This is a genomic window from Kitasatospora sp. NPDC058048, from assembly GCF_042885555.1.
Classification (GTDB): domain Bacteria; phylum Actinomycetota; class Actinomycetes; order Streptomycetales; family Streptomycetaceae; genus Kitasatospora; species Kitasatospora lactacystinica.
Window position 1 is genome coordinate 1 of the sequence record NZ_JBHVRT010000061.1, and the last position, 45466, is coordinate 45466.

At 73.7% G+C, this 45466-nt stretch carries 46 protein-coding genes; 24 read left to right on the forward strand and 22 right to left on the reverse strand.

The genetic code is table 11. The annotated features are described in order from the left end of the window. The 3 genes from ACFVVA_RS39140 to ACFVVA_RS39150 form a co-directional block, all read right to left on the reverse strand. Positions 1 to 306, reverse strand: a 306-nt coding sequence (locus ACFVVA_RS39140; protein WP_359913838.1) for an ATP-binding cassette domain-containing protein, incomplete at its 3' end; no start/stop codon positions are given. 174 nt (positions 307 to 480) lie between these two features. Next, positions 481 to 2622 (reverse strand): restriction endonuclease, encoded by a 2142-nt coding sequence (locus tag ACFVVA_RS39145; RefSeq protein ID WP_387695460.1) that lies wholly within the window; start codon positions 2620 to 2622, stop codon positions 481 to 483. Positions 2623 to 2898: 276 nt separating this feature from the next. Beyond that, entirely contained in the window at positions 2899 to 3219 is a 321-nt protein-coding gene (locus ACFVVA_RS39150) for a hypothetical protein (protein WP_359913833.1), read from the reverse strand. 219 nt (positions 3220 to 3438) lie between these two features. Here ACFVVA_RS39150 and ACFVVA_RS39155 point away from each other — a divergent pair, with 219 nt between their 5' ends. Next, positions 3439 to 4383 carry a DUF2797 domain-containing protein gene (locus ACFVVA_RS39155; protein WP_387695461.1) on the forward strand — a complete coding sequence of 315 codons (945 nt, stop codon included), beginning with the start codon at positions 3439 to 3441 and terminating at the stop codon, positions 4381 to 4383. 96 nt (positions 4384 to 4479) lie between these two features. After that, positions 4480 to 4713: an alpha/beta fold hydrolase gene (locus tag ACFVVA_RS39160; protein WP_387695462.1), complete on the forward strand. Its 234-nt coding sequence runs from the start codon at positions 4480 to 4482 to the stop codon at positions 4711 to 4713. Between the two features lie 35 nt (positions 4714 to 4748). Here the strand turns inward: ACFVVA_RS39160 and ACFVVA_RS39165 are convergent, their stop codons facing one another. The 6 genes from ACFVVA_RS39165 to ACFVVA_RS39190 form a co-directional block, all read right to left on the reverse strand. Then, a complete protein-coding gene (locus ACFVVA_RS39165) occupies positions 4749 to 5117 on the reverse strand; it encodes a hypothetical protein (RefSeq protein WP_387695463.1) in 369 nt (122 codons plus the stop codon). Beyond that, positions 5114 to 5800 (reverse strand): DUF6232 family protein, encoded by a 687-nt coding sequence (locus ACFVVA_RS39170; RefSeq protein ID WP_387695464.1) that lies wholly within the window; start codon positions 5798 to 5800, stop codon positions 5114 to 5116. The genes ACFVVA_RS39165 and ACFVVA_RS39170 overlap by 4 nt, the downstream gene beginning before the upstream one ends. 128 nt (positions 5801 to 5928) lie before the next feature. Then, complete coding sequence (locus ACFVVA_RS39175; RefSeq protein WP_387695465.1) at positions 5929 to 6234, reverse strand: hypothetical protein; 306 nt, start codon at positions 6232 to 6234, stop codon at positions 5929 to 5931. Positions 6235 to 6573: 339 nt separating this feature from the next. Then, positions 6574 to 7311: a succinate dehydrogenase/fumarate reductase iron-sulfur subunit gene (locus ACFVVA_RS39180; protein ID WP_359913819.1), complete on the reverse strand. Its 738-nt coding sequence runs from the start codon at positions 7309 to 7311 to the stop codon at positions 6574 to 6576. Then, positions 7308 to 9251: a fumarate reductase/succinate dehydrogenase flavoprotein subunit gene (locus ACFVVA_RS39185; protein ID WP_387695495.1), complete on the reverse strand. Its 1944-nt coding sequence runs from the start codon at positions 9249 to 9251 to the stop codon at positions 7308 to 7310. Before ACFVVA_RS39185 ends, ACFVVA_RS39180 begins: the two co-directional genes overlap by 4 nt. A 41-nt stretch (positions 9252 to 9292) precedes the next feature. Beyond that, positions 9293 to 9997 carry a succinate dehydrogenase cytochrome b subunit gene (locus ACFVVA_RS39190; RefSeq protein ID WP_380354559.1) on the reverse strand — a complete coding sequence of 235 codons (705 nt, stop codon included), beginning with the start codon at positions 9995 to 9997 and terminating at the stop codon, positions 9293 to 9295. A 96-nt stretch (positions 9998 to 10093) separates the two neighbouring features. Between ACFVVA_RS39190 and ACFVVA_RS39195 the strand changes: the two genes are divergently transcribed. Continuing rightward, entirely contained in the window at positions 10094 to 11017 is a 924-nt protein-coding gene (locus tag ACFVVA_RS39195; protein ID WP_387695466.1) for a LysR family transcriptional regulator, read from the forward strand. Positions 11018 to 11102: 85 nt separating this feature from the next. Here the strand turns inward: ACFVVA_RS39195 and ACFVVA_RS39200 are convergent, their stop codons facing one another. The 4 genes from ACFVVA_RS39200 to gcl form a co-directional block, all read right to left on the reverse strand. Beyond that, entirely contained in the window at positions 11103 to 12371 is a 1269-nt protein-coding gene (locus tag ACFVVA_RS39200; RefSeq protein ID WP_387695467.1) for a metallophosphoesterase, read from the reverse strand. A 160-nt stretch (positions 12372 to 12531) separates the two neighbouring features. After that, complete coding sequence (locus ACFVVA_RS39205; RefSeq protein WP_387695468.1) at positions 12532 to 13737, reverse strand: hypothetical protein; 1206 nt, start codon at positions 13735 to 13737, stop codon at positions 12532 to 12534. 158 nt (positions 13738 to 13895) lie between these two features. Continuing rightward, positions 13896 to 14384: a glutathione peroxidase gene (locus ACFVVA_RS39210; RefSeq protein WP_387695470.1), complete on the reverse strand. Its 489-nt coding sequence runs from the start codon at positions 14382 to 14384 to the stop codon at positions 13896 to 13898. A gap of 210 nt (positions 14385 to 14594) precedes the next feature. Beyond that, positions 14595 to 16376 (reverse strand): glyoxylate carboligase, encoded by a 1782-nt coding sequence (gene gcl / locus ACFVVA_RS39215; RefSeq protein WP_387695471.1) that lies wholly within the window; start codon positions 16374 to 16376, stop codon positions 14595 to 14597. Positions 16377 to 17189: 813 nt separating this feature from the next. Between gcl and ACFVVA_RS39220 the strand changes: the two genes are divergently transcribed. Continuing rightward, positions 17190 to 18671, forward strand: a complete 1482-nt coding sequence (locus tag ACFVVA_RS39220; RefSeq protein WP_387695496.1) for a SulP family inorganic anion transporter — start codon at positions 17190 to 17192, stop codon at positions 18669 to 18671. Positions 18672 to 18758: 87 nt separating this feature from the next. After that, positions 18759 to 19070 carry an MTH1187 family thiamine-binding protein gene (locus tag ACFVVA_RS39225; RefSeq protein WP_387695472.1) on the forward strand — a complete coding sequence of 104 codons (312 nt, stop codon included), beginning with the start codon at positions 18759 to 18761 and terminating at the stop codon, positions 19068 to 19070. Positions 19071 to 19146: 76 nt separating this feature from the next. On the opposite strand, the gene ACFVVA_RS39230 is transcribed toward ACFVVA_RS39225, so the two are convergent. After that, positions 19147 to 19620 carry a DoxX family protein gene (locus ACFVVA_RS39230; protein ID WP_387695473.1) on the reverse strand — a complete coding sequence of 158 codons (474 nt, stop codon included), beginning with the start codon at positions 19618 to 19620 and terminating at the stop codon, positions 19147 to 19149. A 152-nt stretch (positions 19621 to 19772) separates the two neighbouring features. Here ACFVVA_RS39230 and ACFVVA_RS39235 point away from each other — a divergent pair, with 152 nt between their 5' ends. The 3 genes from ACFVVA_RS39235 (at position 19773) to ACFVVA_RS39245 (ending at position 22596) form a co-directional block, all read left to right on the forward strand. Beyond that, positions 19773 to 20351: a TetR/AcrR family transcriptional regulator gene (locus ACFVVA_RS39235; RefSeq protein ID WP_387695474.1), complete on the forward strand. Its 579-nt coding sequence runs from the start codon at positions 19773 to 19775 to the stop codon at positions 20349 to 20351. Between the two features lie 77 nt (positions 20352 to 20428). Beyond that, entirely contained in the window at positions 20429 to 21838 is a 1410-nt protein-coding gene (locus tag ACFVVA_RS39240; RefSeq protein WP_387695475.1) for an MFS transporter, read from the forward strand. Next, positions 21835 to 22596 (forward strand): SDR family NAD(P)-dependent oxidoreductase, encoded by a 762-nt coding sequence (locus tag ACFVVA_RS39245; RefSeq protein ID WP_387695476.1) that lies wholly within the window; start codon positions 21835 to 21837, stop codon positions 22594 to 22596. The genes ACFVVA_RS39240 and ACFVVA_RS39245 overlap by 4 nt, the downstream gene beginning before the upstream one ends. Positions 22597 to 22665: 69 nt before the next feature. Here the strand turns inward: ACFVVA_RS39245 and ACFVVA_RS39250 are convergent, their stop codons facing one another. Further along, entirely contained in the window at positions 22666 to 23352 is a 687-nt protein-coding gene (locus tag ACFVVA_RS39250) for an SMI1/KNR4 family protein (RefSeq protein ID WP_387695477.1), read from the reverse strand. Positions 23353 to 23578: 226 nt separating this feature from the next. Between ACFVVA_RS39250 and ACFVVA_RS39255 the strand changes: the two genes are divergently transcribed. Genes ACFVVA_RS39255 through ACFVVA_RS39265 form a run of 3 tightly spaced genes read left to right on the forward strand, consistent with a single transcriptional unit; the run spans position 23579 to position 26862 of the window. Further along, positions 23579 to 24511, forward strand: coding sequence for a sugar ABC transporter permease (locus ACFVVA_RS39255; RefSeq protein ID WP_359912458.1), 933 nt, complete (start codon positions 23579 to 23581; stop codon positions 24509 to 24511). Then, positions 24508 to 25416, forward strand: coding sequence for a carbohydrate ABC transporter permease (locus ACFVVA_RS39260; RefSeq protein WP_387695478.1), 909 nt, complete (start codon positions 24508 to 24510; stop codon positions 25414 to 25416). Before ACFVVA_RS39255 ends, ACFVVA_RS39260 begins: the two co-directional genes overlap by 4 nt. Positions 25417 to 25467: 51 nt before the next feature. Beyond that, positions 25468 to 26862 carry an ABC transporter substrate-binding protein gene (locus ACFVVA_RS39265; RefSeq protein WP_387695479.1) on the forward strand — a complete coding sequence of 465 codons (1395 nt, stop codon included), beginning with the start codon at positions 25468 to 25470 and terminating at the stop codon, positions 26860 to 26862. Positions 26863 to 27013: 151 nt separating this feature from the next. Here the strand turns inward: ACFVVA_RS39265 and ACFVVA_RS39270 are convergent, their stop codons facing one another. The 3 genes from ACFVVA_RS39270 to ACFVVA_RS39280 all read right to left on the reverse strand — a co-directional run bounded on the left by ACFVVA_RS39270 (position 27014) and on the right by ACFVVA_RS39280 (position 29702). Further along, the gene (locus ACFVVA_RS39270) at positions 27014 to 27976 is read right to left on the reverse strand and encodes a DMT family transporter (RefSeq protein WP_387695480.1); all 963 of its coding nucleotides are present in this window, start codon (positions 27974 to 27976) and stop codon (positions 27014 to 27016) included. Positions 27977 to 28126: 150 nt separating this feature from the next. Beyond that, entirely contained in the window at positions 28127 to 29164 is a 1038-nt protein-coding gene (locus ACFVVA_RS39275; RefSeq protein WP_387695481.1) for a lysine-2,3-aminomutase-like protein, read from the reverse strand. A gap of 268 nt (positions 29165 to 29432) precedes the next feature. Further along, complete coding sequence (locus tag ACFVVA_RS39280) at positions 29433 to 29702, reverse strand: helix-turn-helix domain-containing protein (protein WP_387695482.1); 270 nt, start codon at positions 29700 to 29702, stop codon at positions 29433 to 29435. 99 nt (positions 29703 to 29801) lie between these two features. Here ACFVVA_RS39280 and map point away from each other — a divergent pair, with 99 nt between their 5' ends. The 5 genes from map (at position 29802) to ACFVVA_RS39305 (ending at position 36037) form a co-directional block, all read left to right on the forward strand. Further along, positions 29802 to 30569 carry a type I methionyl aminopeptidase gene (gene map / locus ACFVVA_RS39285; RefSeq protein WP_387695483.1) on the forward strand — a complete coding sequence of 256 codons (768 nt, stop codon included), beginning with the start codon at positions 29802 to 29804 and terminating at the stop codon, positions 30567 to 30569. Positions 30570 to 30625: 56 nt separating this feature from the next. Further along, complete coding sequence (locus tag ACFVVA_RS39290; protein ID WP_387695484.1) at positions 30626 to 31321, forward strand: HAD family hydrolase; 696 nt, start codon at positions 30626 to 30628, stop codon at positions 31319 to 31321. A gap of 114 nt (positions 31322 to 31435) precedes the next feature. Further along, positions 31436 to 31861, forward strand: a complete 426-nt coding sequence (locus ACFVVA_RS39295) for a thioesterase family protein (RefSeq protein ID WP_359912486.1) — start codon at positions 31436 to 31438, stop codon at positions 31859 to 31861. Between the two features lie 183 nt (positions 31862 to 32044). Beyond that, the gene (locus ACFVVA_RS39300) at positions 32045 to 33556 is read left to right on the forward strand and encodes an alpha/beta hydrolase (RefSeq protein ID WP_387695485.1); all 1512 of its coding nucleotides are present in this window, start codon (positions 32045 to 32047) and stop codon (positions 33554 to 33556) included. A 171-nt stretch (positions 33557 to 33727) separates the two neighbouring features. After that, positions 33728 to 36037 (forward strand): transglycosylase domain-containing protein, encoded by a 2310-nt coding sequence (locus ACFVVA_RS39305; protein ID WP_387695486.1) that lies wholly within the window; start codon positions 33728 to 33730, stop codon positions 36035 to 36037. Positions 36038 to 36125: 88 nt separating this feature from the next. Here the strand turns inward: ACFVVA_RS39305 and ACFVVA_RS39310 are convergent, their stop codons facing one another. Further along, positions 36126 to 37139, reverse strand: a complete 1014-nt coding sequence (locus ACFVVA_RS39310) for an asparaginase (RefSeq protein ID WP_387695497.1) — start codon at positions 37137 to 37139, stop codon at positions 36126 to 36128. Positions 37140 to 37381: 242 nt separating this feature from the next. On the opposite strand from ACFVVA_RS39310, the gene ACFVVA_RS39315 reads away from it, so the two are divergent. After that, positions 37382 to 38032: a GntR family transcriptional regulator gene (locus ACFVVA_RS39315; RefSeq protein WP_387695487.1), complete on the forward strand. Its 651-nt coding sequence runs from the start codon at positions 37382 to 37384 to the stop codon at positions 38030 to 38032. Positions 38033 to 38119: 87 nt separating this feature from the next. Here the strand turns inward: ACFVVA_RS39315 and ACFVVA_RS39320 are convergent, their stop codons facing one another. Both ACFVVA_RS39320 and ACFVVA_RS39325 read right to left on the reverse strand, forming a co-directional pair. Further along, positions 38120 to 38731, reverse strand: a complete 612-nt coding sequence (locus ACFVVA_RS39320) for a hypothetical protein (RefSeq protein ID WP_387695488.1) — start codon at positions 38729 to 38731, stop codon at positions 38120 to 38122. A 40-nt stretch (positions 38732 to 38771) separates the two neighbouring features. Beyond that, entirely contained in the window at positions 38772 to 39320 is a 549-nt protein-coding gene (locus ACFVVA_RS39325) for an RBBP9/YdeN family alpha/beta hydrolase (RefSeq protein ID WP_387695489.1), read from the reverse strand. Positions 39321 to 39576: 256 nt separating this feature from the next. On the opposite strand from ACFVVA_RS39325, the gene ACFVVA_RS39330 reads away from it, so the two are divergent. The 3 genes from ACFVVA_RS39330 to ACFVVA_RS39340 all read left to right on the forward strand — a co-directional run bounded on the left by ACFVVA_RS39330 (position 39577) and on the right by ACFVVA_RS39340 (position 42222). Next, on the forward strand, positions 39577 to 40143 hold the full coding sequence (locus ACFVVA_RS39330) for a DJ-1/PfpI family protein (RefSeq protein ID WP_359912504.1): 567 nt from the start codon (positions 39577 to 39579) through the stop codon (positions 40141 to 40143). Positions 40144 to 40338: 195 nt separating this feature from the next. After that, positions 40339 to 41646, forward strand: coding sequence for a serine hydrolase domain-containing protein (locus ACFVVA_RS39335; RefSeq protein ID WP_387695490.1), 1308 nt, complete (start codon positions 40339 to 40341; stop codon positions 41644 to 41646). A gap of 57 nt (positions 41647 to 41703) precedes the next feature. Next, positions 41704 to 42222: a gamma carbonic anhydrase family protein gene (locus ACFVVA_RS39340; protein WP_359912510.1), complete on the forward strand. Its 519-nt coding sequence runs from the start codon at positions 41704 to 41706 to the stop codon at positions 42220 to 42222. A 37-nt stretch (positions 42223 to 42259) separates the two neighbouring features. Here ACFVVA_RS39340 and ACFVVA_RS39345 read toward each other — a convergent pair whose 3' ends face one another. Further along, entirely contained in the window at positions 42260 to 43453 is a 1194-nt protein-coding gene (locus ACFVVA_RS39345; protein ID WP_387695491.1) for an MFS transporter, read from the reverse strand. Between the two features lie 199 nt (positions 43454 to 43652). Between ACFVVA_RS39345 and ACFVVA_RS39350 the strand changes: the two genes are divergently transcribed. The 4 genes from ACFVVA_RS39350 (at position 43653) to ACFVVA_RS39365 (ending at position 45425) form a co-directional block, all read left to right on the forward strand. Next, positions 43653 to 43898, forward strand: coding sequence for a DUF2277 domain-containing protein (locus ACFVVA_RS39350; protein ID WP_387695492.1), 246 nt, complete (start codon positions 43653 to 43655; stop codon positions 43896 to 43898). Between the two features lie 13 nt (positions 43899 to 43911). Beyond that, complete coding sequence (locus ACFVVA_RS39355) at positions 43912 to 44148, forward strand: DUF6296 family protein (RefSeq protein WP_359912519.1); 237 nt, start codon at positions 43912 to 43914, stop codon at positions 44146 to 44148. Positions 44149 to 44215: 67 nt separating this feature from the next. Beyond that, entirely contained in the window at positions 44216 to 44500 is a 285-nt protein-coding gene (locus ACFVVA_RS39360) for a DUF427 domain-containing protein (protein WP_387695493.1), read from the forward strand. Between the two features lie 46 nt (positions 44501 to 44546). Then, the gene (locus ACFVVA_RS39365) at positions 44547 to 45425 is read left to right on the forward strand and encodes a hypothetical protein (RefSeq protein ID WP_387695494.1); all 879 of its coding nucleotides are present in this window, start codon (positions 44547 to 44549) and stop codon (positions 45423 to 45425) included. The last annotated feature ends 41 nt before the right edge of the window (positions 45426 to 45466 follow it).

Here is a 45466-nt window from a genome sequence, read left to right on the forward strand (position 1 = left end):
GAAGATGAAGCCGATGTGGTCGCGGCGCAGCTGGGTGAGCTGCTTGTCCTTGAGGCCGACGAGCTCGGTGTCGCCGATGGTGGAGGAGCCGGAGGTGACGGTGTCCAGGCCGGCCATGCAGTGCATGAGGGTGGACTTGCCGGAGCCGGACGGGCCCATGATGGCGGTGAACTCGCCCTGGGGGAACGTGACGCTGACGTTGTCGAGGGCGACGACGCGGGTCTCCCCCTCCCCGTAGACCTTGTTCAGGCTGGTGGCTCGGGCGGCCGCCCGCCCGGTGTGGACGGCGGTTGCGGGGAACGTCACGTGGACTCCTGGGACGGATTAACGGAATGTTTAACTCCGTAACATCATCCCAAGCTGTTCGAACGCGATGTGTATGCCGCGCGGACGGTCGGCCCCCGCCCACCCGGCGGGGTGGCGGGGGCGATCTCCTCCTCAGGTATGACGCCGCTCCCTGAGGGATCTGGTTCCGGCGGGCTACTCGACCGCCACGCCGAAGGCCGCCGCCAGCCCGGCCAGACCGTTCGTCACCGCCCGCCCGGACGGGCTGAACTCCCAGCCGCCGGCGCCCCGGCGGAACGCCCCGAGCAGCATCGCGGTGTCCGGCACCCCGCCGGTCGGTCCCGCCCAGGCGTCCGGACCGCCCGCGCCCGGCCCGTACGCGGCGGCGAGGGCCAGCCCGTGCACGTAGCCGAGCGGCAGCGCCGGGTGCTCCTCCTCCTCGGTGGACACGGCGACCACCACCTCGTCGACGGCGGCCGGCAGCCGGTGCAGGTCCAGCGCCAGCCGGGCCGCCCGGGTCGGCTCGCCCGGCACCGAGCGGGTCGGATGCAGCCGGACGGAACCGTCCGGATCCTGCGGGCTGTTGAAGAACACGAAGTGCTCGTCGCTCAGCACCCGGCCGCCCGCGCACAGGAAGGCGGTGACGTCCAGCTCCACCGCGTCCCCGCCGGCCGTCCGGCTCTGCCAGCTCACCGTGAGGGCGGTCTCGCCCGCCCCCTCGGGACCGCCGTTCGCGGTGGTGGTGGTGGCGGCAGCGGCGGCCCCGGCCTCCCCGGACCCGCCGCCGAGCCGGCCGCGCAGACCCTGCTCGGCGAGCAGGACGACCAGCTCCGGACCGCTCACCAGCGTCAGCGGCTTGCCCTCGATGTAGCTGTACGAGCCGCGGCCGAAGCCCGCGGTGGTGACCAGGATGCCCTTGTTCGCGCCGTGGTGGCGGACGGTGGACTCCAGGTCGCGCACCGCCGTCGGCGGGACGGTCTTCTTGTAGCGCTTCGCCTGGATCACGATCTTGCCGCCGGTCACCGGGTCCAGGTCCTCCGCCACCACGTCCACCCCGACGTCGCCGCTGCGGGCCGTGGTCATCACCCGGAAACCGCGCAGCCGGAACAGCTCGGCGATCAGGTCCTCGAACTCCAGCGGGTCCATCTCGAACAGGTCCGGCTCGTCCTCGCCGCCGTGCCCGGCCAGGCTCCCGCCGACGCTCTCCGGCCGCCGGTCCGGGCGCACCTCGTCCAGCCGCTCCGGGCGCGCCGACAACCGGCCGCCCAGGCCCTGGAAGCATTCCAGCGGATCGACCCGGTCCAGTGCCAGGCCGGCGAAGCCGGCCCGGGTCGCGGTCAGGGTGGACAGGAAGCGCTCGGCCTCCCGGCCGGTCGCCGGGTCGATGCCGAGGACAAAGCCGTTCAGCACCACCGAGTCCAGCAGCCCGTCCCGGTCCGCCCGGAACAGCTCCGCCGCCACCCGCAGCGCCGACTGCGCCAGCACCTGCCGGTACAGCGCCTTGCGCTCCGTCGCCGGGCGGGCCACCTCGGCCTCGCGGTCGTCCGACTTCACGTACCGCACCCGCGCGGCGGCCGGCACCACGTCCGGCCCGGGCAGCTCCCAGTCCACGACCAACTGGCGGCTCCCGGCGTCGAACGCCGCCGCCAGCCGGTGCGGGAAGCCCTCCGGCCAGGCCGCCGAGGCGTACAGGCCCGCGGTGAAGTACTCCTGCACCGCCTCCGGCTCACCCGCCCGCAGCCGGCGCAGCAGCTCCTCGGTCCGCGCGGCCAGCTCCTCCTGCTGCCGGCGGGACTGCTCGGCCCAGGCCCGGTACTCCTGGTGGTACCCGGCCAGCCGCTGCTGCCGGTCCGCCTCCCGGGCCTGGGCGGCGTACCAGTCCTGCTCGAACCGGGCCCGGGCCTGGGCCAGGTACTGCTCGTACTGCTGCCGCACCCCCGGGTTGCGGGCCTGGACCGGGTCCGGCGGCGGCACGAAGTACCGGGCCGAGGACTGGTCCGGCATCGGCACCGGCTCGCCCAGCGGACCCGGATCGAACGGCGGCACCGCCGGCGGCGCCAGCAGGGCCTGCGGGCCGAAGGCCGGCGCGGCCAGCCCGGCGGCCAGCAGCCCCCTCAACTCCTCGACCCGGGCGTCCAGTTCGGCCGTCCGCCTGGCCACCTCCGCCTCCCGCGACTGCTGGTGGGCGCGCAGCGCCTCGCGCTCGTCGCGGGCCGCCGCCTTCTGCGTCTCGCGCTGCTCCCGCTCCCGGCGGCGCAGTTCCGCCGCCTCGGCGCGCCACCGGGCCTCCTCCCGGCGCTGCTGCTGTCGCTGCGCCTCCGCCCAGATCGCCAGCACCCCGCTGCTCCGCCGCCCCGACACCGTCCGTCCACCCCATTCGCCTCGCGCCGACCGGCCGCCGCGGCACCGCCTCCCGGCTGCGCCGCCGACCGCGCCCGCAAGAATAGAACGTGAACACCCCGCCGGGCCAAGCGCCGGTGACCTGCGGGGCTTTCGGGCGGGGCGACGGCGCCGGAGGGCGTGGCGGCCGAGGTGGCGGAAAGCCGACGTGGGCCCGCCCGGCGGTGTGTCGCCGGACAGGCCCACGGTCTCCCGCGCCGTGCTGCCGCAGGGTCAGGAGGAGACGGCGTCGGCCTTCTGGATCGTCGCGCCGAGGTCGCACCAGGTGGTCGAGGTGCCGCCGGACTCGGCGCGGTTGCCGTAGTGGGTGTAGTTGCCGTAGCCCGGCTTGTAACAGACGATCCGGCCGGTGAAGGCCGAGCCGACGCAGCGGATCGAGGCGCCCGCGTGGCCGCCGCTGCCGGTGAAGTAGGACGGTGCGTTGCAGCTCAACGCGGTCGTGGTGGCCGAGGCCGGGCCGGCGGCCAGGAGCAGGCCCGAGGCGGCGAGGGCGAGAGCGCCGGTGGTGGCGGCGGCACGCTGGAGAATGCGCATGGCTGTTCCCTTCCCGAGGGGGTCGTTCGTGGGGGATTCACTGCCGAGGACGCTAGCCGTGTGTTTTGACGGGGTCACGTCGACTGGAGGGTCCGTCGAGCGGGGTTCGAGCGGAGGTCCGGCCGCCGCCCGCCCACCAGGGCCCGGAGACTCCGCGGGAGCGACGGGCCTGTCGGCGGCACCGGGTAGTCTCGACGGCTACCGACGGCAAGGAGAGACGTGACGATCCCCCCGCAGCACCCGGAGCCCCAGGGTCGCCCCGCCGGCTGGATCTCCACCGGCCTGAGCTGGCAGGACGGCCGCGCCCTGCTCGGGGCCGCGTGCGGCGCCCGGGTGCACGAGCGCGCGGTGGCGCCGGGGGCGGAGGTCGGCTGGCTGCTGGGCGGCCCGCGCCGCTGCGTCGGGGCCTGGCTGGCGGGGGCGACGGAGCGCACGCCCTGCCCGCACCACGCGGTGATCGATCCGGCCGGCGGCGCGACCCAGTGCCCGGCGTGCCAGAGCGTGGACCGCGGCCTCGCCCTCGCCCGGGACCAGATCCTCGACGACGGCCGCACCTACCTGCTCTACCTCGCCTGGTTCGGCGAGGGCCTGCTCAAGGTCGGCCTCACCGCCGAGCAGCGCGGCGACAGCCGACTGCTCGAACAGGGCGCGCTGGCCTACGCGTTCACCGCCCGCGGCGCCCTGCCGGCGGTCCGGCGCGCCGAACTCACCGTCGCCGCCTCGGGCCTGGCCCGCGAGCGGTACAAGTCCCGGCTCAAGACCGAGCACTGGTGGTCGCACGGAGACGCCCCGTACCGCCGCACGGTGCTCGGCGAGGCCCGCGTCCGGGCGCACCGGCTGCTGGACGGCCACGCCGTGGAGCTGCTCGCCGACCGCCCGGTGGTCGACCACGTCGAGCGCTACGGCCTGGCCGGCGGCGCCCCGGAGGCGTACCGGGAGATCGTCGGGCTGGCCGACGGCGCGGTCGTCGCGGGCCGGCTCCGCCCGCCGGTGGGCCGGCACCTCTTCCTCGACCAGGCGGACGGCTCCGGCCCGCTGCTGCTGGACACCCGGCTGCTCACCGGCTGGACGCTCGGCCCGGTCACCGGCCGCGGGTCCGAGGGCCTGACCCTGCGCGAGCGACTGCGTCCGCCGGAGCCGGACACCCAGGAGGCACTGTTCTGAGAGCGTTCGCGGAACCGCCCCGACCAGCGTGGTTGCGTAATAAAACCGCAAGGGCCTAGCCTCGGCCTTGCGGTTTTCATTCCGATCGCCCGGGCGGTGAGCGTCGACGGGCCCACGCCCTTCGGCCAGCCAGGCCTCCGCGCGGCGCTCGCCGCCCGGCACTTCCTGCCGCTGTTCGCCGAGGCGTTCCCCCGCGGCCGGATCGTCGAACTGCCCGGCGTCGGCCACTGCAGCCCCGAGGACGCCCCGGACGCCGTCGGCGACCTGGTGCAGCGCTTCCTCGCCGAGACGAAGACGGAGGCGGAGGCGGAGACGAGGGGCGCGGCGTAGACCGGCGCCCGGCACGGCCGGGCGCCGGCGGACGGTCAGCCGCTGAGCAGGGCCAGGAGCTGGTTCGCCAGGCCCAGCGCCGGGGCGGCCGCCTCGCCGAGGCTCTGGGCCACACCGGCCAGCAGCAGCAGGGTGTTGCGCCGGCTCCTCGGCTCCTCGGCGGCCGGGCTGGTCAGCACCGGCAGGGCCTCGGCGAGGCTCTGCCGGTCCGCCTCGTGCAGCCGGCCGTCCCGGGCCAGCTCGGTGACCACGGCGGCGAGCCGGGCGAACAGCGCGGCGACCTCCGGCGGCAGCGCCTGGTCGGCGGCCGGGCCGTTGTTGTGCTGGATGCCGATGTTGTTGCTGCCGCCGTGCATGGTGACCCGGTCGCCGTACTGGACGTCCGGACGCTGGTTGTCGTTCACTTGCTGACTCCCGTGTTTCCCTGGCCGCCGTAGATGTTGACGCTGTCGCCGAACTGGTACTGCCGCAGGTCCACGCTGATGGTTTGGACGACCTGCTGGAACTCGGCCTGCGGGTTCTCGATCGCGCGGGTGATGGTGGCCTGCAGCTCGAACGCCGGCTCCGCGGTGAGCCAGGCCAGCACCGCGGTCGGCGGGCCGGCCGTGTCCACGGCCAGCACGTACAGGTCGGGCCGGCGCAGCACCGGCCAGGTGAAGATCAGGAAGTAGATCGCCACGAGGATCACCGCGACGAGGACCAGCGTGCCGGACCCGGAGTCCGAGGACGAGCTGTCGGCGGCCTGCGCGATCACGAACACGGGCAGGAAGACGACCACGGCGAAGCCGAGCAGCCGCAGGAGCGCGCGGCGCCGGCCGGGCACGATCAGGGAGGTGCCGACCCGGGCCACGTTGGCCAGCGGGTACGCGGCCTGCCCGATCCAGAGGATGCGGTTGGTGACCGCGACGCGGGTGGTGGTCGGGGTGCCGCTGGGACCGCCCGCGAAGGTCGGCGGGGCGGTGGGCGGGGGCGGCCCGAACGGGGCCGGTGTCGGCGGCCCGCCGGGCGGAGGCGGTGGAACGAACGGGAAGGAGCCGGTCTGGCCGGCCCGGGTCGAATCGGTAGGATCGGTCGGCTGCATGGCCATGTCCCCCAATACTGTCTGCAGGGGAGGACAATGTGCCAGCACGGTCCGGGTCTGCACAAGTTCATTGCCGTACCCGGTAACTGACATATCGTCGGTTCGTATGCCCTGGCCCCGCCGACCGCGGCCCGTCAGCTCAGCTTGCCCCGGACCACGCCCGGGCCGGAACGGGCCCGGCGGGACAGCGGCGGGCGGGACGGGCGGACGTCGGCGCGGGCCGGCTGCTCGGCCGCCTCCGCGGCCCGCCCGGCCAGCGCGGCCCGGGCGGCGGCCAGGGCGACCCGGGCGAGCAGCGGGTCCTCCCGGACACCGGCCGCGTGCTTGGCGCTCTGGCAGGCGGTGCACCAGACCGGAGAGGCCGGCCCGTCCGGGTACACCATCTCCTCGGGCGGCAGGTAGTGCCCACCGCACTCGACGCACTCGAAGACGAACCTCATCCGACGATCACCGTCCCGGATCCGTGGCACCGACCGCAGGGCGACCAGAACGTGTGGACGCTGGGCACCATGCTTCCTTCCTCGTCCAGTTCGACCGTTGCCTCGGTCTTCTGGGTCCCCCCGGACCCGCCGCAACCGGAACAGGACTGAACCTCGGGCATATGCCGTCCTTCCGTGGCGGAGCACCACCGTAGCGCGATTCTCCGTCAGGAAGCACCGCCCGCCGGGATCCGCCACCCGTACGGGTAGCGCGAACCACCGCCCGCACGCCCCGCCACACAGCAAGTGTCGGCCCCTGCCTGAGCACCAGAACAGAGGCCGACCGCAGGAGGGGAGTTGTCAGCCGCGGGCGGCCCGCAGGAACTCCCGGTTCATCGCCGCGATGCTGGGCAGCGGGATGCCCTTGGGGCAGGCGGTGGCGCACTCGCCGGTGTTGGTGCAGCCGCCGAAGCCCTCGGCGTCCATGGCCGAGACCATGTTCCGCACCCGGGCGGCCCGTTCGGGCGCGCCCTGCGGCAGCACGTTGAGGTGCACCACCTTGGCGGAAGTGAAGAGCATCGCCGAGCCGTTCGGGCAGGCCGCCACACAGGCGCCGCAGCCGATGCACTCGGCGTGCTCGAAGGCGGTGTCGGCGACCTCCTTGGGGACGGGCGTGGCGTGCGCCTCGGGGGCGCTGCCGGTGGGGGCGGTGATGTAGCCGCCGGAGCCGATGATCCGGTCGAAGGCCGAGCGGTCCACCACCAGGTCCTTGACCACCGGGAAGGCCGCCGCCCGCCAGGGCTCGACGTCGATGGTGTCGCCGTCCTGGAAGTGCCGCATGTGCAGCTGGCAGGTGGTGGTGCGCTCGGGGCCGTGCGCCCGGCCGTTGATGACCATGCCGCAGGCGCCGCAGATGCCCTCGCGGCAGTCGTGGTCGAAGGCGACGGGCTGGTCGCCGCGAGTGATCAGTTCTTCGTTGAGGGTGTCCAGCATCTCCAGGAAGGACATGTCCGGGCTGATCCCGCTGACCTGGTAGGTGGTCATCGAGCCGGGTGCGTCCGGGCCGGCCTGGCGCCAGATGCGCAGGGTGAGGTTCACGCGTAGCTCCGCTGGGTGGGGTGGACGTGCTCGAAGTCGAGTTCCTCGCGGTGGAGGACGGGTGCCGCGCCGGTGGCGGTGAACTCCCAGGCGGCGGCGTAGGAGAAGTCCTCGTCGCGGCGGGCGGCCTCGCCGTCCGGGGTCTGGCTCTCGGTGCGGAAGTGGCCGCCGCAGGATTCGGCGCGGTGCAGTGCGTCCAGGCACATCAGTTCGGCCAGTTCGAAGTAGTCGACGAGCCGGTTGGCCTTCTCCAGCGACTGGTTGAGCTCCTGCCCGGTGCCGGGCACCTTGATCCGGCGCCAGAACTCCTCGCGCAGCCGCGGGATCCGCTCCAGCGCCCGCCGCAGTCCGGCCTCGTCGCGGGCCATCCCGCACTCGTTCCAGAGCAGTTCGCCGAGTTCGCGGTGGAAGGAGTCCGGGGTGCGGTCGCCGTTCACCGCGAGGATCAGGTTGAGCCGGTCCTCGACCTCGGCCTCCACCTCGGCGAGCACCGGGTGGTCGGCGGGCACGGCCGGCAGCGGGTGGCGGGCCAGGTAGTCGTTGATGGTCGGCGGCAGCACGAAGTAGCCGTCGGCCAGGCCCTGCATCAGGGCGCTGGCGCCGAGCCGGTTGGCGCCGTGGTCGGAGAAGTTGGCCTCCCCGATCGCGAACAGGCCGGGGACGGTGGTCTGCAGGTCGTAGTCGACCCAGAGCCCGCCCATCGTGTAGTGGATCGCCGGGTAGATCCGCATCGGCACCCGGTACGGGTCCTCGGCGGTGATCCGCTCGTACATCTCGAAGAGGTTGCCGTACCTGGCCTCGACGGCGTCCCGGCCCAGCCGGCGGATCGCGTCGGCGAAGTCCAGGTAGACGCCCTGGCCGCCGGGGCCGACACCGCGGCCCTCGTCGCAGACGTTCTTGGCGGCCCGGGAGGCGATGTCGCGGGGCACCAGGTTGCCGAACGACGGGTAGATCCGCTCCAGGTAGTAGTCCCGCTCCTCCTCGGGGATCTCGGCCGGCGGCCGGGTGTCGCCCTGCGCCTTGGGCACCCAGATCCGGCCGTCGTTGCGCAGCGACTCGCTCATCAGGGTGAGCTTGGACTGGTGGTCGCCGGAGCGCGGGATGCAGGTCGGGTGGATCTGGGTGAAGCACGGGTTGGCGAAGTACGCGCCGCGCCGGTGCGCCCGCCAGATCGCGGTGGTGTTGGAGTTCTTGGCGTTGGTGGAGAGGTAGAACACGTTGCCGTAGCCGCCGCTGGCGAGCACCACGGCGTCCGCGGTGTAGCTGCGGATCTCGCCGGTGACGAGGTCGCGGGCGACGATGCCGCGGGCCCGGCCGTCGACCACCAGCAGGTCGAGCATCTCGGTGCGCGGGTGCAGTTCCACGTTCCCGGCGGCGATCTGCCGGGAGAGCGCCTGGTAGGCGCCGAGCAGCAGCTGCTGGCCGGTCTGGCCGCGGGCGTAGAAGGTCCGGGAGACCTGCACGCCGCCGAAGGACCGGGTGTCGAGCAGGCCGCCGTACTCGCGGGCGAAGGGCACGCCCTGGGCCACGCACTGGTCGATGATCTCCACCGACACCTGGGCCAGCCGGTGCACGTTGGACTCGCGGGCGCGGAAGTCGCCGCCCTTGACGGTGTCGTAGAACAGCCGGCGGATGGAGTCGCCGTCGTTGCGGTAGTTCTTGGCCGCGTTGATGCCGCCCTGGGCGGCGATCGAGTGGGCGCGCCTGGGGGAGTCCTGGAAGCAGAACTGGACGACGTGGTAGCCCTGTTCGGCCAGGGTGGCGCCGGCCGCGCCGCCGGCCAGGCCGGTGCCGACCACGATCACGGTGTGCTTGCGCCGGTTGGCCGGGTTGACCAGCTTGGCGTCGAACCGCCGCTGGTCCCAGCGCTGTTCGATCGGGCCGGCCGGGGCCCTGGTGTCGGCGACCGGTTCGCCGAGGGTGTACTCCAGGTAGCTCATGTCACCACTGCTCGCTTCACCACTGCTCACTTCACGACTGCTCACTTCACGACTCCGGTCATCACGGCCACGGGGACGGACAGGAACCCGGCCGTCAGCACCAGGGCCAGGCCGTTCGCGATCAGCTTGAGCGCCCGGTCGCGGCGGGCGTTGTTGGCGCCGAGGGTCTGCGCGGCGCTCCAGAACCCGTGCCGGATGTGCAGGCCGACGGCCAGCATCGCGACGACGTAGAACACGTCGACGTACCAGCGGCCGAAGGAGGCCACGATGTTCTGGTACGGGTGGCCGTGCTCGGCGGCCGGGTTCACGGTCAGCGTGGTGAGGTCCAGGACGTGCCAGACGATGAACAGCGCCAGGATCACCCCGCCCCAGCGCATGGTCCTGGTCGCGTAGCTCGCCCGGCGGCGCTTGTGCACGTACCGGCTCGGGCGGGCCGCGAGGTCGCGGCGGCTGAGCTGGTACGCGGAGACGCCGTGCAGCACCACGGCGGCCAGCAGGCCGGCCCGGGCGATCCACAGGAACCACTCGTGGCCCAGGAAGGGCTGCCCGATGGTGCGCAGCCAGGCCGCGTAGCCGTTGATGTCGTCCGGGCCGAAGAACACCTTGAGGTTCCCCAGCATGTGTGCGACCAGGTACAGCAGCATGGCCAGTCCGGTGACGGCCATGACCGCCTTCTTGCCGACGGTCGACCGCCACAGGGTCGCCAGGGTGGACGGGTGCCGGGCCGTCCGAGTCGCGGTTGTCATGGCTGCAACGGTAGGGACGGTGGGTCGGGTGCGTCCAAGACATGATGCGGCTGGTGACGATAGGCACTGGCTATCGATGCGGCCTATCCTGGCCCTGTGCAGCTCCAGCAACTCCGCTACTTCCTGGCCGTCGCCGAGACCCGGCACTTCACCCGGGCCGCCGAGGCGGCGCACGTCGCCCAGCCGTCGCTCTCGCAACAGATCCGTTCGCTGGAGCGGGAGTTGGGCGCCGAACTGTTCCACCGCACCCGGGGCAACATCGCGCTGACCGACGCCGGGGACGCCCTCCTGCCGCTGGCCCGGCGCATCCTCGCGGACACCGAGAGCGCCCGGCTGGCCGTGCAGGAGACGGTCCAGCTGCGCCGCGGCCGGGTCCGGCTGGGCGCGCCGCCGAGCCTGTGCACCAGCCTGGTGCCGGACGTGCTGCGGGTCTTCCGGGACCGTTACCCGGGGGTGACGCTGGTGGTCCGGGAGGGCGGCTCGCGCGATCTGGTCGGCTGGCTGGCGGCGGGGGAACTGGACCTCGCGCTGATCATCACCCGGCCGGGCGGGGAGCAGGAGCCCGCGCTGTCGGTCACCGAACTGCTGCACGAGGAACTGGTGCTGGTCGCCGCCGAGGGGCGGGCCCGGCGCAAGGTCCGGGTGACGGAGCTGAAGGACCGGCCGCTGGTGATGTTCCGGGAGGGCTACGACGTCCGGGAGGCGACCCTGGCGGCCTGCCGGGCGGCCGGGTTCGAGCCGCGGTTCGCGGTGGAGGGCGGCGAGATGGACGCGGTGCTGGGCTTCGTCCGGGCCGGGCTCGGCCCCGCCGTCGTCCCCGGGATGGTGGCCGCCCGCTCCGGCCTCGCGGTGACCGCGTTCGCCGGGCCCGGCCTCGGCCGCACCATCGCCGTCGCGCACGGCCACGAGGTGCCGCCCACCCGCGCGGCGGAGGCCCTGCGGGAGACCCTGCTGGCGCACCTGCGCGACGCCGCACGCGACGGCGAACTGCCGCCGGGCACCCGGCTGTTGCTGCCCTGAGCCCTGCCGCGAGCCGGCGGACGGGGAGCGGGCGTCCCGCGAGCCGGCGTCCCGCGAGCATCGGATCCGGCGGGCGACGGGCCCGCTACGCGGCGGGCGGGGTTCCGCCCGAGCGCAGCGTGAGCAGAGTGATCTCGCTCGGGGCGAAGACCCGGAAGGGCGGGCCCCAGAAGCCGGTGCCGCGGCTGGTGTAGAGCTGGGTCCGCTCCCCGTGCCGGCTCAGGCCGTGCACCACCGGCTGATCGATGCGGACGAGGAAGTTGAACGGCCAGATCTGGCCGCCGTGGGTGTGCCCGGAGACCTGCAGGTCGATGCCGGCGGCAGCGGCCTGCGGGACGTACTTGGGCTGGTGGGCGACGAGCAGGACCGGCAGGGCCGGGTCCGCCCCCGCCAGTGCGCCGAGCAGGTTCGCGCGGTGTCCCGCCAGGCCGGAGGACTCCGCGGTCACATCGTCCACGCCGGCGAGCACGAGGGCGTCCCCGCCGCGCTCCACCACCACGTGGCGGTTGTGCAGCGGCTCCCAGCCCAGGTCCGCCATCCGGTCCAGCCAGCCCTGGGCCTCGCTGCCGTACTCGTGGTTCCCCGTGACGTAGACCCTGGCCAGCCGCGACCGGATCGTCCCGAGCGGCGCGGACTGCTCCCGGCGCTGGGCGGGGGTGCCGTCGGCGATGTCGCCGGCGTGGACCACGACGTCCGCGTCGAGCGCGTTGACCGCCTCGGTGACCCGCGCCGACCAGTGCGCCCGGTCGATCGGCCCGTAGTGGGTGTCGGCCAGCACCACGACCCGGGTCCCGTCCAGGCCGGCGCCGAGCCGCGGGACGTGCACGTCCACCCGCTTCACCCGGGGCACGCGCATCGCCTCGTGGTGCCCCCAGCCCAGCAGCCCGGCCGAGACCACGGCGACGGCCACGGCCACCGCCCTGGCCCGGTCGGTGCCGCCGACGTCGAGCCCGACGAGCACCAGGTCCACCGCGCCGCCCAGCACCGACCAGGTGAACAGCACCCAGATCATCCCGAGGCTGGTGTCCGCGACGCGGGCGGCCCGGTCGCTGCGCCGCCGCCCGTGGCCCGCGACCATCAGGAAGGGGAAGGAGACCAGCCAGCCGGCGAGGACGACCGTGCCGGCCAGGAAGACCGGGAACGGCCAGTCGGCGCCGGAGGCGAACAGCGTCCACCAGGGCGGGAGGCACAGCAGGACGAGGACGAGCACGAGGACCGTCAGCCGCCGGACCAGGGAACGCCGGCGCCGCGCACCCCCGCCCGGGGGCTCCGTGCCCGCCGCGGGCCGGGGAGCGGCCACGACGGTCTCCGGGCCCTCGCGGTCCGCCGACCGGTGTCCCGACTCCAACTCCATGGATTCGCCTGCTGTCACCGCGTTGCCCTCACATCCGCTGCCGTGCCCTCGCTCCCATCATCCGGCAGACCGTTGCCGCCGGGCCCGCCCGGGGGCCGCCCCCGTCATCCGGTTCGTGCGCCACGGCGCCGGTCCGTGAACTCGGGCCCGGGCCCGGGGCTCAGCCGCCGCCGTAGGTGGACTGGGTGACCGCGAAGACGTTGCGTCCGCCCGTGGTCTCCTGCAGCGACCACAGCAGGTCGGGCTCGGTGGCGTCCTCCCAGTACGAGAGGCTCTCGCCGCCGCCCACCCAGGCGAAGGTCGAGGGGCCGGCGGTCGGGGTCCAGTAGTAGAGCTTCTTCTGCCCCGAGGAGTTGAACCACCAGCGGCCGTTGTGGGAGGCCACGCCGTTGAGGTTGTACCAGGGCAGTTGGAGGGCCTGGCCGGCGGTCGTCGTCGCGGCGAACGTCGTCGCCCCGGAGGCGAAGGGGAAGCGGACGGCCCGCGGCGGGCGGTTGGGGTAGTCGACGCAGTTCGCCTGGCAGGTGTACTCCGTCATCACGATCGACTTGCTGACCCGGTCGAGGGAGATCGACGACCACACCAGTTTGGCTCCGGTGGCGGCCTGCGCGGTGACCGTGCCGATCTGGGGCAGCACGTACGCGTAGTTGTGGGCGTAGTAGACGGAGCCGGACTGGCGGCCGATCTGGTCGGCGGTGCCGCCGGTGTCGGTGTTGAGGATCTTGCGCATGTCGAAGACGCGCATGCCGCGGCCGGTGTCGGCGACGTAGAGGTAGTCGCCGTACCAGGAGACGCCGCCGGCGTGGATCGGGATGTCCTTGAAGTCCGGTGCGGCCGCGGTTCCGGTCGGCTCCACCAGGAGGATCTTGCGGTACTTGTTGGGGTAGGTGGCGTCCCAGTCGGCCAGGGTGATCCGGCTGCGCTGCTGGGCGCCGTCGCAGCCGTCCTTGGTGTACCAGCTCACCAGTACGAGCTGGTGGCCGTCGTAGTTGCCGCTGTTCGCCGTCCCCACGGCGTCCCGGCTCGTGGTGATGCCCTGGGGGAAGCTCTGGCAGTCGGAGTTGTCGCCGTCGTCGAACCGGAAGCCGGTGGAGAGGCCGGCCACGGAGAAGGACGCGGGGAGCGGCTGCCGGTCGTGGTTCGCGTTCTCCATCACCGTGTGGACGGCGGAGGCCCCCAGCGTCGTGGCGAGCGCCGAGTTGAGCGTGTCGTACTGGTGGTAGTCCGAGGTGAGGGTGTAGTCGGACGCGGTCAGGGCCGTCGGCGCCGCAGCGGCCGCCGCCGGCGAGGCACTCGCGATCGTGCCGGTGACGAGCAGGCCGGCCGCGAGCAGCGCGCGTGCCGCTGTTCTGACTTGACGGAACATCAAGGTGAGCCCTCCGTGCGCAATGGATCAACAGGGCCACACACGGTAGGGGTGCGTTGAGCATGTCCGCAACACCCGGCGGAGGCCGGTGCGGACCCCGGGTGCGCGCACGGCGAAGGCCCGGGGCTGCGGGCCCCGGGCCTTCATGGTGCGCGCGGTCAGGCCGGCAGTGCGGCCTCGATGGCAGTGATCAGCTCCGGCGCCTCCGGGTCGACCGGGGGGCGCAGGCGGGCGACGACGGTGCCGTCCGGGGAGATCAGGAACTTCTCGAAGTTCCAGGAGACGTCCCCGGCCTGGCCGTCGGCGTCGGCGACCTCGGTGAGCTTGGCGTACAGCGGGTGGCGGTCCTCGCCGTTGACGTCGATCTTCTCGAACAGCGGGAAGGTCACGCCGTAGGTGGTGGAGCAGAAGGTGCGGATCTCCTCGGCGCTGCCCGGCTCCTGCCCGGCGAACTGGTTGCAGGGGAAGCCCAGCACGGTGAACCCGCGCCCGGCGTACCGCTGCTGGAGCCGCTCCAGGCCCTCGTACTGCGGGGTCAGGCCGCACCGGGAGGCGACGTTGACGATGAGCAGCGCCTTGCCCTTGTGGTCGGCCAGCGAGGTGGGCGCGCCGTCGAGGGTGCGCAGCGGGATGTCGTACAGGCTCACGGGAGTGGTCCTTTCGGGGAGTCGTCGGGCCGGGCCTCTTCCGGGGCCACGGTAGCGGCCGTGACCTGATCAACCGCGGTCGGCGTGCCGGTGTTCCGGGCGCGGGGGCGCGTGGGGGCGCACGGAGCGGCTCGTCCGCCCCCGCACGACCGGTGCGCGCGACCGGCCGCGGCGCGTTCGGGGCGGGTCGGGCGCGGGTCGGGCGCGGGTTCAGAGCGCCAGCGGCCTGATGGCCGTCGGGGCGTGCTCCGGGAGGGTGGCCGTCTCCTCGAACTCGTTGACCTTGTCGATGTCGGCGGCGGCCATCGAGATGTTGGTGACCCGCTCCAGGATCGCCTCGACCACGACCGGGACGCGGAACTCCGCGGCCAGCTTCTTGGCCTCCTCGAACGCGGGCAGCAGGCCCTGCGGTTCGGTGACCCGGATCGCCTTGCAGCCCAGGCCCTCGACGACCTTGACGTGGTCGACGCCGTAGCCGCCCAGCTCCGGGGAGTTGACGTTCTCGAACTCCAGGTTGACCTGGTAGTCGATGTCGAAGGTGCGCTGCGCCTGGCGGATCAGGCCCAGGTAGGAGTTGTTCACCAGCACGTGGACGTACGGGATGCGGTGCTGGGCGCCGACCGCCAGCTCCTCGATCATGAACTGGAAGTCGTAGTCGCCGGAGAGCGCGACGACCTGGCCCGCGGGGTCGGCGGTGGCGACGCCCAGCGCGGCCGGGACGGTCCAGCCGAGCGGGCCGGCCTGGCCGCAGTTGATCCAGTGGCGCGGCCGGTAGACGTGCAGCAGCTGCGCGCCGGCGATCTGGGACAGGCCGATGGTGGTGACGTAGCGGGTCTCCGGGCCGAAGGCCCTGTTCATCTCCTCGTACACGCGCTGCGGCTTGAGCGGCACGTCGTCGAAGTGGGTGCGGCGCTGGAGCAGGGCCTTGCGCTCCTGGGTGGAGGCGGCCCAGGCGCCGCGGTCCTTGAGGGTGCCGGCGGCCCGCAGCTCGCGCGCCACCTCGACGAACAGTTCCAGCGCGGCCTTGGCGTCGGAGGCGATGCCGAGGTCCGGGGCGAAGATCCGGCCGAGCTGGGTGGGTTCGATGTCGACGTGGACGAAGGTGCGGCCCGCGGTGTAGACGTCCAGGCCGCCGGTGTGGCGGTTGGCCCAGCGGTTGCCGATGCCGAGGACGAAGTCGGAGGCGAGGAAGTTCTCGTTGCCGTAGCGGTGCGAGGTCTGCAGGCCGACCATGCCGGCGTTCAGCCGGTGGTCGTCCGGGACGATGCCCCAGCCCATCAGGGTCGGGACCACCGGGACTCCGGTGAGCTCGGCGAACTCCAGCAGCAGCTCGCAGGCGTCGGCGTTGACGACGCCGCCGCCGGCGACGATCAGCGGGCGTTCGGACCGCTGGAGCAGCGCGAGGGCCTTCTCGATCTGGGTGCGGTTGGCGGCGGGCTTGTAGACCGGCAGCGGCTGGTAGGCCTCCGGGTCGAAGTCGATCTCGGTGAGCTGGACGTCGATCGGCAGGTCGATCAGGACCGGGCCGGGGCGGCCGGAGCGCATCAGGTGGAAGGCCTGCTGGAACATGCCGGGGACCTGCGCGGCCTCCAGCACGGTGGTGGCGGCCTTGGTGACCGGCCGTGCGATGGAGGCGATGTCGACGGCCTGGAAGTCCTCCTTGTGCAGCCGGGCGACGGGCGCCTGGCCGGTGATGCAGAGGATCGGGACGGAGTCGGCGATCGCCGAGTACAGGCCGGTGATCATGTCGGTGCCCGCCGGGCCGGAGGTGCCGATGCAGACCCCGATGTTGCCGGCCTCGGCGCGGGTGTAGCCCTCGGCCATGTGGGAGGCGCCCTCGACGTGCCGGGCCAGCGTGTGCCCGATCCCGCCGGAGGCCTTGAGTGCGGCGTAGAACGGGTTGATGGCTGCGCCCGGCACGCCGAACGCGACCTCGACGCCTTCGAGCTTGAGGATCTCCACGGCCGCGCGGGCGGCTGTCATACGAGGCATCGGATCTCTCCTGCTTCGGCCCGCAGTGGCTCGGAGGGCTCATCTCTCGAATTCCATCATGCGGAAGAACGGTTTCTGTATGCGGAAACACGGTAGGGCGGGGTCCGTCGGAGCGTCAAGAGGACTTCAACAGAATGTGGAAGCCTCGGGCGGGGTCGGCGGTGGGCCGGCGGCGGGTCGGCGGCGGGGCGGGAATCGGGCCGGGAGCAGGGCCGCGCGGCGCGGCCGGACCGGTGGGGATTCGCACGCCCGAACGGCAGTCGTGCTGGTGTGCCCGGGGAAGCGGACGCTCCGCGCCGGGAAGCGCAGCCGGTGTGCAGTGGCCGTGAAGGGACGGTGCCGGTCGTTGGCCCGCCCCGCCGCGCTGGGTACCGTCGGTGGCACGCCGGGCCCGTGATGTCCAACTGAGGCCGCGGCAGGGGGGTTTGGGAGCGCCGCGGAGCGGGGGAACTCCGCCGGTGGCCCCGTCCAGGACCAGCGTGCCCGGTCCGCCGTACCCGAGCGAGGGACGCACCCCCCCGGCCGCACCGACCCGACACCCGCCGCCGCGCTCTGGTCCGCCCGGACCCGCGGCCGTACCGCTGTCGCCGCCCCCGGCGCGGTCCCTTCCCCCTTCTTCCTCGTGCTCCCCGCCCTTGCAACGGCGCGCCCGCTGCGGCGGGCGCGCGGAAGGAACGTCCCCATGCGCTGCTGCACCCCTGCCCGGTCCCTGGTGGTGACCGGGTGAACCCGCCGCCCCACCGGAGCGACAGCCCGCCGGGCCGCCTCCGCAAGCACGGCCCGCCGGGCCGGCCCCGCACCCCGGTCGCCGTCCTGCGCGCAATCCCCTGGCGTCATGACCTGCCGGCCTCGCTGGTGGTGTTCCTGGTCGCCCTCCCGCTCTGCGTCGGCGTCGCCGTCGCCTCCGGCGTCCCGGCCGAACTCGGGCTGGTCACCGGGATCGTCGGCGGCCTGGTCGCCGGCCTGCTGCCCGGCAGCAGCCTCCAGGTCAGCGGTCCCGCCGCCGGGCTGACCGTCCTGGTCGCCGACGCCGTCCACCGCTTCGGCGTCGGCGCGCTCGGCCTGCTGGTGCTCGCCACCGGCCTGCTCCAGCTGGCGATGGGCGCCCTGCGGCTCGGCCGCTGGTTCCGGGCGATGTCCGCCTCGGTGGTGCACGGCATGCTGGCCGGCATCGGACTGACCCTGGTGTTCGGCCAGCTCTACGCGCTCGCCGACCGCCGCGCCCCCGCCACCGGGCCGGAGAAGATCGCCGGCCTGCCCGCCCTGCTGGGCGACGTGCTGACCGCGGCGGCCAACCCGAGCGCGGTCGCCCTCGGCCTCGGCACCCTGCTGGTCCTGGTCGGCTGGAAGTACCTGCCGGAGCGCGCCGCCCGGGCCGTCCCCGCCCCGCTGGCCGCCGTCGGACTGGCCGCAGCCGTCACCGCGGTCGCCGACCTGCCGGTGGCCAGGATCCGGGTGGCCGGACTGTTCGACGTGGTGCACCTGCCCGACCGCGAGTCGCTGACCGCCCTGGCCGGCACCGCCGGGATCGGCACGGTCGTCGCCTTCACCCTGATCGCCTCCGCCGAGACGCTGTTCAGCGCCGCCGCCGTCGACCGGATGCACCACGGCCCGCGCACCCACTACGACCGCGAACTCACCGCCCAGGGCGTCGGCAACACCGTCTGCGGACTGCTCGGCGCGCTGCCGATGACCGCCGTGATCGTGCGCAGCGCCACCAACGTCCAGGCCGGCGCGCGCACCAAGGCCTCGCGGGTGCTGCACGGCGCCTGGCTGCTGCTGTTCACCGCGCTGCTGCCCGGCGTGCTCGGGCTGGTGCCGCTCACCGCGCTGGCCGCCGTCCTGGTGCACGCCGGCGCCAAGCTGGTGCCGCTGCGCCGGATCGTCGCGCTCTGCCGCGGGCACCTGGGCGAGGCGCTGGTGCTGGTGGTGACGGCGGCCGCGATCATCGCCACCGACCTGTTCGACGGGGTGCTGATCGGCGTCGGCCTGGCGGTGGCCAAGTCCGCCTGGCAGACCTCGCACCTGCAGATCGCGGTGGAGGAGCAGCCGCAGCCGACCGGGGAGGCGCTGCACCGGGTGCGGCTGAGCGGCAACGCCACCTTCCTGCGGCTGCCCCGGCTGCTGGACACCCTGGAGCGGCTGCCGGCGGACCGGCCGGTGGAACTGGACTGGTCCGGGCTGCGCCACCTGGACCACGCCTGCACGGTGGCGCTGGTCTCCTGGGCCGCCCAGCACCGGGCCCGCTCCACCGCGCCGCTGGCGGTCGACCCGCCGCTGCCGAGCGTCGCCTGAGGTCAGGAGGCAGGCTCTAGCCTGGTCGCTGGTCCGGGTCGGCCCGGACCAGCGACCCGTGTCGTCCAGCACAAGGAGCGCAGAGCCGTGATCGCAGCTTTTTCGGTGACCCCGCTGGGGATCGGCGAGGACGTGGGGGAGGCGGTGGCCGCCGCCGTCCGGGTGGTGCGGGAGAGCGGTCTCCCGAACCGCACGGACGCGATGTTCACCAGCATCGAGGGGGAGTGGGACGAGGTGATGCCGGTGATCAGGGCGGCGATCGAGGTGGTGAAGGCGTACGGCAACCGGGTGAGCACGGTCATCAAGATCGACGACCGGGCCGGGGTCACCGACGGCCTCACCGCCAAGGTCGCCTCGGTCGAGCGGCACCTGGCCGCTGCGAGCCCGTCGGACCGCTGAGAGTCCGTCGGGCCGCTGATGGCCGACGTACCGTCAGGTGAGCTTCTCCGGACGGTGGTTGGTTCGGGCCGGCCGGTCAGACCGTCGACGTCGGCCGGACCGCCGGTTCGGCCGCGACGGCCGGCGGCCGGCGGGTGAGCAGCCGGTCCAGGGCGTACGGGCCGGAGCCGAGCGTCGCGATGGCCAGGAAGGCCCAGCAGAACAGCACCGAGGCCTCGCCCCCGTTCTGCAGGGGCAGCAGGGCGTGCTCCTGGTGGACGGTGAAGTAGGCGTAGGCCATCGAGCCGGAGCAGAGCAGGGCGGCCACCCTGGTGCCGGCGCCGAGCAGCACCAGGGCGCCGCCGACCAGCTGGATCAGCGCGGCCCACCAGCCGGGCCACTGGCCGAGCGGGACGGTGCCGCCGCCCTTGGCGCCGCCGAGCACGCCGAACAGCGAGGCGGCGCCGTGGCAGGCGAAGAGCAGGCCGACGACGATCCGAAAGGCCGTCAGCACGACGGGTCTGGCGGCGTCGGCGGTCTGCCGGGGGTGGTTGGGGCGGTGTGCGGGCATGCGAAACGCCTCCTGTGGGGGAAGGAGGTGGATGGGAGCGGTAAGGGTAGCCTTGGTCTAGTCCACTTGGCAATGCTCCGTCAGAGATCAGGTCTGGACCAATAGTTGCTCTTTCTTGACCGCTCGGTCCAGAAAAGGCTACTGTTCCCGGCATGGCGCGAACGAAGGAATTCGACCCGGACGCGGCGCTGCAGGCGGCCCTGGAGCTGTTCTGGCAGCGCGGCTACGAGGCGACGTCGATGGCCGACCTGGTCGAGCGGCTCGGCATCGCCCGGGCGAGCATCTACGCGACCTTCGGCAGCAAGCGCGAGCTGTACCTGCGGGCGCTGGAGCGCTACTGCGAGCAGAGCGACTCGGCGCGGCTGCTCGACCTCTCCCAGCCCGGTCCGGCGCTGCCAGCGGTCAGGGCGCTGGTCCGCCGGTACGCCGTGACGGACGAGGAGGAGGGGCGGCGCGGCTGCTTCGTCACCAACACGGCGGTGGAGCTGGCCCCGCACGACCCGGCGGCGTCCCGCCGGGTGGAGGCGAGCCTCGACCGCCTGGAGACGCTGCTCACCGCCGCCCTGGCGCGGGCCGCCGCGCAGGGCGAACTGCCCGCCGGGCGGGATCCGCGGACGCTCGCCCGGATGCTGGTCGTGCTGCTCCAGGGCATCCGGGTGGTGGGCAAGACCGCCGACGGCGCGCCCCGGGCGCGGGACGCCGCCGAGCAGGCGCTGGCACTGCTGGACTGACACCGGCCGGCCCGGGCCGGCGTCTTTTTCGGGGCTCATTCTGGACCGAACGGTCTTTATAGGGGGGAGGGTTTTACATGGCCGTCATCATTACCGGCCGGTACGGCTTCGCGCTGCTCGGCGTCGTCCAGGCGGTGCTGATCTTCACGATCATGATCCTGACCGTGCCGCTGCCGCTGGTGGCGCGGGAGTTCGGACTCGGCCCGTCCGGGGTGCTGCTGCTCAGCGCCGCCTACGGGCTCTCCTTCAGCTCCCTGCTGCTGCTCGGCGGCCGCTTGACGGACCGCCACGGCGGCCGCCCGGTGCTCCGCGCCGGCCTGGCACTGCTCGCCGCCGCCTCGATCGCCTGTGCCCTCGCGCCCGGCTACCCCGTCCTGCTGGCGAGCCGCTTCGTACAGGGCGTCGGCGCCGCCCTCACCGCCCCGGCGGCGGTCGCGGTGGTCCGGGTGCTGCACCCCGAACCGGCCGCCTACCGGCGGGCGATGGCCACCTGGGGCGGTCTGTCGGTGCTCGGCGCCACCGTCGGCAGCGTCGTCTCGGGCGCGGTCGCCGCGGCGGTCTCCTGGCGCTGGCTGTTCGCGGTGCCCGTACTGGTCGCGCTGCTCGGCCTCGTCCGTTCCGCGGCCCTGCCCGCGGCCGCCTCGGCCGGCGCCCGCCCGGCGCTGGACCTGCGCGGTGCCGCCCTCGCCACCGCCGGTGTCTGCGCGGCGAGTTACGCCCTGGTGGCCTCCACCGAACACGGCTGGCGCAGCCCCGGGACATACGGTCCGCTGGTCGCCGGGGCGCTCCTGCTGTCGGCCTTCGCCGCCGCCGAACGCCGCACCGCCGACCCGCTGCTGCCGCCCGGCTTCCTCGCCGACCGGCGCCGGGCCACCGCGCTCGCGGCCGTCATGGCCACCGCCGCCGGCACCGCGCTCACCTTCGTCCTGCTCTCGCTCTACCTCCAGCAGCTGCGCGGCTGGAGCGCCGCGGCCACCTCCGCCGCCTTCCTGCCGTACGCGGTCGTCCTGCTGCTCTCCGGTCGGCTCGCCGGCCCGCTGAGCGTCCGGTACGGCCCGGTGGCGGTCACCGCCGGCGGCCTCGCCCTGGCGGCCGCCGGGCTCGGACTGCTGGCCGGGCTCGGACCCGGCAGCGGCTATGCCCTCGGACTGCTGCCCGGACTGCTCCTGCTGCCCGCCGGCGCCGCCGCGGCCTTCGCCGGTGCGACCGTGCTCGCCACCGGCGGGGTGCCGCCCGAGCGCACCGGACTGGCCGCGGGAGTGTTCAACACGGCCATGGAACTCGGCCCCACCGCCGGACTGGCCGCCCTGATGGCGCTCGCCGCCACCCGCCCGAGCGTGGTCGGCGGCTACGCCGCGGCCTTCGCGGCGGCCGCCGTCGGGCTGGCGCTCACCGCCGTCGCGGTCGCCGCCCTGCCCCGGACCATCGGCCCCACCAGCCCCACCGCAACAGAACACACCGACCGCACCAAGGAGTTCACCTCATGACCACGCGTTTCGCCGACAAGTCCGTCCTGGTGACCGGCGCCGGCAGCGGCATCGGCCGGGCCATCGCGCTCGCCTTCGCCCGTGAGGGCGCCCGGGTCGCGGTCGCCGGCCGCGGCGCCGGCCCGCTCGCCGGGACCGTCGAGCTGATCGAGCGGGCCGGCGGCAAGGCGGTCGCGCTCACCGGCGACGTGACGAACGCCCAGGACGCCGCCCGGCTGGTCCGGGAGGCCGTCGAGCGGTTCGGCGGCCTGGACGTCGCCGTCAACAACGCCGGAGTGTTCGGCGCCGCCGGCCCGGTCGCCGACATCGACGAGGCGGAGTGGCAGCGGGTGATCGGTGTCAACGTCACCGGAACCCTGCTCGCCATGCAGGCGCAGATCGCCCACATGCGGGCCCACGGCGGCGGCGCGATCGTCAACGTCTCGTCCAACATCGGTGCCCACAAGCGGATCGCCGGCGTCGGCGCCTACGCCGCCAGCAAGGCCGCGGTCACCGTGCTGACCCGGGCCGCCGCCCTCGACCACATCGCCGAGGGCGTGCGGATCAACACCGTCAGCCCCGGCGCGGTGGACACCCCGATGTCCTCCCGGCCGGGCGAGGACGCCGAGGCCAAGGCCGAGCGGATGAGGGCCGAGGTCCCGGTCGGCCGGGTCGGCGCGACGGAGGAGGTGGCCGCCGCGGTGCTGTACCTGGCCTCCGACGAGGCGGGCTACACCGTCGGCAGCGACCTGGTGCTGGACGGCGGCTCCTCCGCCTGACCCGCCCCTCCGCCGGGCAGCCCCTCCGCCCGACCGCCAGCCGGCAACCTCCTCCGCCCGGCCGGCCGGCTACTCGCCCAGCCACTCCCCGGGCAGCACCCCGTAGAGCGCGTCCAGCGCCTGCGGGGTGCGGGCGCGGGCCACCACCCAGGCCTGCTCGGCCACCCCGACCAGCACCTCCGGGCCCTGGTACCAGCGGAAGTTGCGGCCGAGCGCGGGCAACTCCAGCAGACCGTCCGGCAGTTCGTCCTCCAATTCGAGGAAGTCGGTCAGCTCGTGCTCCTCCAGCAGCTTCTCCATCAGCGCCATCGCCGCGGCCGCCGTGGAGAAGCGCTCCTCCCAGGGCTCCCACCGCTCCTGTGACTTGTCCGCCAGGTCGAGCCGGCCCACCGTCGGCGGGTCCTCCAGGTCGAGGGCGTCCAGCGGCACGCCCCAGTGCGCACAGCCCTGGTTCTCCGCCCGGTACACCAGCGCGCCGTCCAGCACGTGCAGCTCGTCCGGCGTCAGCAGCACATCCTGGCTGCTGGTCAGATCCGCCCGGCGGCCGAACAGCCGGTACGCCTCGCGCAGCGCCACCGGCAGCCGCAGGCCCAGCCGCCGCTCGGCTGCGTCCAGCTCCGCGTCCGTGAAGCCGTCGCCCGGCCCCAGCGGCTCGCCCCAGTAGGCGGCGAAGCCCCTGACGAGCGCCCAGGCACCCGCGCGGGAGCGCACACTTTCGGCCATTGCCGCCGGGATGTCGAATTCCGTTTCGTCCACCCGCGCACCGTACGCCACCCCTCCGACAACGCGGTGAACCGCTCGACAGCCCGCCCGCCGCCGGTGCGCAGCCCCTCCGCCGCCCGTCCGGGCACGACCGGCCGGATCTGACGCGAACGCGTAATCCCGGCGACACCCGTTGATCACCACGGGGTTTCCACGCCGTCGTTCGGGCAAGACACGGTTTCGGCCGGAACCGACATCACGAAAGGCGGACGCGCGAAAGATGCCGACCGCACCGCACACCGGGCCCCTCCCGGGCCGCCGCTCCCCACGGGGAGGGCGCTGGGGCGAACACGGGCTCGCCTGGGCCTTCCTGCTGCCCTCCCTGGTGGTCTTCGTCCTCTTCATCGGCTACCCGCTGGGCCGGACCGTCTACCTCAGCGGGCACGCCAACGACCTCTTCGGCGCGCCCTCCCGCTACGTGGGGACGAAGCACTACACCGACCTGTTCGCCTCGGCCGACTTCGGCCGCACCCTGACGACCACGGCCCTGTTCACCCTGCTCACCGTGGTGCCCGGGGTGCTCGGCGCGCTGGCGCTGGTGCTGCTCCTGGAGAACCGGATCCGCGGCGTGCGGCTGCTGCGCTCGGCGTTCGCGCTGCCCTTCGCCTTCTCGGTGGCCAGCGCCTCGGTGGTCTTCGCGGTGTTCTTCAACCCCGCCAGCGGGGTGCTCAACGGCCTGCTCTCGCACGTCGGCCTCGGCCCGGTCGGCTGGCTGACCGACTCCCGGTACGCGCTGCTCTCGGTGGCCGTCACCACGGTGTGGATGAACCTCGGCTACAACGTGCTGGTGCTCTCCGCGGGCATCGGCTCGATCCCGGGGGAGGTCCTGGAGGCGGCCCGCATCGACGGCGCCTCCGGCCTGCGGCTGGCCCGCTCGATCACCGTCCCGATGCTCGGCCCGAACCTGTTCTTCCTGACCGTGGTCTCCACCGTCCACGCGCTCCAGAGCTTCGGCCAGATCCACATCCTCACCAAGGGCGGGCCGGACGGCTCCACCCGGACCCTCGTCTACTCCGTCTACGAGAAGGCCTTCGCCTACGGCTCCAGCGACTTCGGCACCGCGAGCGCCCAGGCCGTGGTGCTGCTCGTGGTCGTCCTCGCCTGCACGGCCGTCCAGTTCGGCGTCCTGGAGCGGAAGGTGCACTACGCATGACCACCCTGACCACCGAGACCGAGACCGAGACCGGGGCGCGGGCCGGGACGCCCCGCCCGCGCGCCCGTGCCCTCGCCGGGCGCTCCCCGCGCGACCTGCTCGGCCGCGCCGCCGTGTACCTGCTGCTCGCCGTCGCGGTCGTCACCGTGGCCTTCCCGGTCTACTACGCGATCGCCGGCGCCTTCATGGGCCCGTCCGAACTCTCCTCCTACCCGCCGGCTTTGGTGCCGCACTCGGTCACCGGACGGAACTTCTCCGGCGCCGTGGAGGCCATCCCGCTGGCCCGCCAGTACGCCAACTCGGCGATCGTGGCGACTGCCATCACGCTCGCCCAGCTGTTCACCTCGGTGCTCGCCGCGTACGCGTTCGTGTTCCTGCCGATGAAGGCCCGGGCCGTGGTGTTCGGGGTGTTCCTGGCCACGCTGATGGTCCCGTGGGAGGCCATCATCATCCCCAATTACCTGACGCTGTCCGGCTGGGGGCTCGGCAACACCTACTTCGGCCTGGTGCTGCCCTTCCTGGCCTCCGGCTTCGGCACCTTCATGCTGCGCCAGGCCTTCCGCCAGCTGCCCGGCGAACTGCGCGACGCGGCCCGGATCGACGGGGCCGGCCACTGGCGCTTCCTGTGGCGGATCGTCGTCCCGCTCAACAAGCCGGCCCTCGCGGCGCTGTCGATCTACGTCTTCCTGTCGGCCTGGAACCAGTACTTCTGGCCGCTGATCATCACCCGCACGGCGAACATGCAGACCCTCCAGATCGGTCTGACCTCGCTGCGCGACTCCGAGATGGCCGATCCCGGGCTGATCCTGGCCGGTGTCGTGCTCTCCCTGCTGCCCACCCTCGCCCTGGTGGTCTTCGGCCAGCGCTTCATCGTCCGCGGCCTCACCGCGGGCGCCGTCCGCTGACCGCGTGTCCCGTCCACGTCCCCCGCTTTCCCGGATAGAGAGAGAACCCTCGTGAAGAAGAGTGCGCGCGCGCTCGCGGCCCTGCTGGTGGCCGGCCTTTCCCTGACCGCCTGCAGCTCCAGCGGCTCCGGTTCCGGCTCCGGAGGCTCCTCCGACGCCGGAGCGCCCGGCGCCCAGGCGCTCGACCAGGCCTCCGGTGTCACCACCGTGGAGTTCTGGCACTCGATGACCGGCAAGAACGCCGACGTGCTGAACGGGCTGGTCGGCCAGTTCAACGCCGCCCACCAGGGCAAGATCGAGGTCAAGGCGCAGTTCCAGGGGAAGTACGACGAGCTGGTCACCAAGTACAAGGCCGCGGTGCAGCAGAAGGGCACCCCCGCCCTGGCACAGGTCTACGACATCGGCACCCGGTTCATGATCGACTCCAAGCAGACCGTCCCGGCCCAGGCCTTCGCCGACAAGGACGGCTACTCGCTGGACGACCTCGACGCCAACATCCGCAACTACTACTCGGTCGGCGGCAAGCTCCAGTCGATGCCGTTCAACTCCTCGATGCCGCTGCTCTACCTGAACACCGATGCCTTTAAGGAGGCCGGCGTCGACCCGGCGCAGGCGCCCAAGGACCTCAACGAGCTGGGCGAGCTGGCCAAGAAGCTGACGAAGAAGGACGCCGACGGCAAGACCGTCCGGTACGGCTTCGGCGCCGCCATCTACGGCTGGTTCGTGGAGCAGCTGCTCGCCGAGTCCGGCGCCATGTACTGCGACAACGACAACGGCCGCGGCAACAAGGCGGGCAAGGTCGTCTTCGACTCCGCCCAGGGCGCCAAGATCGTCCAGTGGTGGGCCGACCTGGTCAAGGGCGGCTATGCGGCCAACACCGGCCGCACCACCGACGACGCCCAGGCCGCGTTCAAGGCCGGCACGGTCGCGATGCACCTGGAGTCCACCGGCGTGCTGCGCGGCTACACCGAGGCCGCGAAGTTCGGCGTCGGCACCGCGGCCTTCCCCAAGGTCGACGCCGCCGACCAGGGCGGCCCGGTGATCGGCGGCGCCTCGCTGTGGATCAGCGGCCCCGGCCACTCGGACGCCGAGAAGCGCGCCGCCTGGGAGTTCGAGAAGTTCGTCTCCGCCCCCGAGCAGCAGGCCGTCTGGCACACCGGCACCGGCTACTTCCCGGTCAACACCAAGTCCCTGGACGACCCCAAGGACAAGGAGTGGGTGGCCAAGTACCCGCAGTTCCAGACCGCGATCGACCAGCTGAAGGCCACCAAGCCGACCCCGGCCACGGCCGGCTGCCTGCTCGGCGTGATGCCGCAGGCCCGCAAGGGCGTGGAGACCGCGATCGAGCAGGCCATCGCGGGCACCAAGCCGGCCCAGCAGGCCCTGGCCGATGCCGCGAAGGAGCTCCAGCCGGCGATCGAGAGCTACAACAGCTCGGTCGGCTGAACCGGCCCGGCCGGACGCCGGAATCGCCGCGCCGGAACCGCCGCGGCTGACCCCGGGTCGAACGCCCGGACCGCCCCGGTCGGACGCCGGCACGACGACGGCCCGCCCCGCGCACCGCGCGCAGGGCGGGCCGCCGTCGTAGGGGCCGCGGCTACGCCGTGTCCGCCTCGGAGAAGAGGAAGATCCCGGCCAGGATCAGCGCGGCCCCGCCGTACTGCCAGGCGTCGATGCGCTCGCCCAGCAGCAGCACCGCGAAGGCGAGCCCGAACACCGGGATGATGTTCAGCAGCACGCCCGCCGTGGTGACCGGGGTCCGGGTCACGGCGCGGTTGTACATCAGGAACGCGCCCGCCAGCCCGCCGCCGCAGACCCCGGCCGCGACCAGCCAGTGCAGCGGGTCGGCCCCGCCGGTGGTCAGGGCGCCGCCCAGCAGCCACTGACCGGCGATCAGCGGCACGGTGAACAGCAGCCCGAAGCCGAACTGGTAGGCCGTGGCGACCAGCGGATCGGTGTCCCGGACGATCCGTCCGGTGAGGATGGTGGCCGCCGCGGCCGCCACCGTGCCGAGCAGGACGAGGAGGTCCCCCGTACCGAGCCCGAACACGGCGTGGCTCCCGCCCAGCGCCGCGATGCCCACCGCGCCCAGCACCACGCCGCCGACGGCGCGCGGCGTGGGTGCCCGGCGGCCGACCAGCGCGGCCAGCGCGACCACGAAGCAGGCCTCCGAGCCGCGCAGGACGGAGGCCTGGGTCGCGTCGATGTGCGCCATCCCCAGTCCGATCGCCCCGTACCCGACCATCGGCTCGAACAGCCCGAGGAGGGCGAGCCGCCGCAGCTGGTCGCGCGGCGGGCGCCGGTGGCCCCGGCGGAGCAGGAGGGCCCAGGGCAGGGCGGCGGCGGTGACCAGGGAGACGGCGAGCACCGTCACGACCGGGAGCCCGCGCAGGGCGTACTTCTCCGCGGTGGTCCACAGGCCCCAGATCGCCGAGGCCCCGATCAGGGTCAGCGTTCCGCCCGGGTGGCGGACGGCGTTGCCGATCACGCCGGTCGCGGAGCTCCGGGAGCGGGTCGGGAGGGCGGGGTCCGGTCGGCACGGGGTGGGCTCGGTGACCATGGGCCGGTGGGTTCCCTTCGGCGTCGGGCGGTCGGTCCTCGGTGCTCGGTCTTCTCGGTGCGCGGCGCTCGGCGCTCGTCGGACCGGGGGACGGCCCACGGTGCTCGTCGGACCGGTCGGCCGGTCGGCCCCCCGGGCACTGTCGCAGGATCAGTCCGTGCTGCTCCGGGGCGGGTAGGTGTGGGTGATGCCCCACGGGTCGGTCACGGTCCCGTCGCCGTTCAGGTAGCCAGGGCCGATCGGCACCTTGCCGTGGCCACCGGGGATGTCGAGCACGTACGTCGGCTGGCACATGCCCGAGACCCGGCCGCGCAGCCGGCGGACGAGCGCCTGCCCCTCCGCGATGGTGGTGCGGAAGTGGCTGGTGCCGACGGCGAGGTCGCCGTGGTGCAGGTAGTACGGCTTGACCCGGTTCACGATCAGGGTGCGGAACAGGTCCTCCAGTGCCTCGGGGGTGTCGTTGACCCCCTTGAGCAGCACCGTCTGGCTGACCAGCGGGATGCCGGAGCCGGCCAGCAGCCGCAGCGCGCGACGGGCGCCGGCGCCGATCTCCTGGCTGTGGTTGGTGTGCACGACGACCCAGACCGGGGTGTCCAGGGTGAGGGCCCCGACCAGTTCCTCGGTCACCCGGTCCGGATCCACCACCGGTACCCGGGTGTGGAAGCGGATCACCTTGACGTGCTCGATCGCGTCGAGCGCCGCGAGGATCGGCCGCAGCCGGCTCGGGGACATGATCAGCGGGTCGCCCCCGGTGAAGATCACCTCCCAGATCTCCGGGTGACTGCGGATGTAGTCCAGAGCGGTGGCGAGCTGGCCCTCCTTCAGCATGGAGTCGCCGGGGCCGACCACCTCCCGGCGGAAGCAGAACCGGCAGTACACGGGGCACACCAGCACCGGCTTGAGCAGCACCCGGTCCGGGTAGCGGTGGGTGATGCCCTTGACGGGGGTGAAGGGGTCGTCGCCGATCGGGTCCTCCCGCTCCTCCGGCAGGGAGATCAATTCCTGGCCGGTGGGCACGAACTGACGGGCGATCGGATCGTCGAGCTCGACGATCCGGTCGCGCATGGCGGGAGTGATGCTCAGGGCGTACTTCTTGGCGACGTCGGTGATCGTCGCGAATTCTTCCTCGGGGACGAGTTGCTGTGCGAGCAGTTCCTTGGGCGTGCGAATCGGGCGCGGGGCGACCATGTCTTCAGCTCCTGGGGAAACCGATGAAGATCGTTCGGCGGACGGTGTCGCGCCGCGTTTCGACGGACACCGAAATTCCCGCGAGCGACGTCATCACGGGATTTGAGGAGGGCTTCGGAAATCGATTCGGCGGTGAAAACCAAGAAGGCCGACGAATGACGACGCTAGTCCTGTGGCATAAACGCGTCAAGTTTTGATTGTGACAATATCCGGGAGACCGCGTCACCGGATGTTAACGGTCCGCGTACGGGCGCCGCGGAGCGGTGCGCTAGGCGGAGAGCGCCTCGCCGCTCTCCGGGGGCGCGCACGCGGCGGCCAGGTCGTCCATGGACAGGTCGAGCGCGAAGGCCAGCGCCGCGATGGTGAAGAAGGACGGTGTCGGTGCCCGGCCGGTCTCGATCTTCCGCAGCGTCTCGGCCGAGACGCCGGCCGCCGCGGCCACCTCGACCATGCTGCGCTCGCCGCGCGCCTCGCGCAGCAGCGCCCCGAAGCGCTCGCCGCGCTCGCGCTCCCACGGGGTCAGCGGAGTCCTCACCATGCCGACGAGTCTACGGCCCCCTCGCCGCCCGGCGCCCACGCCCCCGCGACCGTGATACAAATACCGGTATAAGAATTGGATCCATAGGAGAGAAGCACCATGGTCGAACTCAAGTCGGACGCCGGGCTGGCCGCGATGCGCGAGGCCGGGCGCGTGGTCGCGCAGGCGCTGGCAGCCGTCCGGGAGCACGCGACGGTCGGCGTGAGCCTGCTGGAACTGGACGAGGTGGCGCGGGGCGTGCTCAAGGCCGCCGGGGCCGCCTCGCCGTTCCTCGGCTACCGCCCGTCCTTCGCGCCCGTCCCGTTCCCGGCCGTCATCTGCGCCTCGGTGAACGACGCCGTGGTGCACGGCATCCCGAACGGCTACCGGCTGCGCGACGGCGACCTGGTGAGCATCGACTGCGGCGCCCTCCTGGACGGCTGGGCCGGGGACTCGGCGATCAGCTTCACCGTCGGCACCGCCCGCCCCGAGGACACCGCCCTGATCGAGACCACCCGCCGCGCCCTGGAAGCGGGCATCGCCGCCGCCGTGGTCGGCAACCGGACCGGGGACATCGCCCACGCCATCGGCACCGTCGCCCGCGCCGGCCGCTACGGCCTGCTGGACGGCTACGGCGGGCACGGCATCGGCCGCCGGATGCACGAGGACCCGCACGTGGCCAACGAGGGCCGCCCGGGGCGGGGTTACCCGCTGCGCCCCGGCCTGGTGCTGGCGATCGAGCCGATGCTGCTGGCCGGCGGGCGCGACGACCACCGCACCGATCCGGACGGCTGGACCCTGCGCACCGTCGACGGCAGCCGTGCCGCCCACGTCGAGCACACCGTCGCCATCACCGAGGACGGCCCGCGCATTCTCACCCTGCCCTGATCCGACCCTGCCCTGCTCCGACAAGATCCACAAGGCACGCCCTAAGCTCGGGGTCCATGACCAAAGGCGTGATGTTCGATTTCTCCGGCACCCTCTTCAGCGTCGTCTCCACCGCCGAGTGGCTGGCGGCCCACACTGCCGCCACCGGCCTCGTCCTGCCGGCCCGGGAGGAGGCCGAACTGGTGGCCCGGCTGGAGGAGTTCGGTGCCCTGCCCGGCGGGGTGCCGCCGCGGCGGATCCGGCCGGAGGTCCAGCCGGCGTGGGACACCCGGGACTTGACCCCCGAGCTGCACCGGACCGCGTACACCGCGCTGACCCGCGACGCCGAGCCGCCCGCCGCCCTCGACGTGGACGCCCTCTACGAGTCCCACTGGGCGCCCGCGAACTGGCGGCCGTACCCGGACACCGCCGCCGTGCTGCGCGAGCTGCGCCGCCGGGGCGTGCCGGTCGCGGTGGTGAGCAACATCGGCTGGGACCTGCGGCCGGTCTTCCGCGCGTACGGCCTGGCGGAGCTGGTCGACGTCTACGTGCTGTCGTACGAGGTCGGCGCGCAGAAGCCCGATCCGGTGATCTTCGAGATCGCCTGCGAGCGGCTCGGGCTCGCCCCGGCCGACGTCCTGATGGTCGGCGACGACCGCACCTGCGACGGCGGTGCGACCGCGCTCGGCTGCGGCTTCCACCCCGTCGAGCACCTGCCCGTCGACCGGCGCCCGGACGCCCTCGCGCCGGTGCTGGACGTCCTGACCGGGTGATCCCGGAGGCCGGACCTGACGGCATGACGGCATGACGGCACGAGGGCGTGACGGCGTGACGGGGTGACGCAGGACACGAGGTGGCACGCCCGCGGCCCGGAGTAGCGTGCGGGCATGAGTGATCAGGACTTCACCACGCGCATCACCGTCCGCGGGTACGAGACCGACTCCCAGGGGCACCTCAACCAGGCGGTCTACCTCCAGTACGCCGAGCACGCCCGCTGGGAGTACCTCCGGGCGGCCGGGATCCGTCAGGCGGACCTGGTCGCCGAGGGGGTCGGCCCGGTCGTCCTGGAGACCACGGTCAAGTACCTGCGGGAGCTGCGCGCGGGAGACTCGGTGGAGGTGGGCTGCTCGTTCACCTGGCGGGAGGGCAAGACCTTCCAGCTTGTGCAGCGGCTGGTCCGCGAGGACGGCGTGCTGGCCGCCGAGATCACCGGTGTCGGCGGCATCCTCGACCTGACGGAGCGCAGGCTGGTCGCCGACCCGCGCGAGCCGCTGCGCGCCCTGGCCGCCGACCCGGGCCTGCTCGGCCTCTGAGCGAACGGGCCCGGCGAACCCGGCCCCGCCCGGCGAACCCGGCCCCGCCCACCGCCCTCACGCTCCACGGCTGGAGACCGCGACCGGCTGCGGTCTCCATCCCGTCCCCGGGGGATTTCCCCACCCCTGACCGGCCCGCTGTCCGGATGGGACCAAGTCCCGTGCCGCAGCAGACTCTTGGGCATGACGAAGCCCACCCGCACCATCGCCGCCGCGGTCACCGCGGCCGCCGCCCTCGCCGTGACCGCGCTGAGCGCCCTGCCCGCCGGCGCGGCCGGCACCGCGGCGCCCGGAAGGGACGGCCTGGCCTGGGCCGCCTGCCCGGACGCCCCGGCCGACAGCCCCCAGCGCTGCGCCGAGGTCACCGTCCCGCTGGACTACGCCGACCCGAACGGCCCCCGCATCACCCTCGCCGTCTCCCGGATCACCGCCGCCGATCCCGGCCTGCGCCGCGGCGTGCTGCTGGCCGTCCCCGGCGGACCGGGCGGCTCCAGCCTCGACCTCGTCCACGGCATGGCGGGGCACCTGCCGCAGTCCGTCCGGGACCGCTACGACGTGGTCGGCTTCGACCCGCGCGGCGTCGGCCGTTCCACCCCGGTCAGCTGCGGACTGGACACCGCCGACCTGTCGATGGTCAAGGTGCGTCCCTGGCCGGCCGCCGACGGCTCGATCGACGGGAACCTGGCCACCGCCCGCCGCGTCGCCGAGACCTGCGCACGCAACGGCGGCCCGGTGCTGCGCAGCATCTCCACCGCCAACGAGGCCCGCGACATGGACAGCGTGCGCCGCGCCCTCGGTGAGCGCCGCCTCTCCGTGTGGGGCGTCTCGTACGGCACCTACGCGGGCGCGGTCTACGCCACCATGCTCCCCGAGCGCACCGACCGGATCGTGCTGGACAGCAACGACGACCCGGACCCGACCCGGGTCGGGCGCGGCTGGCTGGACAACTACGGTCGGGGCGTGGAGGACCGCTTCCCCGACTTCGCCGCCTGGGCGTCGGCCCCGGACAACCCGGACCGGGTCGCGGACACCCCCGAGGAGGTCCGCCCGCTCTTCCTCGACCTCGCCGCCCGCCTCGACCGGGCCCCGCTGCCCTGGGAGGGCGCCAACCCGGCGGAGCTGAACGGCAACGTGCTGCGCGAGACCCTGCTGGAGAGCATGTACGCGGACGCGAAGTTCCCGGTCCTCGCCCGGCTGATGCTGGCCGGTCTCGGCCGTGCTCCGCTGCCCGTCCCGCCCAAGCCGGGCGAGCGGGAGCTGCAGGCGGTGCAGAACACCCTCGCCGTCTCGGTCGGCACCCTCTGCAACGACGTCAAGTGGCCCACCGACCCAGCGGGCTACACCAAGGCCGTCACCGCGGACCGCGCCGCCCGTCCGCTCACCGCCGGCCTGCCGGTGAACGTGATGCCTTGCGCCTTCTGGCCGTTCGCGCCCGCCGAGCCGCCGGTGCGGGTGACCGACCGCGGCCCGGCCAACGTGCTGCTCACCCAGAACCTGCGCGACCCCGCGACGCCGTACGCCGGTGCGCTCAAGCTGCGGGCGGCCTTCGGGGACCGGGCGCGGATGGTGGCGGTGGACTCGGGCGGCCACGACGTGTACCGGGCCAACGGGAACGCCTGCGGCGACCAGGTGGTGACGGACTACCTGGTCACCGGCCGCCGCCCGGTCCGGGACGTCTTCTGCCCGGCGGGCTGAGCGGGGGCGCGAGGTGGCGTGCGGGGGCAACGGGCCGTGGACGAACGGCCCTTGTTCCTGCGTGCACGCCCGTTCGGCCCCCGGGAATGAGTCGAATCCGTCGCGATTTTGTGACAATCCTTCACCGGCACCCGCCCCCCACGGCCTGTTGACGGCCGTAATGTTCGATCTATGTCACCGAAGAGCCGCATACCCGCCGCCTCGGACCCGGGCGACACCTGGGTGCCGCGCCCGAGGCGCCGCGAGACCCCGCTCGGCATCCTGGGCCACGCGGCCACCTTCCTCGGCGCCAGCGTGCTGGGCGGCATCCTGCTGGCGGGCCTGATCCTCCCGGCGGCCGGGGCGGTCGGACTCGGGGCGAAGAACGGCGCCGAGGGCTTCGAGAGCATCCCCGACGACTTCAGGACCCCGTCACTGAGCCAGGCGACCCAGATCTTCGACGCCAACGGCGGTCTGATCGCCAAGGTGTACGAGCGCGACCGGACCGTCATACCCGCCGACCAGATGTCCCCGCTGATCCGTACGGCGCAGGTCGACATCGAGGACGCCCGGTTCTACGAGCACGGCGCCGTCGACCTCAAGGGCATCCTGCGCGCGATCACCAAGAACGCGGAGAGCGGCGCCGCCGTCCAGGGCGCCTCCACCCTGACCCAGCAGTACGTCAAGAACGTCAACGTCGAGAAGGCCGGGGACGACCCGGACGCGGTGCGCGAGGCGCAGCGCAAGACGCTCGGCCGCAAGATCCAGGAACTCCGGTACGCCATCAAGCTGGAGGAGGACCTGACCAAGGAGCAGATCCTCACCAACTACCTCAACATCACCTTCTACGGCCACCAGGCGTACGGCATCCAGGCCGCCTCCCAGCGCTACTTCGGCAAGGACGCCAAGGACCTCGTCCTGCCCGAGGCGGCGATGCTCGCCGGGCTGGTGCAGAACCCGTCCCAGTACGACCCGAAGCTGCACCCGGTGGCCGCCCAGAAGCGCCGCGACACCGTCATCGACAAGATGGTGGAGAACAAGCACATCACCGCGGAGCAGGCCAGGGAGGCGAAGGCCGCCCCGCTCGGCCTCAACTACAAGGACCCGCGCAACGGTTGCATCACCGCCCAGGCCGGGATGGGCTTCTTCTGCGACTACGTGCGCCACGTGGTCAAGCAGGACCCGTCGTTCGGCAAGAGCGCGGCGGAGCGCAAGAAGCTGTGGGACACCGGCGGCCTGAACATCTACACCACGCTGGACCCGGACAAGCAGGCCGCGGCCCAGAACGCCGTCTCCACCAAGGTGTACGTCACCGACCCGGTCTCGGCCGCGATGACGATGGTCGAGCCCGGCAGCGGCAAGATCCTGGCGATGGCGCAGACCCGCCCGTACGGCCTGGCCAAGGAGAAGAACGAGACCGTCGTCAACTACAACGTGGACGCGGCGATGGGCGGCGGCATCGGCTTCCAGCCCGGCTCCAACTTCAAGCCGATCGTGGCCGCCGCCGCCCTGGAGGCCGGGCTGTCGAAGACCCAGCGGTACGACTCGCCCAACCGGATGGACTGGCCGACGATGCGGACCTGCGACGGCACCTGGAAGAACCTCAGCAAGGGGAAGAAGGAGGGGACCATCCCCAACGAGAGCACCTCCGAGGTCGGCCCGTACGAGCTCAAGCAGGCCATGGCGCTCTCCGTGAACACCTACTTCGTGCAGATGGAGCAGGAGATCGGCCTCTGCGCCGTCAAGCAGATGGCCAACAAGCTGGGCATGGAGGGCAAGGCCGACGGCTCGGCGCTGCAGGAGGTGCCGGCGCTCGGCCTGGGCACCCAGGAGGTCAGCCCGCTGACCATGGCCAACGTGTACGCGACCTTCGCCGCCCGGGGCACCTACTGCGCGCCGATGGCGATCAACCGGATCACCACGGTGGACGGCGCCGACGTCCCGGTGCCCCCGGCCCGGTGCACCCCGGTGATGTCCGAGGACACCGCCGACGTGATCAACAGCGTGCTGCTCGGGGTGACCGAGAAGGGCGGCACCGCGCGGGACCTCGGCCTGGACGACCGCCGCCAGATCGCCGGCAAGACCGGGACGACGGACGAGAAGAAGTCGGCCTGGTTCACCGGCTACACGGGCAACCTGGCGGGCTCGGTCTGGCTGGGCAGCCCCGGTACCAAGGTGCCGATGCGCAACATCCGGATCGGCGGCAAGTACCAGGCCGAGGTCTTCGGCGCCACCGGCCCCGGCCCGATCTGGCAGCAGGCGATGAGCGACGCGGTGCGGAACATGCCGGAGAAGGACTTCACCACCGTCTACATCCCGGACCCGGTGCGGCGGGACACCAACTGCCCCACTCCCGGCGGCACGCCGGGCTCGGCCGGCTGCACCGTCGCCCCCGCCACCGGCGGCCCGGGGAACACCGGCAGGCCGCGCGGGGGCACCCCGACCCCCGGCCGCACCGGGCCCTTCGCCCCGCCCGGCACCGCGGACCCCGAGGACCGGTGAGCCGCCCGGCCCCGCACGAGTACTCGTGCGGGGCCGGGGCGCGCGGGCGGACGGGGGTTTCGCCGTGCGTCCGGGCGGCGGCAGGCCGTCAGGCCGTCGGAGCGGTGGCGCCGGGCTCGGTGGTGCCGGGCTCGGCGGGCCGGAGCGGAGAACCGTCCAGGAGCGCCCGGGCCGGGCGCACCGAGCCGACCGGTTCGCCGTGTCCGAGGACGGGGACGACGGCCAGTTCGGCGAGGGTGTCGTCGGTGTCCACGGGGACGCCGAGCCGTCGCAGCGCGGCGGCCAGCACCACGGGACGGGCCCGGGTGGAGCCGTCCGCGATCTTGAGCGCGACGGCGGAGCCGTCGGGGAGCGCCAGGGCGTAGACCCCTTCCGCGCCGTCCTTGGCGACCGATCCGGGAAGCGCGCGCATCAGGCGGGTCACGTCCCGACCGGTCCCGCCGACGTACTCGGCGTGCCGGTTCATCGCCCGGGCGACCCGCTGTTCCGGGGATCCGGCGGGGCCGGTCGCCAGTGCGGCGAAGGCCCGGGCCAGGCCGCGGTAGCCGATGGCGAACAGGGGGGCTCCGCAGCCGTCCACGCCGGTCGCGGCGACCTTCTCCCCGGCCAGGTCCTCGACGGTGTCGCGCAGGGCCCGCTGCAGGGGATGGCCGGGGTCGAGGTAGGTGGCCGTGTCCCAGCCGTTGGCGACGCAGGTGGCGAGCATCGCGGCGTGCTTGCCCGAGCAGTTCATCGTCAGCGCGGTGGGGCCGCCGCCGGCCGCCAGGTGGTCCCGCAGTGCGGCTTCCCCGATGGGCAGCGCGGCCGTGCACCGCAGAGCGCCGGTGTCGAGGCCGGCGCCCCCGAGGATCTCGCGGACGCCGTCGAGGTGGAAGGCCTCGCCGGAGTGGCTGGCGCAGGCCAGGGCCAGCAGTTCGCCGTCCAGGTCGAGTCCGGCCCGCAGCATGCCGAGGGCCTGGAGCGGCTTGTTGGACGACCGGGGGTACATCGGGCGGTCGGTCTCGCCGACGCTCAGCACCGTCCGCCCGTCAGGACCGAGTGCGAGGACCGTCCCGTGGTGCACCGACTCCAGGAAGTCACCTCGCCACACCTCCGCCACCATCGCGTGCACAGCGCATTCCCCTCTCCTCGGCCCCACGGCCGAAAGGACGACTCGAACTGTCAACAGTTATCACTTTAACGTGGTCCGCGCCGGTGCCCCCGCCGGGTGCTGACATACTCGGACGCGGCCCTGTGCCACCGTCGGCCGCCGACGCCACGGCGCTCCGGCCCATCACCCCGGGCACACCCCCCGACCTGGCCGGACGACAGCGGCGGCCAGTCCCGAACGGACGGACACCACCCATGCCAGAGACCCTCCGGCGCGGCCTGGCGGGCCAGCTCGTGGGCACGCTCCGCGAGCGCGTCCTCACCGGCGAGATCCCGTCCGGAACCCGGATCAACGAGGTGGAGGTCGCCCGCGAGCTGGGCATCAGCAGGGGGCCGCTGCGCGAGGCCATCCGGCAGCTCGTCAGCGAGGGCCTGCTCGTGCACGTGCCCAACAAGGGCGCCGTCGTCTTCGAGGCCGGCCCGCGGGAGGTCGAGGCCCTCTTCGAGCTGCGGTCCGCGCTGGAGACCGCCGCCGCGCGCCTGGCCGCCGAGCGGCGCGACCGCAAGGACGTCACGGCCCTGCGCCGGGCGTGCGAACAGTCGAGGAAGCTGATGACCGGGGGCCGCCGGTTCGCCCACCGCAGCAGTCTCGACTTCCATCAGGCGCTGCTCGACGCGGCCCGCAGCCCCCGGATCGCCGAACAGGTGGAGCGCGTGCACCAGCAGATCGCGGTGCTCCGCAGCCGGCACAACGTGCCGGCCTCGCACACCGAGGCCTCGATAGCCGACCACGAGCACCTCGCGGAGGCCGTCGCCGAGGGCCGGGCCGACCGCGCCGCCGAGGTGATGGCCCGCCACCTCGACCGGGTCCGGGAGCAGATGATCGCGCACATGACGGAGCAGTGACGCCCAGCTGCCCAGCTGCCCAGCTGCCCAGCTGTCCACGGGCGACGGGCGACGGGCGACGGGCGACGGCCTCGGGCCCGGGCCGGGCTACCGCGCCGCGACCGGCTCCCCGCTGTCCTGGTCGAGGTTGAACACCCGCCGGTAGGAGTCGGTCACCACGGTGATCTGCGCCCGCCCGGTCCAGCTCGCCTCCACCAGCCGGGCGTCGCCCTGGTCCCTGCCGACGTCCGCCAGCGACCAGCGCCGGGCCGACCAGCCCTCACCGCTCTCCAGCAGCACCTGCCAGTGCTCGCCCGACTCCGGCCCGGTGGCGTACGAGCGGTGCACCACCACCAGGGCGCGCTCGGCCCCGGCCGGGGCGTCCTCCCGGCTGCGGGTCTCGGCCGCCGACACCTTGTGCGCGGCCACCACGCCGAGCAGGAACACCACCCCGGCGGTCACCGTGACGGCCCGGGTGGCCGTCCGCACCGCGGCCCGCAGGTCGCCCAGCCAGGCGGCCGCGATCAGCGCCGCCAGCGCGCCGCCGAGCAGCAGCTCCGGCCGGTTGAACAGGTCGGCCACCAGCATCCGCCCGCCCGACCGGCTCTCCCACTGCCCCTCCGTGTAGAGCAGCACGGCGGCCAGCCCGCCGGCCGCCAGCAGCCGGACCAGGACGCGCCTGGACCGGGACGTGCGTCGGTTCGTCGTCCCCCGGTTCATCGTCCCTCCGCCCCCGTTCCCCGTTCCCCCGTGGTCGCGGTCACAGCTCGGCGAGCAGCTTCCGGCCCTCCGGCCAGTCGCCCAGTCCGGAGTCGGAGTTGAGGTGCCCGTACGCGCCCGGCTCGACGTACCGGGCGCCCCAGGCGGCGGCGAACGTGCGGGCCCGCCCGGGGGAGACCCACGGGTCGTCGGTCGAGGAGACCACCACGGCCGGGAACGGCAGGGGCTCCAGCGCCACCGGGCGGAAGCCCACCAGCTCCGGGACCTCGGCGGTGTCGACGTCCGCCGGGGCCACCAGCAGCGCGCCCCGGACGGCGGCGGTCCGCCCGGCGGCGGCGGTGGCCGCCCAGTGGGCCGCCGTGACGCAGCCCAGGCTGTGGGCGACCAGTACCACCGGGCCCCGGGCGGCGGCCTCGGCCACCGCCGCGTCCACCCGGGCCACCCAGTCCGTCCGCTCCGGGTGGTCCCAGTCCGCCTGTTCGACCCGGCGGAAGGAGTCCGGCTCGGCCGCCTCCCAGCGGGTCTGCCAGTGCTCGGGGCCGGAGTTCTGGTAGCCGGGCAGGACGAGATAGGTGGTGCGGTCGGGCATGGGCTTCTCCGGGAGGGGGACGGTCGTGGGCAGCAGGATTCTAGGACCCGGGCCGCCGGCCTCCGCAGCCGGGCGCCCCACCGGCGCTCACTCTCCGCAACCGGCGCGTGCACGTCCGCATGCGCCGTTGCGCGCCCGGTGCGCCCCGTTGCCAACGGTGACCCCGGTACGGGAGGTTGGACCGGGCCCGGGCCGGCTGCCACCGCCCGGGGCCCGTACCCGACCTGAGGCTCGACCACGTGGAGGGATGTCGGCGATGACATCGAAGATCCTGCTCGTCACCGGGGACGCCGCCGAGTCACTGGAGGTGTTCTACCCGTACCAGCGGCTGCGCGAGGAGGGCTACCAGGTCGACATCGCGGCCCCGACGAAGAAGCGCCTCCAGTTCGTGGTGCACGACTTCGTCGAGGGGTTCGACACCTACACCGAGAAGCCCGGCTACACCTGGCCCGCCGACGTGGCCCTCGCCGACGTCGACCCGGCCGACTACGTGGCCCTGGTCATCCCCGGCGGCCGCGCCCCCGAGTACCTGCGCAACGACCCGGACGTGCAGCGGATCGCGCAGCACTTCTTCGCCGAGGACAAGCCCGTCGCCCAGATCTGCCACGGCCCGCTGATCACCGCCGCCGCCGGCGTGCTGAACGGCCGCCGCACCTCGGCCTACCCGGCACTGGCCCCCGACATCAAGGCGGCGGGCGCCGAGTTCGTGGACGGCGAGGCCGTGGTGGACGGCACGGTCGTCTCGGCCCGCGCCTGGCCCGACCACCCGGGGTGGCTGCGCGCCTTCGTCGAGGTCCTGCGCACCAAGGCGCCGCTCGCCTGACGCGACCCGGAGCCGTACCCGGAGCCGCACCCCGAGACGGCTCGGGGTACGGCTCCGGGGCCGTTCCGGGTTCGCTCCGGGTCGGACCCCGCCCCCAGGCCGAGGACCGGCGGCGGAAGGCCTGGCAGAGTGTCAGAACTCGGGGCCGGTGCTCCGGTTGACGACTCTGCCACGACCCAGACCAGGGAGGCCGGCATGACCGCCGCCCCGACCGTTCCGTTCACCGCCCGGACCGCGCCGACCACCGGGCGCCGCCGGCCGATCCTGCGCACCGCCGTCGCGGCCGCCGTCGGCGCGGGCCTGCTGGTCGCGCTCGCCCCCGCCGCCGTCGCCCGGCCCGCCGCCGGTCCGGCCGCCGCCGGGTGCGGAGGCCCGCACGGCTCCGCCGCCGTCCGCGCCGGCGCCGTCGCGACCCCCAAGGGCCGCGCCGACTGGGAGGCCGCCGACGCCGCCCTCGCCGGGATGACCGACCCCGGCTACGCGACCTCCGCCCTCGCCGCCGTCCGCCAGGACGGCCGGGTGGTCTGGCGCAACGCCACCGGCGTCGCCGAACTCGCCACCGGCGCGCCCGCCGACCCCCGGGGCTCCTTCCGGATCGGCAGCGCCACCAAGCCCTTCGTCGCCACCACGCTGCTCCAACTGGTCGGCGAGCACCGGCTGGACCTCGACGACCGCCTGGAGTGCCTGCTGCCGGGCGTCGTCCCCAACAGCACCGCGATCACCGTCCGGCAACTGCTCAACCACACCAGCGGCGTCGCCGACTACACCCAGGACCAGGCCTTCGACTTCCGGCGGCCGCAGTGGCTCGACGGCGGCCGCTTCCGGCACTACGGCCTCCAGGACCTGGTGGACATCGCCAACCGGTACCCGTCCGCCTTCCCGCCCGGCCGGGACTGGCAGTACTCCAACACCAACTACATCCTGATCGGGATGATCATCGAGAAGCTCACCGGCCACAGCTGGAACGAGGAGGTGACCCGCCGGATCATCCGCCCGCTCGGCCTCACCGGCACCTGGATGCCCGGCGACTCGCCCTTCCTCCCCGGCCGGTACGCCCACGGCTACTACAAGGCCGACACCGGCCCGGTGGACGTCACCCTGTTCAACCCCTCGATGGCCGGCCCCTCCGGCGCCGGCGTCTCCACCACGGCCGACCTGACCGCCTTCCTCGACGCCCTGCTCGGCGGCCGCCTGCTGCGCCCGGCCGAACTCGCCGCCATGCAGCAGACCACCGCCAACGGCGAGGGCCGCAGCTACGGCCTCGGCCTGCAGCGCCTGGACACCCCCTGCGGCTCCTTCTGGGGCCACGCCGGCGGCATCCCCGGCTACAGCACGATGATGCTCGGCTCGGCGGACGGCAGGCGCGAGTTCGCCGCGAACGCCACCGTCTACGACGCCCCGGACGACGCCGTCAACGCCGCCTGGAACAAGGTGATCGAGACCGCGCTGTGCGGAGCCCGGCCGGCGGCCGCCGGAACCGACCTCGCCCGCACGGCGCCGTGACCGACCCCCTACGCTGACCGGCGGGCGAACGGCCCACCGTCACCAGGAGGACGAGACATGGCAGAGCCGCTGATCGCCGCCGTCGGGGGCAGGGTGCCCGCCGTCGACCCGGGCGCCTTCGTGGCGCCGAACGCCGTCGTGGTCGGGGACGTGACCGTCGCCGCCGGCGCCGGTGTCTGGTACGGCGCGGTGCTGCGCGGCGACGCCGAGTCGATCAGTGTCGGCGCGGGCAGCAACATCCAGGACAACTGCACCCTGCACGCCGACCCCGGCTTCCCGCTGGTGGTCGGCGAGCGGATCTCGGTCGGCCACAACGCCGTGCTGCACGGCTGCACCGTTGAGGACGACGTGCTGGTGGGCATGAACGCCACCGTGCTCAACGGCGCCCGGATCGGCACCGGCTCGCTGGTCGCGGCCGGCGCGGTGGTGCCGCAGGGCATGGTCGTCCCGCCCGGCTCGCTGGTCGCCGGCGTCCCGGCCAGGGTCCGCCGGGAGCTGACCGAGGACGAGAAGGCGGGCATCAGGGCCAACGGCGCCGGCTACCAGCTGCTCGCCGAGGCCCACCGGGAGATATGAGGCCCACCGGGAGACACCGGCCCGCTGGAGCCTGTCCCTAGACCGCGGTCATCGCGGCCGCCGCCGGTTCCGTCGCCACGGGGGCGGGCCGGCGGCGGTCGACCACCCAGGCGAGCACCGCGATCAGCGTCCCCGCGGCGGCCAGGACCGCGCCGACCAGCGTCGGCGCGGTCCAGCCGAGCCCGGCGTCCAGCGCCAGCCCGCCGAAGTACGCGCCCTGGGCGTTGGCCAGGTTGAAGGCGCCCTGGACCGTCGCCGAGGCGAGGGTCGGCGCGCTGCGCGCCTTCCGGAGCACCAGGGTCTGCACGGCCGGCACGATCGCGAAGCCGAACAGCCCGATCAGCACCACCGTGACGGCCGCCGACCAGCGGGCGTGCGCGGTCACCGCGAACAGCGCCAGGGTGGCGGAGAGCAGCACGAAGGCCGCGCACACGGTGGGCCGCAGCGCCCGGTCGGCGGCGAACCCGCCCAGCACGTTGCCGATCGTCATGCCGACGCCGAACAGCGCGAGCACCAGGGTCACCGAGCCGGTGGCGTAGCCGGAGACGTTGGTGAGCAGCGGGGCGATGTAGCTGTAGCAGGCGAAGAAGCCGCCGCAGCCGAACACCACGGTGGCCAGCGCCAGCCAGAGCTGCCCGCTGCGGAAGGCCCGCAGCTCGTTCCGGAGCCCGGACTGGCCGGAGGAGGGCAGCGCGGGCACCAGCCGGGCGATGGCGAGCGTCCCGGCGGCCGCGATCAGCACGACCACCAGCATGGTCGCCCGCCAACCCAGGTGCTGGCCGAGCAGGGTCGCGGCCGGGACGCCGACGATGTTGGCGACGGTCAGGCCGGAGAACATCACGGCCACCGCCCGGGCCCGGCGGTCCGGTGCGACCAGCTCGGCCGCCGCCACCGCGCCCGCCCCGAAGAAGGCGCCGTGCGGCAGCCCGGTGATCAGCCGGGCGGCGGCCAGGGTCCAGAAGTCCGGCGCCACCGCGCACAGCAGGTTGCCGGTCGCGAACAGTCCGGCCAGCGCCACCAGCACCGCCTTGCGGGGCCGCCCGGCGGCCAGCGCGGTCAGCAGCGGCGCACCGACCACCACCCCCAGTGCGTACGCCGAGATCAGCCAGCCCGCCTGCGGGATGGAGACGTGGAGGCTGTCGGCGACCTGGGGGAGCAGCCCCATGGCGGCGAACTCGGTGGTTCCGATGGCGAACGCGGTGACGGCCAGCGCGAGCAGCGCGAGAGGCAAGGGGGTGACTCCGGAGTGATGCCGACGGACCGGGGAAGCGCGCGGCGGGACGAAGGTGGAACCGAGGTGGGACGGCGGTGGCACGGCGATGGGACGAATTCGTTCGTCCGGCATCCTAATCCGGCCGGATGACGGCGCTGTGAGGTGCGTGTGACGAAAGGGGGTCGCCGACACGGCTCCCGCGCGCGAGACTGGGAGCATGTGCCGCAACATCAAGACGCTGCGACCCCCCGTCACGCCCGACGCCGACGACGAGGACTTCCACGCCGCCGCGCTCCAGTACGTCCGCAAGGTGTCCGGGTTCCGCGCCCCCGCGGCGCACAACCGGGAGGCCTTCGACCGGGCGGTGGAGGCGGTCGCGGAGGCCACCGCCCGGCTGCTCGCGGAACTGGAGGTCCGCGGCCCGCACACGCGGGCCGCCGTGCCGGCCGAGGCCGCCGGGTAGGCAGGAGCGTGTGATGAAACCCGCCGAGCGCTACGCCCTCACCTTCCCCGGGACGCCGGGCACCCAGGCCCCGCAGGATGTCGTGGTGGTCACCCGCACCGACGCGAGCGGGCCGGGCGGCCACCCGGTGTACGAGGACGAGAGCGGCATCGTCCGGGCCGAGATCAGCGGCACCGGCGAGGTCCGGATGCTCGCCAGCGGCGGCCACCAGAGTCCCCACGTGCCGGTGCACGCCCACCCGCTGACCTGACCGGCGCGGCTGGACCGCCCGGAACCGGGAAGGGGTGAGGTCACCCGTGGTCGGGAACAATCGCCGTATGACCACAGCGAGTTGGCAGGGCGTCGTCATCGCCGAGAGCGACGACACCGTCGTCGTCGAGGGCAACCACTACTTTCCGGCCGAGGCGGTGCGCGCCGAGTACCTGCGCCCCTCGGACACCACCACGGTGTGCGGCTGGAAGGGCACCGCCGGCTACCACACCCTGGAGGTGGACGGGCGGACCAACCCGGACGCCGCCTGGTTCTACGCCGACCCCGAGCCCGGGGCCGAGCACGTGCGCGGCCGGATCGCCTTCTGGCGCGGGGTGGAGGTCGCCGAGTGAGCGGCCCAGGGCCGTGCCGTCGTCGCGAAAGGGGCACCGGGTTCCCATGGCAGTCTTCCGCAGGCCGGGCCGCTCCCGGCCGGCTCCCGAGCCGGATCTGAGCGAGCAGCTCGCCGAACTGGTCGAGGAGTCCGAGCAGCCCGTCGGCCCGGTCGCCGAGTACGCCGCGAAGCAGCGCGGCCGTGGCCGGACCGTGGTGCTGCACACCGCCCGGCTGCTCGGCCACGGCGGGCGGGCCGCCGCCAGGGGAACGGCCAAGGGCGCCGCGTACGGCGGCCGGGCCCTGACCGAACAGCTGGTGCGGACCGCGCCCCGGATCCCGGTGCGCGACCTCGCCACCCTGCGGGCGCAGCACCCGGACGCGGCCTTCCCGGAGCAGCTGGCCGACCTGCTGGTCACCGGCGCCGTCCGGGCCTCCAGCGCGCTCGGCGCGGGCGTCGGCGCGGCGGCGATGCTGCCGGTGCCGCCCGCGATGCCGCTGGAGATCGCCGCCGAGACGCTCGCGGTGGCGGCCGTGGAGATCAAGCTGATCGCCGAGCTGCACGAGGTCTACGGCACTCCGGCGCAGGGCGGTGCCACCCAGCGGGCCGGCGCCTACCTCGGCGCCTGGGCCAACCGCCGGGGGATCGACGCGAACCTGCTGGTGCGGCCCGCCGGCTTCGCCGCGCTGGCGATCAGCTCGGAGGTGCGCCAGCAGGTCCGCCGCCGGCTGACCCGCAGCTCGCTGCGCCACCTGCCGGCGGTGATACCGCTGCTGGTCGGCGCCGGCATCGGCGCGACCATGAACCGCCGCGACACCCGCCGGCTGGCCGGCGAGGTGCGGGCGGACCTGCGCGAGCGCCGCCCGGCGGACGGCGGCTACTGGGCCGAGGCCGCGCCGGCACCCAAGGGCGGGGCGGTGGAGGCCGACGGGAAGGCTCCGTAGCGGCGAGGAGCAGGACGGCGCGCCCGGGACCGGTCCCGGGC

Coding starts and splice junctions, on each gene's coding strand:
- ACFVVA_RS39325 (WP_387695489.1), bottom strand. CDS start 39,320: ATGCCCGACCGCACCACCTATCTCGTCCTGCCCGGCTACCAGAACTCC.
- map (WP_387695483.1), top strand. CDS start 29,802: ATGGTCGAACTCAAGTCGGACGCCGGGCTGGCCGCGATGCGCGAGGCC.
- ACFVVA_RS39205 (WP_387695468.1), bottom strand. CDS start 13,737: ATGTTCCGTCAAGTCAGAACAGCGGCACGCGCGCTGCTCGCGGCCGGC.
- ACFVVA_RS39235 (WP_387695474.1), top strand. CDS start 19,773: ATGGCGCGAACGAAGGAATTCGACCCGGACGCGGCGCTGCAGGCGGCC.
- ACFVVA_RS39190 (WP_380354559.1), bottom strand. CDS start 9,997: ATGACAACCGCGACTCGGACGGCCCGGCACCCGTCCACCCTGGCGACC.
- ACFVVA_RS39340 (WP_359912510.1), top strand. CDS start 41,704: ATGGCAGAGCCGCTGATCGCCGCCGTCGGGGGCAGGGTGCCCGCCGTC.
- ACFVVA_RS39315 (WP_387695487.1), top strand. CDS start 37,382: ATGCCAGAGACCCTCCGGCGCGGCCTGGCGGGCCAGCTCGTGGGCACG.
- ACFVVA_RS39260 (WP_387695478.1), top strand. CDS start 24,508: ATGACCACCCTGACCACCGAGACCGAGACCGAGACCGGGGCGCGGGCC.
- ACFVVA_RS39355 (WP_359912519.1), top strand. CDS start 43,912: ATGAAACCCGCCGAGCGCTACGCCCTCACCTTCCCCGGGACGCCGGGC.
- ACFVVA_RS39150 (WP_359913833.1), bottom strand. CDS start 3,219: ATGCGCATTCTCCAGCGTGCCGCCGCCACCACCGGCGCTCTCGCCCTC.
- ACFVVA_RS39170 (WP_387695464.1), bottom strand. CDS start 5,800: ATGGCCATGCAGCCGACCGATCCTACCGATTCGACCCGGGCCGGCCAG.
- ACFVVA_RS39175 (WP_387695465.1), bottom strand. CDS start 6,234: ATGAGGTTCGTCTTCGAGTGCGTCGAGTGCGGTGGGCACTACCTGCCG.
- ACFVVA_RS39310 (WP_387695497.1), bottom strand. CDS start 37,139: ATGGTGGCGGAGGTGTGGCGAGGTGACTTCCTGGAGTCGGTGCACCAC.
- ACFVVA_RS39300 (WP_387695485.1), top strand. CDS start 32,045: ATGACGAAGCCCACCCGCACCATCGCCGCCGCGGTCACCGCGGCCGCC.
- ACFVVA_RS39200 (WP_387695467.1), bottom strand. CDS start 12,371: ATGGAGTTGGAGTCGGGACACCGGTCGGCGGACCGCGAGGGCCCGGAG.
- gcl (WP_387695471.1), bottom strand. CDS start 16,376: ATGCCTCGTATGACAGCCGCCCGCGCGGCCGTGGAGATCCTCAAGCTC.
- ACFVVA_RS39275 (WP_387695481.1), bottom strand. CDS start 29,164: ATGGTCGCCCCGCGCCCGATTCGCACGCCCAAGGAACTGCTCGCACAG.
- ACFVVA_RS39330 (WP_359912504.1), top strand. CDS start 39,577: ATGACATCGAAGATCCTGCTCGTCACCGGGGACGCCGCCGAGTCACTG.
- ACFVVA_RS39305 (WP_387695486.1), top strand. CDS start 33,728: ATGTCACCGAAGAGCCGCATACCCGCCGCCTCGGACCCGGGCGACACC.
- ACFVVA_RS39245 (WP_387695476.1), top strand. CDS start 21,835: ATGACCACGCGTTTCGCCGACAAGTCCGTCCTGGTGACCGGCGCCGGC.
- ACFVVA_RS39230 (WP_387695473.1), bottom strand. CDS start 19,620: ATGCCCGCACACCGCCCCAACCACCCCCGGCAGACCGCCGACGCCGCC.
- ACFVVA_RS39335 (WP_387695490.1), top strand. CDS start 40,339: ATGACCGCCGCCCCGACCGTTCCGTTCACCGCCCGGACCGCGCCGACC.
- ACFVVA_RS39240 (WP_387695475.1), top strand. CDS start 20,429: ATGGCCGTCATCATTACCGGCCGGTACGGCTTCGCGCTGCTCGGCGTC.
- ACFVVA_RS39320 (WP_387695488.1), bottom strand. CDS start 38,731: ATGAACCGGGGGACGACGAACCGACGCACGTCCCGGTCCAGGCGCGTC.
- ACFVVA_RS39295 (WP_359912486.1), top strand. CDS start 31,436: ATGAGTGATCAGGACTTCACCACGCGCATCACCGTCCGCGGGTACGAG.
- ACFVVA_RS39350 (WP_387695492.1), top strand. CDS start 43,653: ATGTGCCGCAACATCAAGACGCTGCGACCCCCCGTCACGCCCGACGCC.
- ACFVVA_RS39255 (WP_359912458.1), top strand. CDS start 23,579: ATGCCGACCGCACCGCACACCGGGCCCCTCCCGGGCCGCCGCTCCCCA.
- ACFVVA_RS39185 (WP_387695495.1), bottom strand. CDS start 9,251: ATGAGCTACCTGGAGTACACCCTCGGCGAACCGGTCGCCGACACCAGG.
- ACFVVA_RS39360 (WP_387695493.1), top strand. CDS start 44,216: ATGACCACAGCGAGTTGGCAGGGCGTCGTCATCGCCGAGAGCGACGAC.
- ACFVVA_RS39270 (WP_387695480.1), bottom strand. CDS start 27,976: ATGGTCACCGAGCCCACCCCGTGCCGACCGGACCCCGCCCTCCCGACC.
- ACFVVA_RS39280 (WP_387695482.1), bottom strand. CDS start 29,702: ATGGTGAGGACTCCGCTGACCCCGTGGGAGCGCGAGCGCGGCGAGCGC.
- ACFVVA_RS39365 (WP_387695494.1), top strand. CDS start 44,547: ATGGCAGTCTTCCGCAGGCCGGGCCGCTCCCGGCCGGCTCCCGAGCCG.
- ACFVVA_RS39290 (WP_387695484.1), top strand. CDS start 30,626: ATGACCAAAGGCGTGATGTTCGATTTCTCCGGCACCCTCTTCAGCGTC.